Origin of the sequence: Methylorubrum sp. SL192, from assembly GCF_026672325.1 — a bacterium.
Classification (GTDB): domain Bacteria; phylum Pseudomonadota; class Alphaproteobacteria; order Rhizobiales; family Beijerinckiaceae; genus Methylobacterium; species Methylobacterium extorquens.
The window spans coordinates 4,120,456-4,177,950 of record NZ_JAPPQV010000003.1 but is presented as its reverse complement, the minus strand read 5'-3'; the positions used below and the strand labels follow the sequence as shown (position 1 = coordinate 4,177,950).

Genomic DNA, 57,495 nt, shown 5'->3' with positions numbered 1-57,495 from the left:
ATCTCGCCGAAGTGGCAGAGCCGGTGCGCAAGCCCGAGCCGGTTGCCTTCGACATCCCCGAAATCGATTTCCGCATGCCGGATTTCGACCCGGAACCGGAGCCCGATTTCGAGCCCCCGGCAGCCAAGCCGGACCCCTTCGACTTTGCCCCTGAGCCGCCTCGCGCCCCGAGAGTGACCGATCGGGTCCGCGCGGCGGTCGAGGAGGAGGTGACGGAACGGCTCGTCTCGTCCAGCACCGGCGAAAGTGTCGGTCAGAACTTCCAGCTCCTTGCCCACACTGTGCTGTCGCAGAACGCCCGCACGCTAGAGGATCTCGTTAAGGACATGCTGCGGCCGATGCTGAAGAGCTGGCTCGACGAGAACCTTCCGCACATGGTCGAGCGGCTGGTGCGCATCGAGATCGAGCGGGTCGCCCGCGGGCGGTGAGCCGTTCGGCCCTCGATCACGGGGTGATTGCACCACGGCACTTGCAGAGCCGTGGATCGAAGCGGCTTCGCGGCGCGAAGAGCGCCGCGCGGAGCGGGCTTTTCGGGGCATGAGCCCCGGAAAGCATCGAGCAGAGCGGTAGCCTGAGGCCGCGGAGGCGGCCGCCGGCGCTTGAGGCTAGAAGAAAACCAGGGTGATCGCTTCAAGCGATTGCCCGCGGCACCGACGGGCCGACGGTTGACGACGGCCCCGCGGCGGGCCGATAGCGGCGGCGACATCTTTTAGAACGCCGCCTCGAAAAGCCCGCCCCGCCCATGATGGACAAGACCTTCGACCCCGCCGCCGTCGAGGCGCGCGTCTCCGCGGCCTGGGAAGAGGGCCAAGCCTTCCGCGCCGGCCGCCCCGAGCGGGCCGGCGCCGAGCCCTTCAGCATCGTGATCCCGCCGCCGAACGTGACGGGCTCGCTGCATATGGGCCACGCGCTCAACAACACGATCCAGGACATCCTCGTCCGCTTCGAGCGGATGCGGGGCAAGGACGTGCTGTGGCAGCCGGGCACGGACCACGCCGGCATCGCCACGCAGATGGTGGTCGAGCGCAAGCTAATGGAGACGCAACAGCCGGGCCGCCGCGAGTTGGGACGCGAGGAATTCCTGCGCCGGGTCTGGGCCTGGAAGGAGGAATCCGGCGGCACGATCATCGGCCAGCTCAAGCGGCTCGGTGCCTCCTGCGACTGGTCGCGGGAGCGCTTCACCATGGATGAGGGCCTGAGCCGCGCCGTGCTCAAGACCTTCGTCGATCTGCACGCGCAGGGGCTGATCTACCGCGACAAGCGCCTCGTGAACTGGGACCCGAAATTCCAGACCGCGATCTCGGACCTCGAAGTGCAGCAGATCGAGGTGAAGGGCCATCTCTGGCACTTCGACTACCCCGTCGTGGACGAGGCCGGCACGCCGACCGGCGCGATCATCACCGTGGCGACGACGCGCCCCGAAACGATGCTCGGCGACACGGCGGTCGCTGTCCATCCGGACGACGAGCGCTACCGCGACCTTGTCGGAAAACGCGTCCGCCTTCCGCTGGTCAACCGGCTGATCCCGATCGTCGCCGACGCCTATTCCGATCCGGAGAAGGGGACCGGCGCGGTCAAGATCACCCCGGCCCACGACTTCAACGATTTCGAGGTCGGACGCCGCAACGGTTGCCGCCCGATCAACGTCCTCGATGCCGAGGCGCGGATCCAGATCGCCGGCAACGCCGATTTCCTCGACGGCGCCGAGCCGGAGGACGCCGCGCTGGCGCTCGACGGCCTCGACCGGTTCGAGGCGCGGAAAGCGGTCGTCGCCCAGATGGAGGAGCGCGGCCTGCTGCGCCTGGTCGAGCCCAACACCCACGCGGTGCCGCATGGCGACCGTTCGGGCGTGGTGATCGAGCCTTACCTGACCGACCAGTGGTACGTGAACGTCAAGCCGCTGGCCGAGCGCGCCCTCCAGGCGGTGCGCGACGGGCAGACTCGCTTCGTCCCGGACAACTACGAAAAGATCTTCTTCCAGTGGCTGGAGAATATCGAGCCGTGGTGCGTCTCGCGCCAGCTCTGGTGGGGCCACCAGATCCCGGTCTGGTACGATGCCGAGGGCGGCATCTTCGTCGCCGAGAGCGAGGCGGACGCGGTCGCGCAGGCGAAAGCCAAGCACGGCCGTGAGGTCGCGCTGACCCGCGATCCCGACGTGCTCGACACGTGGTTCTCCTCCGCACTCTGGCCGTTCTCGACCCTCGGCTGGCCGGACAAGACGCCGGAACTGGCCCGCTTCTACCCCACCAACACCCTGGTCACGGGCAAGGACATCATCTTCTTCTGGGTCGCCCGGATGATGATGATGGGCCTGCACCTCACCGATCAGGCGCCGTTCGAGACCGTCTACCTGCACACCCTCGTCCGCGACGAGAAGGGTGCGAAGATGTCGAAGTCGAAGGGCAACGTGGTCGATCCGGTCGATCTCATCGACCGTTTCGGTGCCGACGCGCTGCGCTTCACGCTCGCCGCGCTCGCCGCCCCCGGCCGCGACATCAAGCTCGGGCCCCAGCGGGTCGAGGGCTACCGCAACTTCGCAACCAAGCTCTGGAACGCGGCGCGCTTTGCCGAGATGAACGGCTGCGAACTCGAGGCCGATTTCCGGCCCGAGGCCGTGCGCGAGACGCTCAACGCCTGGGCGCTCACCGAGGCCGCCAAGGCGGTGGCGGAGGTGGCGCAGGGCATCACGGTCTACCGCTTCAACGATGCGGCGGCCGCGGCCTACCGCTTCGTCTGGAACGTGTTCTGCGACTGGTATCTCGAACTCGCCAAACCCGTGCTTCAGGGCGAGGGCGTCGATCCGGCGGCACGCACCGAGACGCAGGCGACGGTCGCCTTCCTGATCGACCAGATCGCCAAGCTGCTGCACCCGTTCATGCCCTTCCTCACGGAGGAGCTATGGGCGATCAAGGGGCAGGTGCTGCCGACACCGCGCGGCCTGCTCGCGCTCGAATCCTGGCCCGAGCTCTCGGCCTATACGAACAGTGAGGCCGAGGAAGAGATCGGCTGGCTGGTCGATCTGATCTCCGAGGTCCGCTCGGCCCGCTCCGAGACCAACGTGCCCGCCGGCGCCCAGGTGCCGCTGGTGCTGGTGGGCGCCGATGAGGGCGTCCGTGCTCGGGTCGAGCGCTGGAGCGAGACGCTGACCCGCCTCGCCCGTCTCTCCGAGATCGGTTTCGCCGACGCCGCGCCGAAGAACGCCGTCCAGCTCCTCGTGCGCGGCAGCGTGGCCGCACTTCCGCTCGAAGGCATCGTCGATCTCGCGGCCGAGGTCGCGCGGCTGAAGAAGGAGGCGGGCAAGGCGCGGGCCGAGATCGGCAAGATCGACGGCAAGCTCGGCAACGCCGACTTCCTCGCCCGCGCGCCGGAAGAGGTGGTGGACGAGCAGCGCGAGCGCCGCGACGCGGAGGCGGCCCGGCTCGTCAAGATCGAGGAAGCGTTGGTCCGGCTCAGCGAGGCATGAGAAAACTGCGGCGGCTCAGTCTGGCCTTTGCCGGACTGGCTTTGGCCGGGCTGGCCGCCGCGCTTCTCGCGCTGACGCTCTGGACGGCCCGTCCCGGTGACCCGAGCCTCTACCCGCCGGCCGAGCCAGATACGCAGACGGTGCTCCTCGTCAGCCACGGCTGGCATTCCGGTCTCGTCCTGCCGCGCGACAGCCTAACGGGGGAGGGGGCGGGCACCGCCCTACGCAATCTCGCCACGCGCTTTCGCGCCTACGACGCCCTGGAATTCGGCTGGGGCGAGGCGCGCTTCTACCGGGCGACGCCGACGCTCGCCGCCTTCGACTGGCGGCTGGCCCTCTCGGCGCTGTTCACACCCGGTGGAAGCGACGGCGTGATCCAGGTTGTCGGCCTCGCACGCCCCGCCCGCGCGAGCTTCCCGCAGGCCGAAATCGTCCCGGTCCCGCTCTCGCGCAAAGGCTTGGCCCGGCTCCTCGCACGGTTGGAGGCGAGCTTCCGGCTCACCGATGGCCAGCCGGCCGCACTCGGCCCGGGGCTCTACGGCCCGAGCCTGTTCTACGAAGCGCATGGGCGTTTCTCGTACAGCAACGTCTGCAACCACTGGGCGGCGGATCTCCTCAACGCAGCGGGTTTGCCGATCACGCCGGTGCTCGACACGCATCCGTCGGGCCTGCTTGCCGACCTGCGCTGGCGCTCGGGCCTGACGGCCTCGGCGCCCGAGGAGGCGGAGCCGGACCTGTCCAAACCGTAATCTTCGCGCCATCCGGCGGTCAGGCTCGGGCCTCTAGGAGTCTCCTCACGGATCGCCGCCCCGACGTTCAACGGAAGGGCAGCCGACCGGCCCATTTCCCGTCGGAGACCTCCATGACCATGACTGTCCGCCGCCGCGCCTTCGCCTCCGTCGCCGCAGCCGCCCTCGTCGCGGGCGGCGCGGCCGGGTTCGGCCTGACCGAGCCCATGACCCAGGCCTATGCCCAGGCCCTGCCGAAGACCCCGATCGAAGCGCCCGAGCACCCGCCGGGCTCGTTCGCCAACGTCGTCGACAAGGTGAAGCCGGGCGTCGTTGCCGTGAAGGTGAAGCTCGACAACAGCGCCGACGATGACGACGACAGCGCGGGCGGCCCCAACCTGCAGCAGGTGCCGCCGCAGCTGCGGGAGTTCTTCAAGCGCTTCGGCCAGGGCGGTCCGGGTGGTCAGGGCGGGCGCGGCATGCCGCAGCGCGGCGAGCGCGGCGCGGTCGGCTCGGGCTTCATCATCTCGGCGGACGGCTACGTCGTCACCAACAACCACGTCGTCGACAAGGCCAAGACCGTGCAGGTCACGCTCGACGACAACCGCACCCTCGACGCCAAGGTGATCGGCAAGGATCCGAAGACCGACATCGCGCTCCTCAAGATCACCGAGAGCGGCAGCTACCCCTACGTCCAGTTCGGCAAGAGTGCCCCGCGCGTCGGCGATTGGGTCGTCGCCATCGGCAACCCGTTCGGCCTCGGCGGCACGGTGACGGCGGGCATCGTCTCGGCCCGCGGCCGCGACATCGGCGCCGGTCCTTACGACGACTTCCTGCAGATCGACGCGCCGATCAACAAGGGCAATTCCGGCGGCCCGACCTTCAACGTCAACGGTGAGGTCGTGGGCGTGAACACGGCGATCGCCTCGCCGTCCGGCGGCTCGGTCGGCCTCGCCTTCGCGATCCCCGCCGAGACCGTGCAGACGGTGGTCGATCAGCTCCGCACCGACGGCAAGGTGGTGCGCGGCTATCTCGGGGTGCAGGTCCAGCCGGTGACCAAGGACATCGCCGACGGGCTCGGCCTCGACAAGGCCAAGGGCGCGCTGGTCGATCACGCCGAGAACGGCACGCCCGCGGCCAAGGCGGGTCTGAAATCGGGTGACGTGATCGAGTCGGTCAACGGCGCCCCGGTCAACGATGCCCGCGACCTCTCGCGCCGCATCGCCGGCCTCAAGCCCGGCACCGAGGTGAAACTCGCCTATCTGCGGGGCGGCAAGAGCGACGTCGCGACGGTCGAACTCGGCACGCAGCCAACCGACGCAAAGGTCGCGAGCCGCAGTGACAGCACGTCCGGTGGCCAAGCGCGCCTCGGCCTCAGCCTGGCCCCTGCCAGCGAAATCGGCCTCGGCGACGAGGGCGTGGCGGTGATGGATGTCGATCCCGACGGCCCGGCCGCGGCCAAGGGCATCGCGCAGGGCGACGTGATCCTGGATGTCGCCGGCACCAGCGTCTCGAAGCCCTCCGACGTCCAGGCGCAGATTCGCGCCGCAGAATCGAACGGCCGCAAGGCGGTGCTGATGCGGGTGAAGAGCGCCAAGGGCCAGACCCGCTTCGTCGCCGTGGCCCTCGGCAAGAAGGAGGGCTGATCCCCTCGCAGATCACGGCGGGGCCGCCTCCGGCCCCGCCGACCGCCTTGCATCTCATCCCGACTTCGCGCCCGCTCCTAGAGCGGGCGTTTTTTCGTTCGGTCTCGACGCTATGCGACCCGCAGACGGCGCCTCGCCAAGGGGCCGCAACGGCGCGGCCCGCCGCACCCGGTTTTGCTACAAGCGTCGTTCGAATTCGAAAGAGGCTGCACGATCCGCCGGAACGCTCTCTCAGGTTACTTGAACATCCTCAGGTCAACTGTCTGGTTTTTATACACAACTGCCGATTTTTGAGGCTCCGCCCATCGTAAGTTAAGATCCCGGAAAGGCGTCATTCGGCACAACGAGACAACATTTGTTCGCTCGACGGCAGTCTGATGAAAACCGGTATTCGCACGCGTCTCTACGGTGGATTTTCAGCATTAGTCGCCTTGTCCTGCGGTATGGGAGCGTTCTCCTACACGCAGCTCGACAGTCTCGACGAGATGTTCCGTGCGCGGGCTCAGCTCGAATCCGCAGCCCGAACGCTCTACACCATCAATGGTCTGTCCGACCGGTTGATCGGTCAGGCTGCCCAGTACAGGCTGACCCAGGCCGCCGACTACACGACCGGAATGTTCGCGTCGTTGGACTCGATCCGGCAGGGCTCCGAGAAGCTCATTGCGAGCACACCGAGCGCGGAGCGGCGCGCGGCCTATGAACGGCTTCGGGATCAGTCCACCGATCTCGGCAAGGCGTTGCCGAAGCTGGTCGAACTCGGCGCGCAGATCCGCGAGAACCGGGCCGGCGTCTACGCCAACGGCGACGACCTAACCAAGGCTTCCGGTGTCCTCGTCGCCCAGTTGCGGGCCACGGGCCAGGATGCGGTGATCGCTCAGGCCGTGGAGGTCGAGCGCACGCTGCTTCTGTTCCGCATCATGAACTGGCGCTTCCTCGCCACCAAGGATCCAAAGGGCCGTGCCCTCTCGGCCAACGCCTTCGGCAACGCCGAGGCGGCCTTGGCGAAACTGAAGGGTCTCGATCTCGCCGCCGCCGACCAAGAGACGGCAAAGCTCGTCGGCGAGACCCTGAACCGGCTCAACAAGAGCATCGTCGCCGCCTCCCAGGCCATCGTCGAGAGCGAGGCGTTCTTCGAGGAGACGCTGAAGCCGAGGGTGGACGGCATCAACGCGACGGGCCTGTCGGTGCGCAGCAAGCTCGAGGCGGCGCTTCAGGACGGGGTCGAGCAGAGCAACGCCCTGATGACGCGGGCGAAGACCGTCCAGCTCATCCTGCTCGGCCTGATCCTGGCCACGGGTGCCGCCCTGGCCTTCCTGATCGCCCGCAGCCTGATCCGCCCGATTTCGGGGATGACCGCCGCGATGAGCCGCCTCGCCGCGGGCGAGACGGCCATCGAGGTGCCGTCTCGGGACGCGGTGGACGAGATGGGCCGGATGGCCGAGGCGGTCGAGGTGTTCCGGCAGAACGCCGTGGCCCGCATCGAACTCGAAGCGGAGCGGGTGGCCCAACAATCCGCTCGCCAGCGCCGGGCCGATCGTGTCGATGGGCTGGTGCGCGGTTTCGAGGAAAAGATCGCCGCCTCCATCGCCATCGTGACCTCGGCGGCGACCGAACTGGACAGCACCGCCCGATCGATGACGCAGGTCGCCGACAACACCAACGGGCAGGCGGTCGCCTCCAGCGCCGCGGCCGAGGAAGCCACCGTCAACGTGCAGACGGTCGCCGCAGCGGCCGAAGAGATGGTCGCCTCGCTCAGCGAGATCGAGCGGCGCGTCCAGCAATCCAACGACGTGGCGAGTCATGCCAGCCACGAGGCCCGGACGACCACCGACTCGATGAGCCATCTCAGCCGCGCGGCCGAGAAGATCGGCGAGGCGGTGACGATGATCTCCGGGCTCGCGAGCCAGACGAACCTGCTCGCCCTCAACGCCACCATCGAGGCGGCGCGGGCCGGCGAGGCGGGCCGCGGCTTCGCGGTCGTCGCCACCGAGGTCAAGGAACTCGCGGCGCAAACCGCCCGCACCACGGAGGCGATCTCCGATCAGGTCAGCGCGATCCAGACCGCCTCGACCCAGGCACTCGGTGCGATCCAGCAGATTGGCCGGACCATCGTCTCGGTCAACGACATCACCGCCTCGATCGCGGCAACCGTCGTACAGCAGACCGCCGCGACCAACGAGATTGCCCGCAACGCCTCCGAAGCAGCCCGCGGCACCCAGGACGTATCGATGAGCGTCGCACAGGTACAGGCGCTGTCGAGCGAGACCGGATCGGCCGCGCAGCAGGTGATGATGGCCTCGTCCGAGCTCTCGACCCAGTCCGAAAACGTGCGGCGCGAGGTCGAGGACTTCCTTGCCGCAATCCGGGCCGCCTGACGGCCCTGCCGAGTGGACGGATTAGCGGTCCACCCGTCAGCGTCTACCAACGGCCGGCTCCGCCACGGGGCCGAACGTTGCCAAATGAGACGCACGGACCCTGAGACCGGTGCCGCCCGCTCCCGTCACGGCTTTTTCGCTCGGCTCGCCCTCGCGGCGGGCCGAGCTGCGTCGGGGCTCGGCCGGAGGGGGGCGATGATCCGCGGCGTCGCGCTGGCCCTGACCGCCTGCGCCGCCCTACCGGCCATCGCCCGTGCCGATCCGCTTGCGGCGGAGAACCCGCGCATCCCCGAACCGATGGTGTTCGACCTGCTGCGTCCGCTCGGGGCACGGGCCGGCGAGCGCGAGGTCAACGTCCTGGCGGTCCGGCCGCTGGACCGGGGACCGACGGACTGGGCTCCCGAACTCGAATACGCCTACGCCGACGGCCAGTCGTTCGAGTTGGAGCTTCCCTTCGAGGACGGACGCCTGACGCAGGTCAAGTTCGCCCTCCAGGGCACCTTCGGCACGGGGGCGGGCGGGCGCTGGATCCACGGCTGGCAGTATCTCGGCCAGATCGAGCGCGGCAGCGCGACGGTCCGCAATTCCCTGCTCTACATCTCCGGATACCGCTTCGACGCGCGCTGGAGCATGCTGAGCATGGCCGGACTGCGACAGGTCGGCCTGCGCCGGCTCGGACCGACCGCGCTGCTCCTCAACCATTCCGTCTTCTACGACCTCGATCCGGAGACGGTGCTGGGGCTCGAAATCAATCTGAGGCAGGACATCGCCGGGGATGATCGCACCCGCACCCTCGTCATTCCCCAGATCCACCGCCGCCTCTCGGAACTGACGAGCCTCCAGGCTGGCCTCGGTGTCGAGTTCCGCACGAACCGTAACGCCGGGCTCGTCGCGGCTCTGCGGCTGATCCGCGAGTTCTGAAGAGCCCTGCGCCGCCAACGGACCCGGCAGCGGCCTTTCGGGTTCTCCCGTCACGGGAAGGCTGCGAGAGGAACATGGGCATGGCGAGCGTCGAAGCATCGGGCACCTTCGCGATCGGCGGGGATCTCACTGTTCACCGACTCGGGTTCGGCGCCATGCGCATCACCGGGACCGGCATCTGGGGCGATCCGCCCGACCGGGACAAGGCGAAGGCGACACTGCGGGCGGTGCCCGGCCTCGGGATCGACCTGATCGACACCGCCGACAGCTACGGCCCCTTCGTCAGCGAGGATCTGATTCGCGAGACGCTCTACCCCTACGAGGGGCTCGTCGTCGCCACCAAGGGCGGCCTGACGCGGCACGGGCCCGATATCTGGCAGCCCGTCGGCAATCCCGATTACCTGCGCCAATGCGTCCTGATGAGCCTGCGGCGGCTCGGTCTCGAGCGGATCGACCTGTGGCAGCTCCATCGGATCGGCCCGGACTGCCCCCGCGAGGTGCAGTTTGAGGCCATCGCCCGGATGCAGGAGGAGGGGTTGATCCGCCATGTCGGCCTGTCCGAGGTCTCGGTCGAGGACATCGAGGCCGCCCAAAAATTCTTCCCCGTGGCGAGCGTGCAGAACCGCTACAACCTCGTCGATCGCACCAGCGAGGCGGTGCTGGCGCATTGCGAGCGGCACGGCATCGGCTTCATCCCCTGGGCGCCCCTCGACAAGGGGTCGCTGGCCGGCCCCGGTTCGGCCCTAGAATCGATCGCCGGGCGTCTCGGCGCGAGCGGCAGCGCGGTCGCCCTCGCATGGCTGTTGAAGCGCTCGCCGGTGATGCTGCCGATCCCCGGCACCGGCGATCCCGGCCACCTCGCCGAGAATGCCGCGGGCGCAACCCTCACCCTGAGCGACGAGGATTTCGCCGTCCTCGACCGGGCGGGACACGAGGCATGGCAGGGCGCCGGCGCATGACATCCGACAGGTGCTGGCGCGCACCTTGCACCGAGGTGGCCACGGAACCGAGCAGGGGCTGAGCCTTTCCGTTCCGGGCGCCGACACGGTGCCGGACAGGAAGGATCGACATGTCGTCAGCCGGCCACCGCGCACGCTCCGGTCTCCTTGGTGGCTTGGTCGCTGGGTTGACGATCGCCGGTCTCGCCGCCCTGCCGGCGGAGGCGCGCACGAGCTGGGTCTCCGGCACCTACGTGTACGCCGACCTCTGCACGATGCCCGCGGACGGCGCGCAGGCCGGCCGGCGCATCACGCTCAAGCGCTGGCCCAAGGGCGACAACCTCGTCTACGAGGGGGCGGGCCTGCCTGCCCCGATCGAGACCGCGGTGTCGATCGACGACAGCACGAAAGATGTTGCCTTCCATGTCGAGACGAGCGCCGGTCTCGTCAGCTTCCGCGGCACGGCCGGATCCGACGCGTTGGTCGGCACGCTGCACGGCGCCGACGGCGCGCAGCCGTTACGCCTGAAGCGCGTCCTGCGCGCCCGCGCTCAGGAGACATGCCCCGGCGAGACCACCGGCTCGATCAACTGAGCCCCGGCCGCAAACCCCAACGTCGCAATCCGAGCGCCCCTCGCCCGGCAGCGGAGACCCCGCTTGTCTCTTCCCGCCATTGACGCCGCGAGACGCTGGCGCAAGTGAGACGCCGGGGGCGGACACGAAGGCGACCACCATGGGCGGGACGAAGCGCAGCTACCGGATCGCGGTGATCCCCGGCGACGGCATCGGCAAGGAAGTCATGCCGGAGGGCGTTCGGGTTCTGGAGCGGGCCGCCGCCCGCCACGGCTTCGAGATCGTGCAGGACTGGTTCGATTTCGCGAGTTGCGACTACTACGAGGCGCACGGGCGGATGATGCCCGAGGACTGGAAGGCGCAGATCGGCTCCCACGATGCGATCTATTTCGGCGCCGTCGGTATGCCCGAGCGCGTGCCCGACCACATCTCGCTCTGGGGCTCGCTGATCCAGTTTCGGCGCGAGTTCGACCAATACGTCAACCTGCGCCCGGTGCGCCTGATGCCGGGCGTGCCCTCACCGCTGGCCGGCCGCAAGCCCGGCGACATCGACTTCTGGGTCGTCCGCGAGAACACCGAGGGTGAGTATTCCAACGCGGGCGGGCGGATGTTCGCCGGCACCGAGCGCGAGTTCGCGGTTCAGGAATCGGTGTTCACCCGCCACGGCGTCGATCGCGTGCTGAAGTTCGCCTTCGACTTGGCGCAGAGCCGGCCCAAGCGTCACCTGACCTCAGCGACCAAATCGAACGGCATCTCGATCACCATGCCGTTCTGGGACGAGCGGGTGCGGGCCGTGGCCGAGGGCTACCCTGAGATCCGTTGGGACCAGTACCATATCGACATCCTGACCGCGCATTTCGTGCTGAACCCGGACCGGTTCGACGTGGTGGTCGCCTCGAACCTCTTCGGCGACATTCTCTCCGATCTTGGGCCCGCCTGCACCGGCACCATCGGCATCGCGCCCTCGGGCAACATCAATCCGGAGCGGCTTTACCCGTCCGTGTTCGAACCGGTGCACGGCTCGGCCCCCGACATCGCCGGACAGGGGATCGCCAACCCGATCGGCCAGATCTGGTCGGGGGCGATGATGCTGGAGCATCTCGGCGAGCGGGAGGCCGCCGCCGAGATCGTTGCCGCCATCGAGCGGGTGCTTTCGGAGCGGACCTTGCGCACGCGCGACCTCGGCGGCACCGCCGACACGCAGGCCTGCGGCCGCGCGGTCGAACAGGCGCTGGGCTGAGGGGCCGGCCGCGATGAGACCCGTCGTCGTCACCGTCGCGATCACCGGCTCGGTCGCCCGCAAGGCCGACAACCCGACCGTGCCGATCACGCCCGCCGAACAGATCGAATCGACCCACGCCGCCTACGAGGCCGGCGCGGCGCTCGCCCACATCCACGTCCGGGAAGACGACGAGTGGCCGTCGCTCGATCCCGAGCGCTTCGGGCGGGTGCAGGAGGGCATCCGCCGGCATTGCCGGGACATGATCGTGCAGTTCTCGACGAGCGGGTCGGGACCAGATCCGGTGGAGCGGGGCGCCTGCCTGATCCATCGGCCGGACATGGCCTCGCTGACCACCGGCTCGGTCAATTTCGGCGAGGGCGTGTACGAGAACCCGGCGGCCTCGTTCACGGCGCTCGGCCGGCGGATGCGGGAAGAGGGCGTACGCCCGGAGATCGAGGTGTTCGACCTCACTCACATCCACAACGCGCGCCGTCTCGTGGACGAGGGCGTGATCGGCGCCGAACCCCATCTGCAGTTCGTCATGGGCATCCGCAACGCGCTGCCGCCCGACCCGCACCTGCTCGACATCCTGCTGGCGGAGACCCGGCGCCTGCTGCCGGGCGCGACCTGGGGCGCCTTCGGCATCGGCCGCTTCCAGAGCCCGGTGATGGGCTGGGCCGTGTCGCGGGGGGCGCAGGGCGTGCGCACGGGCCTGGAGGACAACGTGCGTCTCTCCAAGGAGCGGCTCGCCGACGGCAATGCCGACCTTGTCCGTCTGGCCGCCCGGATCTGTGCCGAGCACGGCGCCCGCCCGGCGACGCCGGCCGAGGCGCGGGCAATCCTGCGCCTTAGCTGAGCTCAAGGCACGGCCCCGAGCGGTGGCTCTCGGCGTTGCGGAAAGAGACGATGCGCCAACACAAGGCGAGCGTGTCGTTCCGGATCGATGTCCAGAACGACACGCTCGCGCCGATCAGGCCAGAACCGGGCTCGTCTTGCGTCCCAAAGCCTCCTCCACGGTGCCGTCCCCGTCGAGATAGCCGTGGCGCTTCGGGTTCGGCATCACCAGCGAAGCGATGAACGAGATCGCCAGCATCACGGCGACGTACCAGAAGAAGCTGGTCTCTGCGCCGACATGCTTGAGCCAGAGCGCGACCGCCTCAGCCGTGCCGCCGAACAGTGAGTTAGCCACCGCGTAGGACAAACCGACGCCCAGCGCCCGCACCTGGGTCGGGAACAGCTCCGCTTTCACGATGCCGCTGATGCCGGTGTAGAAGCTGATCACCACGAGCCCGGTCATGATGAGGCCGAAGGACAGAACGGGGTCGGTGGTGGTGCCGATGGCCGTCATCAACGGCACGATCATCACCATGCCGAGGCCGCTGAACAGCAGCATGTTCGTCTTCCGGCCGATCCGGTCGGAGAGCCAGCCGAAGAAGGGCTGGATCGCCATGTAGGCGAACAGCGCCACGGTCGTGATCTGCGACGCAGTCACCTTGTCTATATGGGCGGTGTTGAAGAGGTATTTCGGCATGTAGGTCGTGAGCGTGTAGAACGACAGCGACCCGCCGGCCGTATAGGCCAGCACCACGGCGAAGGCCCGCCAGTGCTTGAGCAGACCGGAGAGGGTTCCGGCTTCCTTCGAATCCTTGTTCTCCGCGCTCATCGTCTCGGAGAGCGAGCGACGCAGGAACAGGGCGACCACCGCGGCCAGCGCACCGATGACGAAGGGGATGCGCCAGCCCCAGGCCGTGAGTTGCTCGGCCGTCAGCACGCTCTGGAGCACGACGAGCACCAGTGAGGCGAGCAACTGGCCGCCGATCAGCGTGACGTACTGGAACGAGGCGAAGAACCCGCGCTGCCCCTTGGTCGCGACCTCGCTCATGTAGGTCGCGCTGGTGCCGTACTCGCCGCCGACCGAGAGGCCCTGCACCATGCGCGCGATCACGAGAAGAACCGGCGCGAGATGGCCGACGGTCGCGTAGGTCGGCAGCAGGGCGATGGCGAGCGAGCCGCCGCACATCATCAGCACCGAGATCATCAGCGAGGTCTTGCGCCCGAGACGGTCGGCGATGCGCCCGAACAGCCAGCCGCCGATCGGCCGCATGAAGAAGCCCACCGCGAAGACCGCGGCCGACTTCAGGAGCTGGCCCGTGTCGTCACCCTCCGGGAAGAAGACGGGGGCGAAGTAGAGAGCGAAGAAGGCGTAGCAGTAGAAGTCGTACCACTCGACGAGATTGCCCGACGAGGAACCGACGATGGCCATGATGCGGCGGCGGCGGTCGGCGGCCTCGTCGAGCGGCGGCGCGGCGGCGCTGGTGTCCAGCATGCGTTTCCCCTGATTGTCCGGCCCGCGAGCGGCCGTGAGCCCTTATCAGAGGCCGGTATCTCACCGACACCGGCCCCGCGCCGACGCGGTCGGCGGCCATTCCATGACAGATGTTGGAGAACGTTGCGCTCCCACGTTCGGAGCCTTGGACTCACCGAGCCCATCGGCGCCGCGCTCCGGGACGGCAGCCGGCATATCATACCGGCCACCGTATCATGGCCTTCCGCCCGCGAAGGAGCGGGCCCAGCACAGCAAGCGCAGCGGCTCAAGAGCGATACTGCCGTCCGAGTTTTGCCAAGCACATCAACGGTTACGTTCCGGATTGCGGGCAGCCGTCACCGTATCCGTTCGTGCATCGCCGCGATTGCTCTGAACAAACAACCGGATGGCATCCGCCGGGAACGGTTTTCCGAGGGCTGCCGTTGCGTCCCTAGCTTCGGCACCAGGTCGGTCGCTGAGAAAAGACAGGGACGGAACATGACGAAACTCTTTCGCAGTACGGCGACGGCCGCGATCCTGATGTTGGGCGCGGCGACCGCACTCGCTCAAGGCGGCGGCGGCGGTGCTGGCGGCGGCGGCGGGGGCCCCGGCGCTGGAGGTGCCGGCGCTGGAGGTGCTGGCGCTGGAGGTGCCGGGATGGGCGCAGGCGGTGCTGGTGGTGCCGGCGGAGGCGCTGGCGGCGTGGGCGGCGGTGCGGCCGGCGGAGCACGGGGCGGCGCGGGCGAGGCCGGCGGCGCTGGCGGTGCCCGTGGCGGCGCCGATGTCGGCGGTGGTACCCGCGGCGGCGAGAGCGGCGGGGCACCCGGTGGCGCGGCACGCGGCGGCGAGGGGGGAGAGCCGGGCGCCCGTGGCGGGCGCGAGGGCGGCCCGACCCGCGCCGATCAGCCGAGCGAGCGCGGCAACCGCGAGTCCGGGCAGCCCGACCGCGGCGGCGCAGGCGAACGCGGTGGACGGGATGGCCGTGACGGGCCGGGCGAGCGCGGCGGCCGAGATGCGACGGGTGAACGCGGTGAGCGCGGTGGTCGTGGCACGGCCACCGAGGCACGGGGCGCCTCGAGGAACCTGAGCTCGACGCAGCGCACCGAGTTCCGTCAGTCGATCTCCCGTTCCAGCGTTCGCGCCGTCACGAACGTCAACTTCGCCGTCCGCGTCGGCACCGCGATTCCGCGCTCGGTCTCGCTGCACCCGCTGCCTCCGGCGATCCTCTCGGTCGTGCCGGCCTATCGCGGCCTGCAGTTCATTCTCGTCGGGGACGACATCGTCATCATCGACCCCGACACCTACGAGATCGTGGACGTGATCCCGGCCTGATCCGGAGGCACGGCACGACGTGAGAGGCGGCGGGGCGACAGCTCCGCCGCTGTGTGTGTAATCGATAACCAGCGGGTACCGTAGAATATCAGCGGGAATGGCCGGGTGGGTCCGGTTGGTTCCGGGTCGGGTCACGGCGGATCAGGGCGACCCGCGCAGCGGAGCGCCGCTCATCTGCGGTTCCGGTGCTGCTGCCAAAAGCGATTGATCGTTGACCGGCTCGGGGCGCGCTCCGCCCCGAACCGGTCAACGCAGGCGCTGCGCGCGTCTGTGAGACGCATGGTTCCTGCAATCTCGATCAGAAACGCAGCCACCTCGGGATCATCAAACAGACGGCTCCGAGTATCGACCGTGAGCGGTCGCCTTGGCGGGACTGGCGCGCTTGCAGAGACTTCAACAAGCCTCCGCTGGCAATCCAGCAGCTCGGCGTAGTGGTTGAGCGGGATCGTCACCAGCTCGACGCCGGCGACGGTCCGATGCGCTGACTCGACGGGTTCGGTTTCGCTCATCAGTAGGACCGCCAGCGCGAACGGAAGGTCTGGATGCGGCCGACAGAAGGAGCCCGCTCCACTCCGAACCGCTCGACGCATGCCGCGCGGAGAGCTTGCAGCGACATCCGCCTCCGGAAGCGGTTGCGGAGGAAGTCGGCTACCTCGGCGTCCTCCTCTACCGTGGACAGGCCCGGCGGCGCCGCCCTGACGGCTCGCAAAGCCGCGCTGATATCGCCCCGGGCCTGCTGCGCGCGAAGGGCTCGGAGGTCACGGTACTCAGCGGCCGAGATGACCACCACAGGTACGCCCTCCCGGAGTGCGAAGATGGGCAAGGCGTGGCCGGGCTCGAAGGTTAGCGTCGGCATATCACCGGTGGCGGTGGTCAAACGTTCGACGGTCATTAATACGTCCTACAACTCCGCTTCAATCGCTCGCGATTGCCTCAATCATCCAGCCTCAGTCGGATAGCTTGGCACAGTAAGCGTGCGGGAGTGTTATCGTCCCTTCGCGCGCGATCACGGCGACGGAAACATGGCTGGACGGGTTAGACATGGCTGCCTGCCTCCCCACGTGTGACGCGCAGGTTCACATGACAGTGCTTGACCAGCGATTTCAGGCATTGTGTAGCTTCACCGCGATGCTACTCGGCTGGGTACACCAAGCGCAGTACGAGATGCTGAACCGGCACGCCCCACAGACTGAGCCACCATCTCGTCTACCTGGACCTCAAGCCGGCGCCCGCCATTTCCATCCGCCACCTCTCGCGCCTCGATCTTGGCTCCGGCGTTGTTGATGATCTGAACGTTAATGCCGCGGCTAGAGCCGGCCGCCTCATTCCCGTTCGCCGTAGCGGCTCGGGCCGGAGCGTCCCAGCGAGCGGCGGGTGGGACGGCCCCGACGTAGCCACCCTCTGCAAAGGCCGGGAGGCGGTTCTCGTTGATGGCGCGCAGCGTCGAGAGATTGGCGGCCGTCGCCCGGGCGTTCACGATGAACTCGCCGTTGGACACACGCGCGTGGATGCTGTCCGAGGTGCCGGTGCCCGGGCCGTGGATGAGGCCGCCGGTCGCGGCGGCCACCGAGGCCGGCGCCGCACTGGCGCCACCCGTGAACAGGCTGGCGATCGCGCCGAGCAAGCCACCGCCCCCACCGCCGGAGCCGAGAGACTGGCCGACCTGGGTCAGGCCCTGACTGGTCTGGGCGAGTGGCGCGGGCAGGCCCGACAGGTTGGCGGTCAGGCCGGTCACGCCTTCGGTGGCGCGGGTGGCCGTTCCCTCGATCGAGCGAAGAGAAGCGTCGAGGTTCGGCAGCGCCGAGTTGGTCGCCGAAGTCGCCGAGCCACCCTGGCCGATGCCTTCCCAGCGCGAGATGCCGATATCGCGAGCGCCGTACCACTGGCGCCAGCCGTCGCGCATGACCGTGTCGAGCCCGAAATCCACTTGACGGCGCCACGTCGAGGGATCGCGCACGTCGATGCCGGCCTTCATGGCATCGACGCCGAGGCCGCCCATCGTGTTGAGCTGCATGACGCCGTAGGATTGCTCCCGCGCCGTCAGGTTCTTTGCAGCGACGTTGAAGCCGCTTTCCTGATTGATTACGCGGAGCGCGGTGTTCGGGTCGATGCCGCGCTCGATCGCGGCTTGCTTCACGTAGTCGGCCACCTCGGCGCGCGAGCCGGACAGGCCCGAGAGGATGCCCTTGGCCGCGTCGGCCGAGCCCTTGCCGCCGAGCCCGGCCGCAACGCTCGCCGCGCTCGGGACGTTGCCGTTGGCGGCCGTCAGGCCGGGGATGCCGGAGATCGGCCCGGAAAGGTTGACGACGCCGGCCGTGATGTCGGCCGTCGGCAACCTGGCCGCCTTGCCGAGCACCCCGCCGAACGCATCGCCGAACAGGCCGCCGCCGGCCTTGCCCTCCTGGCCAAACAGCGCAGCGGTCAGCGGGCCGGAAACCATCCGGTCGAAGTTCGAACTGGCCGTGCGGTTGACGGAGTTGAGGATGCCAGCGAGCGGGCTCTTGCCCGCGGCCAGATCCGAGAACGTGCCGGTGATCCCGCCGCGCAGGCCGAACCGCACGTCGTCGAGGCCGCCCACCACCTCGCGCTGCTTCCGGACAAGATCGTCCTGGGCCGCGGCGACCTTGCCGGCCGACGCGGCGTAGGCGTCGATACCGCGCTGGAGTTCCGCCGTGATCGGTACGCCGGCAGCGGTGTACTGGTTCACGAGCTGCTGCGCCGCCGCCATGCGCGAGGCCGCCTCGGTCGAGGCGCCGAAGGCCTGTTGCTGGACCCGCAGGTTGGCGGCCTGTTCGGTCACCGAGCGGTTGGCGTCGCGGAGGGGGCCGCCGATCGCCTCCGCGTCGATCGCCGCGCGCTCGGCTGCCGCCGTCTGTTGCGTGACGGCGTAGGCCGGGAGGTTGCCCTCGAACCCGCGCAGGGCCTTGCGGGTGCGCGCCTCCAGCTCGGCGAGCTGGCGCTGGTAGCTCGGCAGGCCAGCGCCGGCCGCGCGATCGCGGGCATCGGTGAGCCGGTCCTGCGCCTCGCGTGACCCTTGCGCGAACGACGTCGCCCGCGCCGCCTCGATCCGCTGCCGGCGGTCGCCCTCTGAGATCGCCTGACCGGCGAGCGCCAGGCGCTCGCGCTCGGCCGCCACCGCCGCCTTCTCGGCCTCGGTGCGCGCCTCGATCGACCGGATGGTGAGGCTTTCCGAGGCGCGCGCCCGCTCCTGTGTGGAGATGAAGGTATCGACCGCGCCCTGTGTCGCCTCGATCGCCGTAACGATCCCCCGCCGCCCCTCGGCCGACATGCCGGCCAGGGCGCCCAGATCGCTCTGTGTGGAGCGGAGCTGTTCAAACCGGTTGCGCAGCTGGTCGAGCTGGTCGAGGTCCGGCAACGTGGAGCGGACGCTGCCTTCGGCCGTGATGGAACGCGCGGCCGACAGCTTGATCTCGGGCTCGCCTTCCTTGTCGTAGACCCGCTGCTGCGCCTTCTCGTAAGCCGCCCGCAGCGCCTTGACCTCAGGCCCTTCCTCGGCGCCGAGACCGATCCCATACTGCGATCTGGCGCGCATGTAGCGGGTGCGCGCTTCCTTCGCTTGGTCCTGGAGCGATGCGCCATTCCCCGTGACCCCGGCGACGAACTCCCCGGCCGTGTCGAGCTTGCCAGCGATGGCGTTCCAAGTCCGGCCCCAGAACCCCATATCCTCGGCGGCCTTCCGCATCTCTGGCCCGAACTGGCTCATCAGAGCCGTGACGGCCTGCTGTTGTCGGCCCTGCTCGACCAGCGAGCGGATGTAGCGCTGCGTGCTGGCATCGAGCCCGCCGATGCGCGCGTTCAGTTCCTCGGCGCCCTTGACCGGGTCGGAGAAGATGCGGGCGAGATCGACCCCGGCCTCTTCAACGCTCTTGCCGAACATCTGCGCGTAGCCGGGGGCCAACTCCGCAATGCCGCCGATGTTGGACACGTCAATCTTGCCGGTCGAGGCAATCGCCGTAGCAACGCCGCGAGCTTGGCCGGTCGAGATGAGGTTCCCCGACGCGGCCCGCTCCGCGATGCAGTTGATGTCCCCGGCCGTGGCGCGGGACATACCACCGATGCCGGTCAGGCCCTTTTCGATATCCCGCTGCGAGCCGGCCCACTGGTAGCCGAGATAGGCCATGGCACCGCCAAGGCCGGTAATGCCGCCGGTCAACAGCCGCACGGGCGTGAGGACCGACGCCGCGCGATCCGCGATGGCCCGGAAGCCGCCCGCGATGCCGCCCGGCGCATCGGCCAGGATCTGGGCGACCTGCGGACCCTGCTGCGCCAGAACCTGAAGCGGCGACATGCCCATGGCGAGAGTCGTCGCGATGTCGTTGCCCTGGTAGCCGAGGTTGGTCCACTGGTCGGCCCGGAGCGTCGGCCGCGCGCCGGGCATCGGGGCTGGACGCGGCGCGGGAGACGATGGCGAAGCGGGCGACGGGCGAGAGCCCGGTGCCGCACCAGAAGCCGCGCCTGCCGCCCCTCGCTCGGCCGCGCCGAGCCGGCCGGCGGCGGCGGCGGCGGCATCGAGCCGGCCGGCCGCTCCTGTCGCCTTGGCGCCGACCGTATCGAGCGCGGAGCCTAGCCCAGCGGTTGCTGTCCGCGCCTCGTTGGCCTCTTGCTTGAGGCCGGAGGCGTCGCCCGTGATCTTGACTGCAAGGGTGAGCGTCAAAGCAGTATCCTCACGTCAAGCATCAAGTTCTCGATGGTCCTAAATACAGCGGCCGGCTCAAGCACCCAATCTCCTAGATGCGAGCCGGCCGCCTTGCCTCGCCCCTCCACCATCGGGCGAGGCTACACGTCGTCAGGGAGCAGGAACCCTGCGACGTGTCTCGGGGAGAGCTGTCAGCCCTCCGTTACTCAGCTGAGCCAGGGCACGATCAGGAGATCGGCACTGTCCTTCCACTGGTTTGTTTCACCCCCGGCCGCATACTCGCTCTTGAGGAGCTTGCGGGCGGTACCTTCGAGCGCGGGCGGCACAATCAGCAGCTTACCGGAGATGCCGAGGGGCCGGCCTCGATCGCCGCGCATGCTGCCGAGGGAGACGCGAGCCGCCTCGTAGCTCGCCGCGTCGAGCGGCTGCTTGGAGCCGTAGGCGAGCTGCCAGAACCCAAAGCCGACGTTGCAGCGACCTTCGGTGCCGTAGCGATACTCCGCCCGATTGAACACTACCTCGTCGGTCGGCGCGTCCATCCGGGTCAGCTGGAACGGCCTGCGCTCCTGGAAGATGATCGGCTTGACGGCGCGGCTGTCGTCGATGAGGAACCATGGCGTGCCGGTGCTGCCACCGAAGTTCGATACCGAGTAGGGCTCGCCGTCCTCATCTTCGACGGGATGATCCGTGTCGAAGAAGTACTGGCCGTCGAAGCAGGGGGTGTTGAAGCCTGCTTTGAACAGATCCCAAGTCAACTCGTCGGGGAAACTCGCGGACAGGCGACCAAGCTCCGAGAACATGGGCGTGTACACGCCGTACTGATCGTCCTCGATATCGTCGCGCTTGACCCCGATCGTACTCTCGAACGAGCGGTTCTTGATCGTGTAACCCTCGACCGAAAGGTTTTGGACGATGCGGTCCCCGATCCATTCGCGGATGCGCGGAAACTCGCCGAGCCAGCCGTACTCGGTCGAGCGGGTCGCGGACGGAACGATCATCGCCGCACGCTTGTACTGCGGCTCCACGCCCTTGAAGCCGGATTGAAACGCACTGGAGTAGCCGGTGTAGAGGGTTCTTAGGTTGGGAGGGGTGAGGATCATTCGCTTCAGGCCTCTTAGGGATCAATATGACCGATGGTTGCACTACTTTTCGCGGAGGCGAGTCGCCCGGATTTGTAAGAGCCGATGCGATGGGAGAGCGTGCATCACAGATGACCCTCCGCTGGCGCCTCGTTGAGGAAGCCTCTGACGCTCTCACGGGTGATACGAAGAGCGCGGGCGATTGCAGCGCGAGGCAGGCCCGATTTGTTGAGCTGACGGGCAGTCCACGCGTTGGCGAGCGGGATGTTGACGGTTCCGGCCCCAAATTCGCGCAACAGACCGTTTCGGGCTTCCTCGCCGAGTTCGGCCACCAGCTGCGAGTTCGCATATGGGCGGGCCGACAAGTAGATCGTGCTGCCGCCGAACCCGAGGAACAGCTTGACGGCAGCTCCCTCGCCGATGGCGCGGACGAAGCGCTCGGCCGCGTCTGGTTTGGAGGTTCTTCGCTTTGGGAGTGCGCGAGGCAAGGAGGCTGTGATGTTTCGGCTTTCGCGCAAAGCCTCACCAGATTTCCGTAAGGCGCGTGCCCCGGACACCAGTCCGGTGCCGCTACTCTGCGGCGATTTTCCTCGACGCCAAGCGGGCGGCCGGCTCGGGCAAGCTGTCGTTGATCCGTCGCCGCCAGCGCCGGATGGTTCGCTCGTGTACTCCTAGTTGGCGACTGATCTCGGCGGTCGTCCGGTTTTCCTCGATCATGGTGATCAAGCGGCGCTGTATCGATCGAAGCGAGCTACCTTCACCGAGCGGAATTTCCAGCTGGCATCCCCTGCCAAGGCCCCGTGCTGGGAATGACGCGAATGCCTGACCAAGAGCTTCGGCAGCTGTGAGGCCGACCACACGGACAAGCTCACTGTCGCCTGTTGGGTTCGGGGCAGCGTAGACCGTTCGCCCCCAAAGGCTTCGATCAAGATCTCGGCCGCCTCATCCCCGATGATTTGGCGGAGTTTCCAAACAGGGACGTACTCGCCGCACGACATGCCAACCTCCGGTGCTTGGGACACCGGTCCGGTATGGAATTTCCGGGATTTTTCTGGCAGCGCCTAACGCTTTGCACGAGGTCACGGGCGGACGCGCCACACGTTAGAGATCGCGGGATGCCTCGATCCATCGATCGGGACGCGGGCATACATCGAGCCTGGCAAAGCGCTCAGCCCTCGCCGATCAAGTAGCTCACAAATTCTTCTGTCATGTTGTAGCGCGGCACGTCATTAAATCGAACGTCATAGATAGCCTTGAAATGCATCATGATCGTCATGATTGCTAGAATTTCAGGATGATCCTCGTAATGGTATGTAAAACACGGTGTCGGTCCGTAATTATAGGAAACCCGTTTCGGCAAAACTATTATTTGCCTAACAATCGGGTGCTCTGATAGATCGGCACGCATCTCAGCAATGAGCGCCGGAGCTTTTCGTTCAAGGTCCGCGAATGGCCTCGCCTTACGTACCGAAAAACCGAGAGCTTCCACCGAGGCGATTTTCTCAGCAACCTCTTTCCATTGATGAAGCTTAGATGGCGGGTAGCTAAGCTCATCGTCATCTATGAGCTTGGCGTGGTTCTGGCAGAGCCAGATTGCGTTCTGCATTCCACTGCGCTGCTCTGGGGTCACGTCGGGGTCGTAGCGCGGCCCACCTGGAGACGCCGCGCAGATGTGCGCAGCGACGCCGGTGTTCGTCACTCCCCCGTCTGCGTCTGGCCCCGCAGTAGGCAAACGGCAGTCAGGATTTGAGCACTTCATGCCGGCTCGCTTGGCCAGCCGATCGATGGTCGGCCTGCTGAAATCATCTCTGGCCAAGACCCGCTTCCTCCGATGGGCCTAGAATGGCCTCAGGTGCTTCAATTTCGGCTTCAAAGATTTCTGGGCAATGGGGAAGAGCCCGGACACCCAGAAGGCCCCTGGCGATCGTCTGTGCGAAAAAGCGCAGATGCCTATTTCCGGAACCGTCTCGTGAACTCGACGATCTCACCGCTTTCCAAGTCGCGCGAGCTGAGGTGCCGCGTCTGCTTTGGTACCGCCAGCTGAACAAGCTCGGCCGTACGGAAGTAGCCCTCTTCCAAGCCGGCCAATTGCTCGATCTCCCGATCCGGGAGGGTCAACGACGATTGCAGCCCAGACCGAGTATAGAAGCCCTCACTCAGAAGCGCTTCGACGCCACGCTTTAACATGCGCGGCTTTTCCATAGGCATCTCGCTGCGACTATCGAAAGGCTCGCGCAATGAGCCACGCCAGCCGCGTCGCGTCATATTCCGGTAAAGTGCAGCCTTCTCGACATCATCGATAAGCCCAAGGTTCGATGCTCGGAAAATCATTGCCGCGATAGACATGCCCCAACGCTTTTTAAGCGAGCAGAAGTAATCTAGAGATGGAACTCTTACTTCCTCGAAGAAAGCTTCTCTTGGGAATAGAAATGCACCAGCAAAACGATGCGCTTGGTCTTCTATCATTTTATGAAGGGCAGAGTCACGCTCTTGCTGCGGAGTCACGCCCGCATGCAGAACAATATGACCAAGCTCATGAGCGCAGTCGTATCGCGCGCGCGAGCAGCTGAGACTATAGGAGTTAATGCCGACGAAGGGCCTGTGCAGATAAGATGACCAGAAGCAAAATCCATCTTGCTTCTCAGAAGGAATATCCAGGTTTGCTACTGGAATGCCAGCATTTTCCAGCGCTAGCGTTACATCTGGAATGGGACGCACGCCGAGTTTCCAGTGCGTACGCAACGCCTCCGCGGCAGCCTCGATCACCTCGGCAGTGATAAGCCGGAAGTCAGCCGGTATATCGAGACGCGGCAGAGCATAGCTCGGAAACGTAAGATCGGCCTCAAGGAACGCGAATGTCTCGCAGAGCCAACGCATTCTTTGCTCGGTCATCTCCCGAGCAGTTTTGGTTTCTGCCGCCCGCGATCTCCAGAAGACCACCCCAACATCTTCCGGCCAGCTTGGCCGAAGAAAGAATTCATAAGAAAATCCGAGCTGGTTTGCGAGCGCGCAAAGCTTATCATGCTGCGGCTTATCACGACCCTCTTCGTAGTTCGTGATAGCGGTACCGGTCACTCCGACCATATCTCCGAGCGCATTTTTATAGAGGCCGCGTGCAAGCCGAGCCTCCCTCAACCTGCTACCCTGAAATGCCTGAACTCCGACGCTCATCTTTCCGTATCTCTGATCGAATTCTTTCGTTTGATGCCAACGGTAACCTTGTCGGCCTGATCGGCCGGCGCTGTGTCTCGCTCTTCTTCGAGCCAGCGGGCGCCATTACGCCCATACATCGCAAGCTCATGAAGATCGAAACGACGGGTCCAATGCGAGTAGGCCGCATCCGGGATGGCCAAAGAAACCCCACCCAGCTTTTTGTGCGCTTCAGTGAAGTTTGGACCCGCCGGCTTGTGCAACAGGACAGCCAATATACAACCTGACCATTCCCGACTTCGGAAGCGGCCATCTCCGAAATCGAATTCCAACTGCTGGACAGCACTGCTAGTGCTCGCAAATTTCAGCTTGTAGTCAGCCGCCTTCGGCGGATCACCGAATGCATCGATCGTCTCCTGCATGATAATGACCCGTCCCATTCGCACGAGCAACTTTACTTGCCCATTGCAATCGAGACGCAACCTATCAAAAGGGACTTTATGCCGCTCACACGCGAATAGCAGCGTTTTTACAGCGCACAGCCCGCGCCTACGCTGGTACTCTTCTTGCTTTTGAAAATTATCGAGCCCAGCCGTAGCTTCGATTTCCCAATAGAGATCGCTATATGCCCATGCGAGCTGAGTGAGCGCTGTCTCTAGGAACTCAGGATCGAGATCGGCGCGAACGATATGGTCGGTTGGGTTGGGCGGCGCGGACACAAAGCCCCCTGGGGTCAGACCTGTCACTCAAGCGAGATGGCCTTTTCTCCAGAAAAAGTCAAGTGTGTGAGCTGGGCTGTCCACCCGCCGCGTGTGGGTCCTGCTGCTTTCAGTGGGACCTTCCACCCTGCCACCCCTCGGCGACACGCAGCACAGGTTCCTGAGCTTTTGCAATGGCACGCCGCCACTCGGAAAATCGGCGCTCGTCGGTATGGGAGAGCTCGCTGCCCCCATTCATTTGATCGATGAAGGCATTGTTGATCCGCACGATGAGGGAAAGCGAGTCCCACACCTCTTTGAGCAAGAATTTCAGCTGCTCCTGCGACAGCTGATCGGGCTCAACCATGCTTACCTCCTAAATTTGTTTGGTTGCTTTACGGAGAGATACGGCTATTGCTCGGCGGTTCCCGGTCGGACAAAGGGTCTAATCGCAAGCAACTTGTCCAACTGGATTGACATCACACTTCGCCAAAGCCTTTGAGCTGCGCAACTTCATGGCTCGCAGGGCAGTGATCACCTTGCTCCCACCGGAGGCAGTCAGGAAGCGTAGAGATGAGACGTGGTGATAGCGCTCCAACCACGCGCTCAAGCCTGCTTCAACGGCGTCTTCAGCGTCGGCGGTGGGACCGATCCACTCCCGCCACAGCGTGCGGATCAGCTCGACCTGCTCCGGGGAGGCGAAGCCCGGCCTGCGGCCGAAGCCGCGTGCCGAGCGGTTCACCGGCGCCCGCTCGAAACCGAGCGCTTCCAAGTAAGCCATCGCCAGATCGAAGCCGCGCCCGTCCAGGTCGTTAGCTGAAACCGCCCCGCCGAAATCTTGCAACATGCCGTAGTATCGCCAGTTGGGAACGTCGGTTTGCTTCCTGGCAAGCTGGATGAGACGTACCTGCGCGGGCGTGACGCTACGGCGGCAGGCGACGAAGCGGGCTACGTCCAGGCCGCGCAATTCCCACCGGCTGAGGAGGTCTATCAGCCCCCGGCCGGTGAAATCGCGCAGATCGGCCGCCCCGCCGTACCCGCGCAGATCGGCCGCGTAGGTATGGGACGTGAGACCGAGCTGCCGCCCAGCTTCCTCGACCAGCTTGCGGGTCGAGGCCGAGAGGATTGGCCACTGCCGGCACTTGAAGCCGACAACGGTAAATGGTTCATCAGCCGGCCGTAGCCCTGCGCCGTCAGGGTCTCGACGGCATCCACGCCGCCACAGCGGCGCAGCACCTCCGCGAAGACGGCCGGGTCCGGCGTCGAAGCCGCACGGGCGCGCTCCAAGAGCTTGATCTGCGCCGGCCGGATCATCGCTGCCCCGTCGCAGCGTCGGCCTGACTGAGGACGGCGTTATGCGCACCGGCATGCGCCGCATCCAGTTCCTCGTATGACAGGTGGGCATGCTCGGCGATAAGCTTGAGCGTCCACATAGCTGCCTCACCGTATTTTTCGGCGTTGTAATCCGTGTTTCCGCTATCGTGGGCCTGATACGCGAGCCATGCTAAGGATTGGATAGTGGTAGAGTTCCAGTATGCATGCCTTACGGCGTTGTCTTTATGCGCAATGATTTGCTCAAGCTGCTCATAGCTAGGCCGTCCGGCCGGAGGAGTGGCACGTCCCATTCTTCGTCATCCCTGTAGGATTGAGTTGGGCGGGTTATCCCCCCGCCTCGGGTACGCAACAAAACGGGGTTCAGCGGACCGTGCGCAGGCCGGGAGTGGCGAGCGTCAGGTTCTTGGTCGCGCCTTCGGTGAGGAAATTGACCGCCTCGCGAAGATGCTCGACGCCGAGACTGCCGTGCTCGCCGCGCAGGGCGCGGGCGGTCTCAAGCACCTGAACGGCTTCGCGGATGCAGGTGTTGTGACCGAGAACCACAAGCTCTTCGTAAGCGGGCTGGCCTTCGAGGTTGTATTCTACGCCGATCTCAATGAAGTCCTGGCGTATCGGATTGTCGAGCTTGATCGACTTCCAGATACGGCTGGTGATTTGCTCATAGGTATGAGCGTCCGTCTTGGTCCGCCGAAAACGCGAGAAGTTGCCAACGAGAATGATCGGCAGGCCGTAATCGTCATTGAAACGCAGGAGCGCGCGCACCGCCTCCAGGTCGAAGTTCTGATACTCGTCAACGAGCAGATAGTTGCCGGTCTCCGCCCGCTCACGTGCGCAGGCTTCTGCCGCTACTTCGAGGTCATGCCCGTTCTTGTGGCTGTGCCACCAGCCGCACTCTTCCATGAAGGCGCGGTGCATTCCCTTCGTGGTGCGGAAGCGCGGCTTGAAGTCGAGCAGGATCGCGCGCGGGTCAGCCTCGGCGATGTGGCGGATCGACGTGGACTTGCCGTTGCCGGGGCGGCCGACGACGAGGGAGACCGCGTTCCGCTCGACCGAAAACTGCACCGCCTCCTGGACCTGTTCGTGGATCGAAGTCGCGATGAAGCGGCGCTTCCGGTTCGTCAGGAAGTCGTTCATGAGGCACCTCCGGTTGCGGCGCTGTTGGCCTGGATCTTGGCGAGCGTCGCCCGGCGCTTCTCACGGCGGGCGGTCGCAGCAGCTTCTTCGCGCTCTTGGACGAGGCGTTGCTTGCGGGCGCGATCGGTCTCGGCATCCGGCGAGAAGCCGGCGTTGAGCGCGATGTCCTCGGCCTCGGCTGAGCCGGTCAGCCGCGCGATCGGCGCGGGCTGGGCCGGCGCGGGCAGCAGCTGACGAGCGAGCTTCTGCCGCTCGGTCAGCCGGTCGATATCCGGCGCGCTTCGGTCGAGGGCGGCGACGCCGCGTCCATGAGCCCGCGAGCGGGCGTCCGCCTCGCGAGCGCCGGCCGGGTCGAGGATGCCGTAGGCGGTGTCACGCTCCACGTAGGTGAAGATGCGGCCGGCTTCGTCGCGGACTGGCAGGCGCACCCAATCCTCGTATTTCGGGACGAGCAGGGTAACGGTATCACCCTGGTACTCTTGCAGCTCCCGCGAGGTCCAAAGCCCCTTGTGGCGCACGCACCCTTGCGTGACCTGCCGAACCTCCTCTGTGGAGAAGGCGACGCGGAGTGCATCGGGGTTGACGGCGGTTCCGCGCCAGCCGCCCTCGATGGCGGTCCGAAGCGCGTCGTTCGGCGAGATGCCGGCGAGCGCGCGGCCGACCTGCGGCATGGCATTGTACATCGCCACCTGGGCATCGAGCAGCGCGACGAGCTGTGCGACGGTGCCGGGGAACGGATCGGGCTCCCTGCCGTGGTTCTGGGTCCGCTTGCGCATCCGGTCGCCGCCGATCCAGCCGGGGATGGCGGAGAAATGCTTGCGCTCCAGCACGCCGAAGATGTTCTCGATCGGCTTGGCCTGCGCGTTGTACGGCATCGCCTTGACGATGTTGGACCGTCGCTCTGCCCAGGGCGCGAGGTCGCCGACGATCCGCCGGCCCTGCGCATCGAGAAGCTTCAAGGCGTCGTTGATGAACTCGGCCCAGTTGTACTCCGAGCCATTGTCCAGATAGAGCGCCCTCGGCGCGCCCCAGGCGGCGACAGCCGCCGCGAAGCTGCGGATGACGTGGGTGTTGCGAACGCCACCCTGACCCTTCTCCAAGGCGATCCAGGTGACGTGAAGCCCGTTGGTGGCGAGGTCGAGCCAAGCGATGCCGCGCAGGGTTGCGGTGCTGCCATCCGCGCGCTGGTAGAGGATATCGACCGGGTGCACGTCGCCGACCCAAATGTCGTTGGGGGCAAGGCCGGCGCGGCTGCGCTGGATGCGCGGCTTGGCGTGCTCGTAAGTCGAGCGATCGTTCTTGAAGGTGCCCACCCCCTTGAAGTCGCGTTCGGCCTGGATGAGGTTGTAGGGGACGGCGCAGATCGCGGTGAGCGTCGCGTCGTCGGCCTCGAAGCCGGCGGCGCGGGTCAGCTCGCGGAGCTTGAGCGCAGCCAACGGCTCGATGAAGGATAGGCTCTCGTTCGCCTTGCGGAGCCCTCGAACGTACTGGCGCAGCTCGTGCCCGATGCGGTGCTTGGCGGCCTCGTCCAGGGCTACAGCGCGGTCCCATTTGCGGGTGACGATGACAGCCGCTTCGCCATGGCCCTTGCGCTTCTGCCGAACCAAGCCGGCGAAGCCGCCGCGCTCCTCGAAGCGGGTGATCCACTCCTGCAAGGTGCGCTCACCAACGCGCTCGCGGCGGCCCTTCGGGGAGACATGTTCCCGGCCGGCGATGTCCCGCACGATCTGCGTGCGCTCGGCCGAGCGCTTCGGGGCGGCCAAGGCGGGCTGGATCAGAGCGTAGCGCCACTGGCACACGGCCAGGGTGGCGTCATCTAGTTTCAAGGGCGCTTCAACAGGGCCTGAAAGCTCGCGCCAGCGCTGTTGAAGGTCGAGAGGGAGGCTGTCGGCGCGCACGCGGAATTGCTCGCCACTAAGTCCGCCGCGACCATGCCGAGCGACGACGACAAGCTGCTTGCCGCGCCACCGATATTCCGGATCACGAAGAGAACGCGCGAGCGGGGCTCGCGCCTTACGCTCCGAAATGCCAGCCGTAGCTGCCAGATCGACGCTCGACAGCCAATCCAACATGTCAGGCGGCCGAGCCAAGAACGTCTCTCAGGATCTGCGCGCGGACAGCGACGGCCTTGCGGCCGAGTGATTGCCCCTTGAGCGCCCGATAGGCGAGCTGCCGATTTATTCCCTGTTCCGACAACCAAGCGTTCAGCGACGTCCCTTTCGAGGTGAGGGCGCCACGCACAAGATTGTACTCCCGCTCATAGGCGGCGAGGCTGTCGTGAAGGACAACGTTCATGTTAAGCTCGCACAACATGTCATTACATGACGTATGACATCTTGTGAAATGTGATGCAACATGGCAGATGGCGTTGGCGACGAAATCGACAGCCTCAAGCGAGAAGCAGGGGTGGAGTTGGACCGGGAGTTGGCGGATCAGCTTGGGATAGATCCATCAACCATCGCTGGCTGGCGACGTCGCGGCGCCGTGCCCGAACGATACAAACTGCGAGTGTTCAGCAAGGCTGCCCGAAGCGCAGGACGCGATTTGCCGACATCCGGATTAATAGGCCTGCGTGAGGCTTATATATTCGCGCTCATAAGGCTCGTAGTTCTTGAATACCCCGACGCCGGTTACGGCGCGCCGAATTACGAAGCAATATATTTCGGATTTAGGCTCGGAGGTTTACATGCATATTTGAAGCGACGCTTTGGCCTGGAAAGTGATCCCGATAAACTTTTCGCCATCTATAATGAGGTACGGACAGAAATTGCCGATGCCGACATTCCGGTCTGGATTGAGACGCTGCGCGCCTACTGATTGCTCCACTTGCGTCCTCGTCGACGATTGGGCCTTCGGAAATCTCGCGCACTCTTACCCCGCGGGGTCCGCAATAGGGTCCGCAATCACACGCAGGCTGGAAAGTGGGTCCGCAAAAAACGCATCAGCGGCAATGCGTTATCGATAATCGGCGGCGAGCGGCAGGCGCGAACAGTCGTTGCGATTGGACACCCCTCAAAAGGCATTTAAGTCGTTGTTAGTAATGCGTTTCTCCAAAACTACCCGCTGATTATCGATTATGGGCCGCCGCCGATTTTCGAAAACGCGCCCACCACTGTCGCTTCCGGAGGGATGCTTGCGGAACAGGAGAGGAACGTCTAGGCTGTTCGTGCTTTGTTTTCAACGATTCTGCGGCGCCCCCGGCCCGCGGTCGACAGCAGGTGCCGCATGCTGACCCGCAAGCAACTCGAACTGCTCCAGTTCATCCAGCAGAGGATGCAGGAGAGCGGTGTGCCGCCGTCCTTCGACGAAATGAAGGACGCGCTCGACCTGAAATCCAAATCCGGCATCCACCGCCTGATCATGGCGCTGGAAGAGCGCGGGTTTCTCCGCCGTCTGCCGAACCGGGCGCGGGCGATCGAGATCCTGCGCATGCCCGACATGCCGGCGGCCAAGCCCGCATCGTCCGAGCCGCGGCGCTTCACGCCGAGCGTGGTCGAGGGCGGTCTTTCGGCCAAGCCCGCCGCGCCGAAGCCTCCCATGCTTCAGGCCCATGACGGCAAGGGCCAATCGGTGATGGTGCCGGTGATGGGCCGGATCGCTGCCGGTGTGCCGATCTCGGCGATCGAGAGCCAGAGCCACTCGATTTCGATGTCCCCCGACTTCCTGTCGGGCGGAGAGCATTACGCGCTGGAAGTGCGCGGCGATTCGATGATCGAGGCCGGCATTCTCGATGGCGACCTCGTGGTGATCCACAAACAGGAGACCGCCAACAATGGCGACATCATCGTCGCGCTGATCGACGACGAGGAGGCGACCCTCAAGCGCCTGCGCCGCCGCGGCTCGTCGATCGCGCTGGAAGCCGCCAACCCGGCCTACGAGACCCGCGTGCTCGGGCCCGATCGGGTGCGCATCCAGGGCAAGCTCGTCAGCCTCGTGCGCCGTTACTGAGGATTTTCGGGGAGCGGCGGGTCTGATGGATCCGCCGCACTTGGATCGTTGGGAGATTGGGGGCCCGCCTCGGTTGCCGGTGTCGCCGCGCTGGCAGGCCGGGGCTGCCAGGGCTTCGGCTGACCGGCCCCGCGGGCAGTGGTGATTTCAGGTCCTGCCGTTCCGAGGCGGATCGCCGTGGCGCCCCGCACCGCTAGGAACGTCCGGTCGGCGATCAGCGGCGCGGCGCAGCCCGGCGGAGCACGCAGTCGGGTGATGAGAATGTCGGCCCGCGCGCAATCCTCCGCGAAAGCGCGTTTGTCCATGACGAGAGCGACGGCGCGCCCGTCCACGGCCGTGAGGGTGCAGCCGATCCGGTCGCAGCGCGGCCCGGCGGCACCGGTCGCGGCTTCCGGACGGCGGCCGTCGCCATCGGCCTTCAACCATTGTTCGAGCACGAAGCCGGGCGGGCGCCCGAGCACCACGAGGCGCCCGTCCTTGCCGCGAACCGCGGCGCCGGCCCCGTCCCGATCGATGTAGATGTCGTAGCGGATTGGGCTCGCGGCGAGGGCAACACCGAGCCCCGCCGGCACGAGGGCGAGGAGACGCAGCCGCGACACAGGAAGTGTCGCCAGCAGCAGGGCGGCGGCGAGCAGCATCAGGGCGCCCGTTCCGAACGCGGGCAGCACGACGTTGGCTTGCCCGAACCCGGCGATCCAGGCGGAGATGTCGAGCATGCCGCGCACCGCAAGCCCCATCAGCCACCAGACCGGTCGGTCGAGGGCAAAGGGGTAGGCCAGCATCCCGAGCACCGCCGCGGGCATCACCGCGAGCGACACGAGCGGCAGGGTCAGCGCGTTGCCGACAAGGCCGAAGGGCTGCACGGTCTGAAAGTGGTAGGTCGCGAATGGCGCGGTGGCGAGTTGCGCCACCAGCGTCGTGGCCAGCGTTCCGACCACCGCCTTCGCCACCCAGAACGCGGACCGCGCAATCCGGGACGAACTGTCGGTTCGGAAAACCCGCCCGTCGATGAGCGGCGCACAGGCGATGAGGCCGGCAACCGCACCGAACGACATCTGGAAACTCGGACCCAGCAGCGCCTCCGGCTCGCGGGCGAGCGCCAGGATCGCTGCGAGGGCGAGGTTGCGGAGGCTGAGCGCCGGGCGATCGACAAGGATCGCGCCGAGCATCACCAGCGTCATGATCAGCGCGCGCTCGGCGGCGACGTCCCAGCCGGAGAAGGCGCAATAGGCGGTCACGCCCAGCATCGCCGTCCCCGCCGCGATCTTCTTGATGGGCCAGGCGAGGGCTAGCACCGGAACCAGGGCGAGCCCGGCCCGCACCAGCCAGAATACGACGCCCGCCGCGAGCACCATGTGGAGCCCGGAGATCGAGACGACGTGATAAATTCCCGCCGCGCGCAGCACGTCGTTGGTCTCGTTGGAGATCAGTCCGCGCTTTCCGGTGACGAGGGCCGCCGCCACCGCGCCGGCCTGTCCGCCGATCGCGTCGGTGATGCGGCGGGTGAAGGCATTGCGCGCCGCGTCGATGGCGGCGGTCAACCGCAGCGACAGGGCCAGCGGCTCGGCCGGCGGCCCGACCTCGACCTTGCCGACCAGCGAGCCCACGGCGCCGATCCCGCGAAAGTAGGCGTCGCGCGCAAAGTCGTAGCCGCCCGGCCGCACCGCCTCCGGCGGCGGCAACAGGCGGGCGGTGGCGCGGATGGCGTCACCCGGCCGCACGGCCTGCGCAGCGCGGTACGAGACCCGCACCCGGCGCGGGCGGCTTTCCGCATCGAGATCGCCGAACCGCTCGACGCGCACGATCAGCCGCGCGCCGCCCTCGCGCTCATCGAGCCCTTCGACGAGGCCGACAAGCGGCGCGATGGTCACGCGGGTCAGCACCGGTCCCGCGACGGAGGCGACCCGCCAGACGCCCGCCGCGAAGCCGAGGAAGACGGCGGCGAGGCCGAGCATCAGCGCGAGCGCCACCGGGCGCGCCCGCAGCAGCGGCATCACCGAAAGGCAGAGCCCCGCCGCGATCAGCGGCGCGGCGAGGGAAGGCTCTCCATCGGTCGCCGTGAAGAAGACGAGAATGCCGGCCCCGAAGGCGACGGCGAGCCAGGGGAACAGCCGCCGCTGCTCAGCTTCGCGAGCGACGCTGCCGCGCAAGCCGTCGCGCGCGGCCTGCCAGAGCTGTGCGGGGGCGGGGAGGCGACCGGCGATGAGGGCCGGAACGGCCCCGCGCATCGCCCTGCCGCCGCCCCCTGCCATGTGCCCTGCCTCTACCCCGCCGCGCTCGGAGACCTGCGATGCCCGCGCGATGGGCAACCGTGACGAATTCTTAACGCATCGGCTCGCTCGTGCTACACGCCCGCCGAGACCGGCCGCAGCCGCACGCGCGCCATCCCGCACTTTTTGAAGAAGCCTCCCAGCCGCCGATGTCGTCACCGGTCGTCACGCGCTTTGCGCCTTCACCCACGGGCTTCCTGCATATCGGGGGAGCGCGCACGGCTCTGTTCAATTGGCTCTACGCCCGCCGCTTCGGCGGGCGGATGCTGCTGCGCATCGAGGACACCGACCGGGAGCGCTCGACGCAAGGGGCGATCGACGCGATCCTCGACGGGATGCGCTGGCTCGGCCTCGATTGGGACGGGGAGGTGATCTACCAGTTCGCCCGCGCCGAGCGGCACCGCGAGGTCGCCGAGAGCCTGCTCGCCTCGGGCAACGCCTATCACTGCTATGCCAGTGCGGAAGAGCTGACGCAGATGCGCGAGACCGCCCGCGCCGAGGGCCGCGCCCCGCGCTACGACGGCCGCTGGCGCGACCGCGACCCGTCCGAGGCACCCGCGGGCGTGAAGCCGGTGATCCGCCTGCGCGCGCCGAGCGAGGGCGAGACGGTAGTCGAGGACGCCGTGCAAGGCCGCGTCACCTGGGCCAACCGCGATCTCGACGACCTCGTGCTGCTGCGCTCCGACGGCACGCCGACCTACATGCTCGCCGTCGTGGTGGACGACCACGACATGGGCGTCACGCAGGTGATCCGCGGCGACGACCACCTCACCAACGCCGCGCGCCAGAGCCAGATCTACCGGGCGCTCGGCTGGGACGTGCCGGCGATGGCGCATATCCCGCTCATCCACGGGGCGGACGGCGCCAAGCTGTCGAAGCGCCACGGCGCGCTCGGCGTCGAGGAATATCGCGACCGCGGCTACCTCCCGGCGGCCCTGCGCAACTACCTCGTGCGGCTCGGCTGGAGCCACGGCGATCAGGAAGTCTTCTCCACCGAGGAGATGATCGCCGCCTTCGACCTGAAGGCGATCGGTCGCTCGGCGGCGCGGTTCGACTTCACGAAGCTGGAAAGCCTCAACGGGCTCTACATCCGCGGCAGCGCCGATTCCGTGCTGGTGGATGCGATCGACGCGATCCTGCCGGCCCGCGGCCCCGAGCGCGGCCTGCCGACCGCGCTGACGCCGGATCTGCGCGAGAAGCTCGTATCGGCGATGCCCGGCCTGAAAGAGCGCGCCAAGACGCTCGTCGAACTCCTCGACAGCGCCTACTACCTCTACGCCGCGCGTCCGCTCGCCCTCGACGCCAAGGCCGAGGCCCTGCTCGCGGGGGATGCGCCCGAGCGGCTGCGCGCGCTCCTGCCGGCGCTCGAAGCCCTCCCGGAATGGAACGCGGCGACGACGGAGGCTGCGGTACGCCAATTCGCCGACAGTCAGGGGGTCAAGCTCGGCCAGGTCGCCCAGCCCCTCCGGGCGGCGCTCACGGGGCGCGCCACCTCGCCGCCGGTCTTCGACGTCCTGGCCGTGCTCGGCCGCGACGAGGCGCTTGCCCGCCTCCGGGATCGCCTGCCGGCCTAAGCTGGCCACGCGACGGATCCCCGCAGAGAAGATCCGGGTGCATCGGCTAAGCCGGTGCACCGCGTGCCGTGTTCGCACACTCATGGGTTTCGCGGCGCCTCGAATGACAATCCAGCGCGAATGACAGCCTGACCTTGCGACGGCGACCCATCGTCCGGTCGAGGGCGGGAAAGTCTTGCCTGAACGCGTGTTTCAGCGTCATCTGCGCTCTTGCAGAGCGTTCGAAATCGTCGAGAGCTGGATGAGCGAACGGGCCGGATCCGATTTCATCCCGTTCGCGGAGTGACAGATCCAGCCTGTTTTTCGCATATGCGAAGAGGCCGGGAGCAGCCCACCGTTGCTGGGCGCCGACCGATCCGCTAACCCGGTGCTTCAGTGAGCGGGCGCAGTGCTCTGCTGCGGCGCCACAACGGGGCGGGAGGCGTTGCCTTCCGGTCCAGTGCTGTTCCCGTCGCAAGAGAGGGTCCGCGATCCCATGAGCGCTTCCGCCAGCACCATCATCGTGGGCGACAAAAACGTCGAATTGCCCATCAAGACTGGAACGATCGGCCCCGACGTGGTCGATATCGGCAAGCTCTACGCCCAGACCGGCAAGTTCACCTTCGATCCGGGCTTCACCTCGACCGCCTCCTGCGAGTCGAAGATCACTTATATCGACGGCGACGAGGGCGTGCTGCTCTATCGCGGCTACCCGATCGAGCAGCTCGCCGAGAACGGCGACTTCCTTGAGACCGCCTACCTGATGCTGTTCGGCGAGCTGCCCAGCTCGGCCCAGAAGGCGGATTTCGACTACCGGGTCACGCGCCACACCATGGTGCACGACCAGATGAACCGCTTCTTCCAGGGTTTCCGCCGCGACGCCCACCCGATGGCGGTGATGGTGGCCTGCGTCGGCGCGCTCTCGGCCTTCTATCATGACTCGACCGACATCTCGGACGAGTCGCAGCGGATGATCGCCTCGCTGCGCATGATCGCGAAGATGCCGACGCTGGCGGCGATGGCCTACAAGTACACGATCGGCCAGCCCTTCGTGTATCCGAAGAACGACCTCGACTACACCTCGAACTTCCTGCGGATGTGCTTCGCGGTTCCGTGCGAGGAATACGTCGTCAACCCAATCTACGCCCGCGCGCTGGACAAGATCTTCATCCTGCACGCCGACCACGAGCAGAACGCCTCGACCTCGACGGTGCGTCTGGCCGGATCCTCGGGCGCCAACCCGTTCGCCTGCATCGCCGCCGGCATCGCCTGCCTGTGGGGCCCGGCCCATGGCGGCGCCAACGAGGCGGCGCTCAAGATGCTCATGGAGATCGGGCATCCCGAGAACGTGCAGAAATACGTCGCCAAGGCGAAGGACAAGAACGATCCCTTCCGCCTGATGGGCTTCGGCCACCGGGTCTACAAGAACTACGACCCGCGTGCGCGTATCATGCAGAAGACGACCCACGAGGTTCTGAACGAACTCGGGATCAAGGACGATCTCTTGGAAGTCGCCGTCCAGCTCGAGAAGATCGCCCTCGAGGACGAGTACTTCATCGAGAAGAAGCTCTACCCGAACATCGACTTCTACTCGGGCATCACCCTCAAGGCGCTCGGCTTCCCGACCTCGATGTTCACGGTGCTGTTCGCGCTTGCCCGGACCGTCGGCTGGATCGCGCAGTGGGCCGAGATGATCGAGGACCCGTCCCAGAAGATCGGCCGCCCGCGCCAGCTCTATATCGGCCCGGACCGCCGCGACTACACGCCGATCGGCCAGCGGAGCTGAGCTGGAGCATCATCCCGAAAGGTGGCCTCCGGCTTTCGGAAAAAGATGATGCAAAACAAAAGCCTAGAGCATCGTCTTGGATCCGATATCCAGGACGATGCTCAAAAGGGCGCCTCCGGACCGCGCGGTCCGGAGGCGCACGATGTCAGAGCTTGAGATCGCGCTTCAGGCGCATGACCACGCGATCCAGAGCACCGAGAAAGGCCGAGCGGTCCTTCGGCGAGAACGGCCTCGGACCGCCGGTGATCGCGCCGGCCTCCCGCAGATCCTGCATCAGCTTGCGGGTCGCGAGCGCGAGACCGACCGAGGATTCCGTGAAGGCCTTTCCGTTCGGCGCCAGCGCGACCGCGCCGGCCTTCACGCATCGGCTCGCGAGCGGCACGTCCGCCGTGATCACGACGGCGCCACGGCTCGCCCGCTCGGCGATCCAGTCGTCGGCCGCATCGAACTTGTCTCCGACGACGACCCGCTCGATCCAGGGCTCGCGCGGCAGGTTCAGGAAGCTGTTCGAGACGACGAAAACGTGCAGGCCGTAGCGCCCGGCGACGCGGTACACCTCGTCCTTCACCGGGCAGGCGTCGGCATCGACGTAGATCGCGATCGTCGGCGTTATTTCCTCGCTCATGCCGCCCGCCGTGCCTCCAAGACGATCCGGGCCGCCGCCCGGCTCGGTTCCTCGTCGCCGGGCAGCCGCATCCGGCCGTCGATACGGGCCAGCGCGTCGAGTTGCGTCCGGCGGGCGGGGCCGCCCGCGAGAAGCGGCGCCAACGTTTCGGCGAGCCGCTCCGGCGTGCAATCGGCCTGCACGAATTCCGGCATGGCGTTCTCGGACAGGATCAGGTTCGGCAGCACGATCGTCGGCACTTGGATGAGCCGCCGGGCGATGACCTCCTCGACCCGCGACACCTTGTAGGCCACCACCATCGGCACGCCGGCGAGCGCGAGTTCGAGCGTCACGGTGCCGGAGGCCGCGAGCGCGGCCCGCGCCCGGCGGAAGGTCGCGTATTTGTCGGCCTCCCCATGGACGATCCGCGGATGCCGCTCCCACGCGGCGGCGAGTCGTTCGATCAGGGCGCGGTGACGGCTCACCGCCGGCAGCTCGATCTCGAAGGGGCCGACCCGTCGGGCGAGGTCGGCGGTCGCCTGCCCGAAGACCGGCATCAGCCGCTCGATCTCCGAGCGGCGCGAGCCCGGCAGCACGGCGAGGACCGGGGGGCGCCCCTCGCGGATCGCGGCTTCGTCGGAGGAGGGGCGCAGCTCGGCTAGACGCTCGATCAGCGGGTGGCCGACATACGAGCAGGGCGGCCCGCCGAGGCGGCGATGCGCGTCCGGTTCGAAGGGGAGGAGGGCGAGCACGTGGTCGATGAAGGGCACCATGCCCTTGGCCCGCCACGGCCGCCACGCCCACACGCTCGGCGAGACGTAATCGATGATCGGCAGATCCGGCAGGCGTTTGCGCACGCGGGTCGCGACGGCGTGGGTGAAACCGGGGCTGTCGATAATGACGAGCACGTCGGGCCGGCCTGCCACGACGTCGTCGACCGTCTCGCGGATGCGCCGCAGCAGGGTACGGGCGCGGGCGAGCACGGGCAGGTAGCCCATCACCGCCACGTCATCGATCGGGAAGAGCGAGCGGAAGCCCTCCGCCTCCATCGCCTCGCCGCCGACGCCGCCGAGCGTCAGGGGCTCGGGCGAGAGTGCGCGCAGGGCCCGGATCAGCTTGGCGCCGAGCTGGTCGCCGGAATCCTCGCCCGCCACGAGCCAGATCCGCCGATGCGTCACGGGGCGACCTCCACGCCGATCAGGAACAGGCCCGCCGCATCCGCGGCCGCCACCGTCGCCTCGCGATCAATCACCAGGGTATGGCCGGCGCCGATGGCGATGCCGGCACAGCCGGCCTCCGCGGCGCGGCGCACGGTGCGCGGGCCGATGGCCGGCAGATCGATCCGCAGATCCTGGCCGAGCTTCGGCAGCTTGACGAGCACGGTCCCCTTCGCGGGCGTGCCGCGGCCGAACGGCTTGCGGTTGAGCGCACGGGCGCGGGCGAGCATGCGGTCCGTGCCCTCGGGTCCCTCGACGGCGATGACGCGCTCGCCCGCTACCACGGCCGCCTGACCCACATCGAACGGGCTCAGGGCGCCGAGCATGGCCCGGCCCGTGGCGATCGAGAGGGTCGCGTCGGAATCCGGTTCCACCCGGCCGAGCCTGCCGAGGCGGCCGAGCAGGTCGGGCGCAACCTCGTGGACGCCGAGCACCCGGTGCCCGTTCTCTTCGAGCAGCGAGAGCACCGCCCGCAGCAGGCGATCGTCACCGCCAGCCAAGCTCTTCAGGATATCGCGGTTGCGCACCGCATGCGCCGCGTTGAGCAGGGCGGCCGGGCTCGGGCGGGTGACGCCGCCGGCCGGCACCACGGCGGCGGGGGCCCATTCCTTCAGGATGCGCAGGGTGCCGGGGATGTCGAGGAGATCGACGACCGCATCCGCGCGCCGCCGCATCGCCCGCTCGGTGAAGCCGCGCACGGCCAGCACGCGGAACGGCCGCCGCGCGCGATCGAGGGAGGCTGCGACGAGTTCCGGCAGGTGGCCCGCGCCAGCCACCAGGGCGAGGGGCCGGGCGGGATCGATCACGGCGGGCCGCCTCAGGCCGCCGCGGAGACGGGGCGGGGCGTGCAGATCGAGCGCTTGCCGCCCGCCCGGATGAAGGCGAGGATCTCGTGGATCGCCGGATGGGTATCGAACTCGGCGGCCACGTCCTCGACGCGCTCCATCAGCGTGCCCTCCTGGGCGAAGAGCAGCCGATAGGCCCGGCGCAGGGCGTGGATGTCCTCGCGCGAGAAACCCCGGCGTTGCAGGCCGATGATGTTGAGCCCGGAGAGGTAGGCGCGGTTGCCGAGCACCATGCCGTAGGGGATGCAGTCGTTCTCCAGCCCCGAGAGGCCGCCGACGAAGGCGTGATCGCCGACGCGGGCGAACTGGATCACCGCCGCACCGCCGCCGAGGATGGCATAGTTGCCGACCGTGCAATGGCCGGCGAGCATGACGTTGTTGGAGAAGATGACGTGGTCGCCGACGCGGCAATCATGGCCGACATGGCTGTTGGCCAGGAACGCGCAGCCGTTGCCGACCACCGTCTCCAGTCCGCCGCCGGAGGTGCCGGGATTCATGGTCACGCCTTCGCGGATCAGGCAGTCGGAGCCGACCGTGAGCGTCGAGGGCTCGCCGCGGAACTTCAGATCCTGCGGCGGGTGGCCGATCGACGCGAAGGGATAGATCCGGGTGCGCGCGCCCACCGTCGTCCGGCCGGCGACCACGACGTGGCTGACGAGTTCGCAGCCGTCCCCCAGCACGACGTCGGGCCCGATATGGCAGAACGGACCGATCCGCACGCCGTCCCCGAGCCGGGCGCCGTCCTCGACGACGCTGCTCGGATGGATCCCGTCCCGCACTGCGTTCACTCCGTCACCAGCATGGCACCGATCTCGGCCTGGGCCACGAGCGCGCCGTCGACGCGGGCCTCGCCGCGGAACCACCACATGGTCTTGCGCTGGTTCATCTTCGTCATGTGGAAGCGCACTTGGTCGCCGGGCACGACGGGCTTGCGGAACTTGCACTTGTCGATGGTCATGAAGAAGACCTGCTTGGTCTTCAAGTCGTCATTCATGATGTGGCGGCAGCAGATCGCGCCCGCGGTCTGCGCCATGCCCTCGATCAGCAGCACACCGGGGAAGACCGGCAGGCCGGGGAAGTGCCCGGTGAATTGCGGCTCGTTCGCCGTGACGTTCTTGATGCCGATGCAGCTCTCGTCCCGGTCGATCTCGATGATGCGGTCGATCATCAGGAAGGGATAGCGGTGGGGCAGCAGTTCCAGCACCTTCTGGATATCGGCCGAACCCAGCTCCCGCGTCTCACTCATCGGTCCCAACGCTCCCCGCCCATGCTTTCCCGGCGGCGTCCGCCGCACGGTCCCGTGCTTTTTGCCGGTGAAGGCCGCCCTCTTCGGCAGAAAATCAGGCGGATGCAAGACTTTTGCGCCGTCGGGGCCACAACCAGCGGCATCAGCCGCGATGGCGGCTCAGACGATGCGCCGATCCAGCCGGATGATGCGGCACGGGTCGCCCGCCTTGGCGGGACTCGCATGAGGCGTACGGATCAGCAGGGCCTCGCTGGTGCCGAGCACCGAGAGCATCGAGGAATCCTGGCGCGACTCGGGATGGACGACCGGCAGCCGGTCCGGCGCCGTGTCGAGGCGCGCGCGCAGGTAGTCCTGGCGGGCGTCGTTCTCCGGCATATCGCGGCCGAGAAGCGCCGGCTCGCTGCGGTCCTCGCCCGCGCGCGGGTCGCCGAGGAGCGCGCGGATCGCCGGCACCACGAAGAGCAGGCCGCAGACGATTGAGGAGACGGGATTGCCCGGCAGGCCGATCACCGCCATGGGTCCGAGCCGCCCGTGCATCAGCGGCTTGCCGGGCCGGAGCGCCACCCGCCAGAAGCCGAGTTCCAGCCCCTCGGCCCCGAGCGCCGCCTGGACGAGGTCGTGATCGCCGACCGAGGCGCCGCCGAGCGTGACGAGCAGGTCGGCCTCGGCCGCCCGCGCGCGACCGACCGCCTCGCGCAAGGCGCCGAGATCGTCGGTGACGATGCCGAGATCGATGACCTCCGCGCCGGCCTCCAGGCTCAGCGCGCCGAGGGCGAGGCCGTTCGAGGCGACGATCTGGTCCCACGCCGCCGGCTCGCCCGGCCGCACCAACTCGTCACCGGTCGCGAGGACGGCGACTCGCGGCTTGCGCCGCACCGGCAGCACGGCATGGCCGGCGCTGGCCGCGAGCGCGAGGCGGCGCGCATCGAGGGTCTCGCCGGCCCGCACCAGCGTCTCGCCCTCGCGGAAATCGAGGCCGGCGCGGCGCAGGAAGCGACCCGCCGCCGCCGGCTCGCGGGCGGTGACGGTCTCGCCCTCGGCCTCGGCGTTCTCCTGGATCAGGATTGCATCGGCGCCTTCGGGGACCGGTGCGCCGGTGAAGATGCGCACCGCCTCGCCCTCGGCCAATGTTCCGGAAAATCCGTGACCCGCCGCGCTGGTGCCGATCAGGTGCAGGCGGGCCGGCACCGTCGCCACGTCGGCGGCGCGTACGGCGTAGCCGTCCATGGCGGAAGCCGGGAAGGGCGGCTGGGTCCGCCGGGCCGTGAGGTCGGCGGCCAGGGTACGGCCTGCGCCCTGCGCGATGGGGATTTCTTCCACCGCGACCGGGCCGGGGATGGCGGCGAGGATCTTTGCAAGCGCTTCGGCGACCGGGAGCAGGCTCATGAGCCGGCGTTCCACGCGCCGGACTTGCCGCCCTCCTTCGACAGGAGGCGGATGCCCTCGATGCGCATGCCGCGGTCGGCGGCCTTGACCATATCGTAGACCGTCAGGCAGGCCACCGAGACGGCGGTCAACGCCTCCATTTCGACGCCGGTCTGGCCCTGCACCTTCACCTCCGCGGTCAGGCGCAGGCCGGGAAGGGAATCGTCGGGCTCGCAGGTCAGCCGCACCTTGGTGATCAGCAGCGGGTGGCAGAGCGGGATCAGCTCGTGCGTGCGCTTGGCAGCCATGATGCCGGCGAGCCGGGCGGTGCCGATGACGTCGCCCTTCTTGGCGTCGCCCTCGCGGATTAGAGCCAGGGTCTCGGGCTGCATCACCACCACGCCCTCGGCCACGGCGGTGCGCGACGTCGCGGCCTTGTCCGAGACATCGACCATGTTGGCCGCGCCGGTCCGGTCGATATGGGTGAGGGTGGCGCCGCTCACCGGCCCTTCTCCCCGAACAGCAGGGCCCGCGTCGCCGCGGTCACGTCGTCCTGCCGCATCAGGCTCTCGCCGACGAGGACGGTGTTGAGCCCGTGCTGCTTCAACCGCAGCACGTCGGCATGTCCACCGATGCCGCTCTCGGCCACCGCGATCCGGTCGGCGGGGATGCCGGGCTTCAACGTGATCGCGGTCTCGAAGGAGACCTCGAAGGTCTTGAGGTTGCGGTTGTTGACGCCGACCAGACGCGTGCCGAGCGGCAGGGCCCGCTCCAGCTCCTGCGCGTCGTGGACCTCGACCAGCACATCCATGCCGAGATCGTGCGCGGTCTCGGTGATGGCGGCGGCCTCCGCATCGTCGAGGCAGGCCATGATGACGAGGATGCAATCGGCGCCCCAGGCGCGGGCCTCGTAGACCTGATACGGCTCGAACATGAAGTCTTTTCGCAGGACCGGCAGGTCGCAGGCCGCGCGCGCCTCGACGAGGAAATCCGGTGCGCCCTGGAAGGAAGGCGTGTCGGTCAGCACCGAGAGACAGGTAGCGCCGCCCTTTGCGTAGGCCTTGGCCAGCGTCTTCGGATCGAAATCGGCGCGGATCAGCCCCTTGGAGGGCGAGGCCTTCTTGATCTCGGCGATCAGGGCCGGACGGCCTTCTCCGATATGCCGGGCGATGGCGTCGGCGAAGCCACGGGGCGGGTCGGCCTTGGCGACCTGCTTTTCGAGCTTGGCCAGCGGCAGGCGCAGCTTCGCCTCGGCGATCTCGCGGCGCTTATAGGCCTCGATCCGGGCCAGCACGCTCGCCCGCTCCGGGGTCGAGGTGGCAGGCCCGACGGTCACGTCGGCCACGATGTCGTCCATCGGTTATTCCTTAGAACCGCTCAAAGCCGTCTATCACGCATTGGAAACGGCGACGAGGCGCGCGAGCGTGCCCCGCGCCGCGCCGGAATCGATCACCTCTTGCGCCCGCGCGACGCCCTCGGCGAGCGACCCGGCGGCGCCTGCCACGACGAGGCCGGCGCCCGCGTTCAACACGGCGATATCGCGATAGGCGTTGCGGGTGCCCTCCAGCACGGCGCCCAAAGCGGCGGCGTTGTGCTCGGGGTCGCCCCCGCGCAGGTCGTCCAGGGTCGCGAGCGGCAGGCCGACCTCGCGCGGATCGAGGGTGAAGTGCCGGAACGCGCCGTTCTCCAGCGCGACCACCGCGGTCGGGCCGGTGGTGGTGATCTCGTCGAGCCCGTCGGAGCCGTGCACAGTCCAGACACGGCGGCTGCCGAGCGTGGCCAGCACCCGCGTCAGCGGCTCGGCCCAGGCCGGGCGCGAGACGCCGAACACCTGTGCGGTGACCCCGGCCGGGTTCGAGAGCGGCCCGAGCATGTTGAAGATGGTGCGGAACGGCAGTTCGGTGCGCACCGGCGCGACATGGCGCATGGCGCCGTGATGCGTCTGCGCGAACATGAAGCAGAGCCCCGCCTCCGAAAGGCAGCGCGCCAGGGCCTCGGGCGGGAGCCCGATCTTCACGCCGAGCGCGGCCAGCACGTCGGCGGCGCCGGAGCGCGAGGTCGCGGCGCGGTTGCCGTGCTTGGCCACGGGCACGCCGCAGGCGGCGGTGAGGATCGCAGCCAGCGTCGAGACGTTGTAGCTGCCCGAATGGTCGCCTCCGGTGCCGACGATGTCGATGGCGCCCTCGGGTGCTGCGACCGGCAACATCCGCGCGCGCATCGCCGAGACCGCGCCGACGATCTCGTCCTCGCTCTCGCCACGCACCGAGAGGGCGGTGAGGAAGGCACCGGCCTGGATCGGCGTGACCTCGCCCGAGAGCAGGTCGTCGAAGGCGGCGCGGGCCTGCTCGCGGCTCAGCGGGGCGCCGGACGCGACGATCGCGAGATGAGTTTTGAAGGCGTCCATCGGGGTCGTGGCTCTGTTCGGGCCCTCCACCCATGGTCAGGAGGGGGAGGGGGTATGGAGCCGTCAATGCACGCCGCGGCCGGGCTTGTCACGCGCGCGGCGCGGCGTCCTTCCGCCAAGCGGCGGCAATGTCGAGGAAGTTACGCAGGATCTGCGTGCCGTGGTTCGAGAGGATGCTCTCGGGGTGGAACTGCACGCCGTGCACCGGCAGTTCGCGGTGCTGCAAGCCCATGATGAGCCCGTCGGCCTCCGCTGTCACCGCCAGATCCTGCGGGCAGCTCGCGCGGTCCACCACCAGCGAATGGTAGCGCGTGGCGGCAAAGCCCTCGTTGATGCCGCGGAACACACCCTTCGCCTCGTGGCGGATGGTGGAGACCTTGCCGTGCATGGGGGAGGGCGCACGCACCACGTCGCCGCCATAGGCCTGCCCGATGGTCTGGAGCCCGAGACACACGCCGAAGATCGGGATCTCGGAGCCCAGCTCCCGCACCACGTCGAGGCAGATGCCGGCCTCGTTCGGGGTGCAGGGCCCCGGCGAGAGCACGAGCGCGTCCGGCGCCCGCGCGCGGATGCCGGCGACATCGATTTGATCGTTGCGCACCACGTCGATCCGTCCGCAGAGCGGGCCGATCAGGTGGACGAGATTCCAAGTGAAGGAATCGTAGTTGTCGATGACGAGGACGTTGGACATGGCCGCCGGCTTTGCGGAGTTTCCCCGTCGATGTGACGGTTGATCGGGCCGGGGTCAACGGGTGCCCGGGGCGCACCACATCCCCCACACACGCTCGGTGGAACCGACGCGGCTGTGGGCATGACCGTGGCCGCAGCCGGTCGTTGCCCTAGGGCGGAGCAAGAGCCCACTCAACCAAAAAGCGAAAAAACCCGAGCGTGAAACCGCCTATTAAAATCCTCAACTTATCATTTGTTTGAATGACAAATTATCTCAAGCCGTGCTCGGAAACCGATGATGCGCAAACTCAATGATCTCAAGTTGCCCCTGAAGCTTGCGATCCCGATAGGCCTCCTGATCTGTCTGAGCGTCGGCCTCGTGCTCACGGCCAAATCCGGCATCGAGGGGACGCTGGAACGGGTGGCGCACCTCACGGACTACACCGTTCGCCGCCGCATCGCGGTCAGCGACTTCGATCGCGCGGTCAAGGAAGCGACGATTCACGAGAAGAACATCATCATCGAGACCGACCTCGCCGAGATGAAGACGTCGAAGGCGCTGTTCGACGCGAGCCGCGCGGAGATCTTTCGACAGATCGACAACATCCTCGCGGCGGCCGAGACGAGCGAGTTGCACAAGCGCTATGCGGAGACCCGCAGCGTGGTGAACACCTATCTCAGCGTGGTCGACAAGAGCATCGAACGCGCCCTGCAGGGCGATCAGAAGGGGGCGATTGCCATCTCCATCAGTGAGGGGCGGGCCGCACGCCGACGCCTCGAGGAGCGCCTCTCGTCCCACCTGAGCGTCAATGCGGCCAGCACCGAGACCACGATCCGGTCGGTGAAGCAGGAAGGGCGCGCGACCATGACGCGCCTCATCGTCGTCGCCGTCGTCGGTGTCGGTGTGCTGGCCTCGCTGGCGGGCCTGATCACCGTCTTCGGGATCGCGCGCCCGATCCGCCGGGCGGTTCAGGCGACTGAGCGGCTCGCGGCCGGCGACCTCGCCACGCCGGTGGATGACGTGGCGCGGCGCGACGAAGTCGGTGCTCTCAACCGGGCGCTTGCGGTGTTCAAGGATAGCGCTCTGGCCCGGCAGCGGCTCGAGGCCGAACAGACCCGTGAGACCAGGGCCAAGATGATGCGCGCCGAGCGGCTCGACGCGGTCACCCGCGCCTTCGAGACCGACGCCACCCGGATGACCAGCGGCCTCAACACGGCCGCCGCCGACATGGAGATGACCGCCCGCTCGATGAGCGGGATCGCCGACCAGACGACCACGCAGGCGATGGCGGCGTCCTCGACCGCGACGCAAACCGCGGCCAACGTCCAGACCGTCGCCGCCTCCACGGAGGAATTGTCGGCCTCAATTGCGGAGATCACGGCCCAGGTCGCCCAGTCCATCACCCTAATCGAGGCAGCGGTCGGTCGCGTCGCGGAGACCGACGCGACGATCCACGCCCTGAGCGAGACGGCCGAGCGCGTCGGCGCGGTCGTGGCCATGATCTCGGGGATCGCGGGTCAGACGAACCTGCTGGCGCTCAACGCCACGATCGAGGCAGCCCGCGCCGGGGAGGCCGGCCGCGGCTTCGCGGTCGTCGCTACGGAGGTGAAGGAGCTTGCCGCGCGAACCGGCGAGGCGACGGAGGAGGTCTCTGCCCAGATCGGCGCGATTCAAAACGCGACGAAGGCGGCTGTCGCCGCGATCCGCGCCATTGGCGGGCAGATCGCCGGCCTGGAGCAGGTCTCTTCCAGCATTGCCGCGGCCATGGAGGAGCAGGAGGCCGCGACCCGCGAGATCGCCCGAAACATTCAGGAGGCGGCGCGCGGCACCGAACACGTCACCGGCAGCGTCGCCGGCATGCGCCAAGGCGCGGGCGAGACCGGATCGGCGGCGACGCAGGTTCTCGACGCGGCCCGCCAGGTCGCCCGCGACTCCGAAGGGCTCGGCCGCACGGTCGCGAGCTTTCTCGCGGACGTGAAGGCGGCCTGAGGCTGCCGAGGCGCGGTCCCCACCACAGCGCGGGGGCTCACGCCCGGTTTCGTCGCAGCGCCTATTGCCCGCGCTTGGCCCGGCTCGCGAACTGCACCGCATCCTCCGCCGCGCGGAACAGGGCCTTGGCCTTGTTCACGCATTCCTGCTGCTCGGAGTGCGGATCGGAATCGTAGACGATGCCGGCGCCCGCCTGCACATGCATGCGGCCGTCCTTCACGATGGCCGTACGCAGGACGATGCAGGTGTCCATTTCGCCGCGCGCACCGAAATAGCCGATGCAGCCGCCATAGGGTCCGCGCTTCTCGCGCTCCAGCTCGTCGATGATCTCCATCGCCCGCACCTTCGGCGCGCCCGAGACGGTGCCCGCGGGAAAGCCGGCGGCCAGCGCCGAGAGCGCGTCGTGGCTCGGGTCGAGGTCGCCCTCGACGTTCGAGACGATGTGCATGACCTGGGAATAGTATTCGAGGAAGAACGAGTCGGTGACGGTGACGGTGCCGATCTTCGAGACGCGGCCGACATCGTTACGGCCGAGATCCAGCAGCATCAGGTGCTCGGAGCGCTCCTTCGGGTCGGACAGGAGTTCGTCGGCGAGCGCCCGGTCCTCGGCGGGCGTGGCGCCGCGGCGGCGCGTGCCGGCGATCGGGCGGATCGTCACCTTGCCCTCGCGCACCCGAACGAGGATCTCGGGGCTTGAGCAGACGATCTGAAACGCCTCGAAATCGAGGTAGCACAGGAACGGCGCCGGGTTGGTGCGGCGCAAGGAGCGGTAGAGCGCAAGCGCCGGCAGGGTGAAGGGCGCCTCGAAGCGCTGCGACAGCACCACCTGGAAGATGTCGCCCGCGACGATGTACTCCTTGGCCTTGGCCACCATGCCGAGGAACGCGTCCGGCTCGGTGTTCGAGACCGGGGAGGGCAGGGGAAGGCTCGAGACGTCGAGGCGCGCCTCGACCGGCAGCGGGCCTTCAAGGGCTTCCGCCACCCGGTCGAGCCGCGCCTGCGCGGCTTCCAGCGCGGCGCGGGCGCTTACGCCATTGGTCGGGCGCACGGGGGTGACAACGGTGAGCGCGTCGGCCACCGCGTCGAACACCACCATCACCCGCGGGCGCATCAGGATCGCGTCCGGCACGCCGAGCGGATCGGGGTTCGGCTCCGGCAGCCGCTCCATGGCGCGGACCATGTCGTAGCCGAGATAGCCGAACAGGCCGGCGGCCATCGGCGGCAGCGCCGCGCTTTCGGCATCATCCCCGACTGCGCTCTCGGCGATCAGCGCACGCAGCGAGGCGAGCGGCGCCCGCTCGTCGGCCACGAAGTCCGCGAGGCCAGCGTCGCGGGCGATCTCGGTGCGCCCGTCGCGGCAGCGCCAGATCAGGTCGGGGTCGAGCCCGATCATCGAGTAGCGCCCGCGCACCGCGCCGCCCTCGACCGATTCGAGCAGGAAGCCGGGGCCGGCATGAACCGCCTTCAGCTTGAGGAAGGCCGCGACCGGGGTCTCCAGATCGGCCACCAGGGTGAGGCCGAGCAGGCTTGCCCGTCCGGTCTCATAGGCGCGCGCTACGGCCTCGTGCGCAGGCTCGGTCATAGGGGGACCTCAGTACTCGCCGCCGAACGCCCGCCGCAGGGCGGTCTGGTTCACATTGACGCCGGCGCTCTTCTGCACCTCGGCGATGAACTCGCCGAGCACGTCGTCGGCGAGCGCCGTGCGCAGCGAGGTCACGAGCTGCCCGTCGCTCGGCGTGCCCGGCACGAAAGCCGGCATCGTGGCGGCCGTGACCTTGAACACCGCGCGTCCCTCGCCGGCGGGCGCCGAGGCCGCCTTGCCGACCGGGGTGGTGAAGATGCGCTCGACGATTTCGGTCGAGAGGTCGTCCTTCGCTTGGTTACGGCCGATCTCTGTGATCGTCTTCAGCGGCACGCCCGCCTCCTGCGCCACGGTCTCGATGGCCTCGCCCTTGTCGAGGCGCTCGGTCAGCTCCTTCGACTTGGCGACGAGGCGCTTCTCGATCTCGGCTGCGGTCCAGCCCTTCACCACCTCGTCGCGGACTTCCGCCAGCGGCTTCTCGTGCGAGGGGTCGATCTTGACGACGTCGTACCAGATCGCGCCCCCGGCCTTGGTGCGCAGCACCTCGGTGTCGTTGCCGACATCGGCGCGGAAGGCGGCCGGCAGCGTCGTCTCCTTGTCCGGAATGCCGGCGACCGGCTGGCCCGACGGGTCGTTGCCCTGCGCATCCACCGCCGGAATGCTCACCAGCGTCAGGCCCTGGTCCTTGGCGATCTCGGCCAGCGGCTTGGCGGAGGCGCGGGCATCCTCGATGGCGTCCTGCACCTTGTCGAAGCCGCCATCGCGCACGCGCTTCAGGGCGATTTCCTTGCGGATCTCGTCCTTGACCTCGTCGAACGGCTTGACCGTGCCCGGCTCGACGGCCGTGACGCGCAGGAGCACGGTGCCGAAGCGGCCCTTCACCGGCTCGCTCACCTTGCCCTGTTCCAGCGCGAAGGCGGCGTTACCCACCGCCGGATCGAACAGCTCGGCCTTCGTCATCGTGCCGAGATCGAGCTGTTTCGGGTTGAGGCCGCGGTCGGCGGCCACCGTCTCGAACGGCGTCTCGCCGCTCTCGATCTTGGTCCGCGCCTCCGCTGCAGCCGCCTCGTCGGGGAAGCTGATCTGCTGGATCGTGCGCCGCTCCGCCTTGCCGAACCGGCCGGGATTGGCGTCGTAGACCTTGCGGGCCTCGTCGTCGGACACCTCGTCGGGCTTCGCCAGCGCGGCGGGGTCGAGCACCAGCAGGTTGAGGCTGCGGTATTCGGGGGCTCGGAACGAGGCCTTGTTGTTCTCGTAGTAGACGTTGAGCGCCTCGTCGGTCGGGGCGGGGATCTCGCCCGCGGCGGAGGGCGCCAGCGTCAGTACGGCGGCGTCGCGGCGCTCGGTCGAGTAGCGGTGCACCGCCTCGCGGATCGCCTGGGGCACCGGCATCTCGGCGACGATCGCGTCGGCCAGTTGCAGGCGAGCGATGACCGAGCGCTGCTCGCGCACGAACATCGCCTCGTTCAGGCCCGCCCGCTGGAGCGTCTGGAAGAACAGCGCCCGGTCGAAGCTACCGTTGGCGTTCTTGAAGCTCGGCTCGTCCTGGATCGCCCGAAGCACCGTCGCATCGGAGACCGCGAGGCCGAGATCCGTGGTTTTCTGGTCGAGCGCCGCCTCGGTGATGAGCTGGGCCAGCACCTGCCGTTCCAGGCCCATCGCCCGCGCCTGATCCGGCGTCAGCGTCCGCTTGAGCTGCGCCTGATAGCGCTGGAGCTGGTTCTGGTAGGCGGTGCGGACCTCTTCGGCCGAGATCGGCGTCTTGCCGACGGTGGCGACGGCCGTGCTCGACCCGCCGCGGAAGAACTCCTCCACACCGAAGATCGCGACGCCCGCGATCAGGAAGGTGAAGATCACCGACAGCACGACCTTGCCGAGCCAATGCTGGCTGGCACTGCGAATGGACTGGAGCATCGGACGCCCGGGCCTAGATCTCTACGGTCCCTGCCCACACGGGCCGGGAACAAATTCGAGCCCCGCGATAGACGATCGGGACGGCGGCGCAAAGGGCATGTCGTCCGGGGGCATGGACGGGGGCGGGACGACCGCAAAGGTGGTTTGCGCGCCTAAGCTTGCTCTGCTAGGTCCGCCCTAGACGTTGTAAGTCCTCGAACGAGACACGGAGAACCGGGACGCCATGGCAAGCGAGGGACGCCGTCCGCTGGTTGCCGGCAACTGGAAGATGAACGGTCTGCTCTCCTCGGTCCCGACCGTCGAGGCGATCCGTGACGGGCTCTCGCCGGCGCTCGCGGACAAGATCGACGTGCTGATCTGCCCGCCCGCGACGCTGATCTCCTCCTGCGTGGCGGCGGTCTACGGCTCCGTCGTCGCCATCGGCGGCCAGAACCTGCACGCCCGGCCGAGCGGTGCCTTCACCGGTTCGATCTCGGCGGAGATGTTCGCCGATCTCGGCGCCACCTACGTCATCGTCGGCCATTCCGAGCGGCGCGCCTACCATTACGAGACCGATGACGGCGTCCACGCCAAGGCGCTGGGCGCCCGGCGCGCGGGCCTGCGCGGCATCATCTGCGTCGGCGAGACGATGGAGGAGCGCCAGCAGGGCCGGGCGCTCGACATCGTGCGCGCGCAGCTCGCCATCGGCCTGCCGAAGGGTGCCACCGGCGCCGACACCGTGATCGCCTACGAGCCGGTCTGGGCGATCGGCTCGGGCCGCACGCCGACGGCGACGGAGATCGCCGAGGTCCACGTCTCCTTGCGCGAGATGCTCGACAAGCTCGTCGGCGAGGAGGCGCACAAGATCCGCATCCTCTACGGCGGCTCGGTGAAGCCCTCGAACGCCCGCGAACTGATGGCGGTGGAGAACGTCGACGGCGCGCTGGTCGGCGGCGCCAGCCTCGTGGCGGAGGACTTTCTGGGGATCTGCCGCGCTTACGAGGGGTGAGCCTTTCTCGGTCGAGCCGCGCCGCCGGCATCATCGGGCCGGGGCTGCTCGGCACCCGGCTGCTTCTATCGGCGGCCGGAACGATCCCCGTACTCCTGACGACCACGGCAGCGCGGGGCGCGGCGATCACGGCGCCGGGCGGATGTCGGCTGACCGTCGATGTCCCCAAGGGTTTTTCGGCCCAGCCATATGGCGAGAGCATCGTCCTGCGCCCCATCGGGCAGGAGCGCCGGCGCAGCGTGTTCGAGATCAGGCTGACGCCCGGACACGGCAGAGACGCGACCGCCCTGACGGAGCGCCGGCCGCTCGGTGGAACGATCGCCCGTTACCGGATGACACGCGAAACCGGGGGATCGGGCGGCGAGGAGACGGCGCTCATCGCCGAGGTCCAGCGTATAGGCGGTGTCATCCGTCTCGAAGCGTCGGTGCAGCGAGACGATGGCGCCGAGCCGGATTTCGAACCGGCATGGTCGGCTCTTGCGACGGCGCGCTGCACCGAGATCCGCTGAGCCGCCGACCTGCCCGTCCGCTATAGCGCCTCGGGACCGCTCAGAACGCTGCCGAAATGATGCCGCCAGAGCTTGGCCCCCAGTGAGGCCGAACGGTCGAGGGACGATCCGACGCTGAGCCATGGCAGCAGGGTCGGGCGCAGCCCGACATCGAACAACATGAAGCCGGCGGCGAGGCAGCAGGTCTCCGCCTGCACGCCGCAGACGAGGACGCGCTCGACGTCGAGCGCCTTGAAGTGATCGATCAGCGCGGGCGGCGGCAGGTAGCCGTGCTTGACGAAAACCCGGTCGGCCGGGACGAGCGGCGCCTCATCCACGGGCGGCGCCCAGCCGAGCTGCGCCCTGAACGGCGTCACCGCCTCGTCGTGCTGCTCGACGGTCGCCACCGTGTGCAGCGTCCGGCTCAGCGCGGTGATGCCCGCGACGATCGTGTCCGGCACGCGGAAGCTCGCCTGGACATCGACGATGAGGAGAGCCTGCCGCATGGAACGCGCTAGGTCCGCGGTTAGTCCGCCCGGGCCGGCGCCTTGGCCACCGCCTCCTTGGTGCGCTCGATCATCGAGAGCACCGCGACGTAGAAGGCCTGCTGCAACGGGCTCATCGCGTCCGGCCGGATCCGGTCCGAGAGTGCGGCCTGCAGCGCATCCATCGCCTGCGCCCGCCCCGCCGGGTCGGGCCGCTCCAGGGCGATCCGCAGGAGGTCGCCCTGGACGGCCTCCATCTCCTCGCGGTCGGCGCGGTCGATGAAGGCGGCGAACCGCCCGGCTTCGTGCTGAAAATCGCTCATTTTCGACTCCTCGCACGGGCCATGGCCCTATGACCATGCTCCTGCGGCGTTTTTCCCAGGCGCCGTCTCCATGCGGGCGAGCGGCATTTCCCGATGCCTCGGCTCAACCTTCGTGTTGACCGCGCGTTCGCCGCGCGAGGCGTTTGTCCCGCCCGCTTGCGTAAAGGCCGGTTGGCGCGGGTGGGCAAACGGTGTAGGAGCCCCCACTTCGTGCAGCGGATACGCGGGCGCGCTGCTTTTGCGCGCGACCTTTAGTCCGGCACACCGACAGCGTCCGCGCGAGTGGGCACCGGAATCGCAATGCAGACCGTCCTCATCGTCGTCCACCTCATCATCGTGCTGGCGCTCATCGCCGTGGTGCTGCTGCAGCGCTCGGAGGGCGGGCTCGGGCTCGGCGGTGGCGGCGGGGGCGGCGTCTCCGGCTTCATGACCGGCCGCGGCCAGGCGAACGCGCTGACTCGCGCGACCGCGATCCTCGCCGCCCTGTTCTTCACCACCAGCATCGCGCTGGCGATCTTGGCCCACCGCACCGCCGCGCCTCGCTCGATCCTCGACGAGGCCGGAACGCCGCAGGGCCAGACGCAGCAGACCGACAAGCCGGTGAACGCGGACAACCTGCTCGACACGCTGCGCAGCGGCAGCCCGAGCCAGGGCGGCCAGCCCGCCTCGGTTCCCACCGACGCACCGGCCAAGCCGGCAACCCCGGCGCCCGCTCCGAACACCCCGCCGGCCGCACCGGCGACGCCGGACGCGCCGCAATCGCGCTGAGCGCGATGCGACGCAGCCGCACCATCTGCGGATAAGAGCCTTGCGGCCGGCGCATCGGCCGCGGGGACGTGAAAGACGAATTCCACAACGGCATGAGGGGCATCGCCCCGTGCCGCCTCCCGCGTGGCCGGCGGGGTGCGGCAACCGTTGCGGTTTGGCGAATCGCTTGAGCCCCTTTATGGACCAGAGCCCATGACGCGGTACGTTTTCATCACCGGCGGCGTGGTTTCCTCCCTGGGCAAGGGCCTCGCCTCCGCCGCCCTCGCGGCTTTGCTCCAAGCCCGCGGATACCGCGTGCGCCTGCGCAAGCTCGACCCCTATCTCAACGTCGATCCGGGCACGATGAGCCCGACCCAGCACGGCGAGGTGTTCGTCACCGACGACGGCGCCGAGACCGACCTGGATCTGGGCCATTACGAGCGCTTCACCGGCCTGCCGGCCTCGCGCGCCGACAACGTGACCACGGGGCGGATCTACCTCGACATCATCACCAAGGAGCGGCGCGGCGACTATCTCGGCGCCACGATCCAGGTGATCCCGCACGTCACCAACGCCATCAAGGCGTTCGTGCTCGACGGCAATGACGATTACGACTTCGTTCTGGTCGAGATCGGAGGCACGGTCGGCGACATCGAGGGCCTGCCGTTCTTCGAGGCGATCCGCCAGATCGGCCAGGAGCGCCCGCGCGGCAGCGTCTGCTACCTGCACCTCACGCTGCTGCCCTACATCCCGTCCGCCGGCGAATTGAAGACCAAGCCGACGCAGCACTCCGTGAAGGAGCTGCGCTCCATCGGCATCCAGCCCGACATCCTGCTCTGCCGCTGCGACCGTCCGATCCCGCAGGACGAGCGGCGCAAGCTCGGCCTGTTCTGCAACGTGCGGGAAAGCGCGGTCATCGAGGCGCGCGACGTCGACACGATCTACGCCGTGCCACTCTCCTACCGCGAGGCGGGACTCGACCGGGAGATCCTGGCGCATTTCCAGATGGAGCCGGAGACCGAGCCGAAGCTCGACCGCTGGCAGAACATCCTCGAGCGGGTGCGCAACCCCGAGGGCGAGGTCACCATCGCCATCGTCGGCAAGTATACGGGGCTGAAGGACGCCTACAAGTCGCTCACCGAGGCGCTGACCCACGGTGGCATCGCCAACAACGTGCGCGTCAACCTCGAATGGATCGAGGCGGAGGTGTTCGAGCGCGAGGACCCGGCGCCCTTCCTGGAAGGCCTGCACGGCATCCTCGTGCCCGGCGGCTTCGGCCAGCGCGGCGCCGAGGGCAAGATCCGCGCGGCCCGCTACGCCCGCGAGCGTAACATCCCCTATTTCGGCATCTGCTTCGGCATGCAGATGGCGGTGATCGAGGCGGCGCGCTCGCTCGCCGGGATCGAGGGGGCCAACTCCACCGAGTTCGGCGCGACCGCGGAGCCCGTGGTCGGCCTCCTCACCGAGTGGATGCGCGGCAACGAGTTGGAGCGGCGCGCGGCCGAGAGCGATCTCGGCGGCACCATGCGGCTCGGCGCCTACAAGGCGACGCTCGGCGCGGACACCAAGATCGCGCAGATGTACGGAGGCACAGAGATCTCGGAGCGCCACCGTCATCGTTACGAGGTTAACATGGCCTATCGCGCCTGCCTGGAGGCCAAGGGCCTGCGCTTCTCCGGCACCTCGCCGGACGGGCTCCTGCCCGAGACGGTTGAACACGAGGGCCACCCGTGGTTCATCGGCGTGCAATTCCACCCGGAGTTGAAGTCGCGCCCCTTCGAGCCGCACCCGCTGTTCAAGGGGTTCATCGCCGCCGCGATCGACCAGAGCCGCCTGGTGTGATCGAGAGAGGGACCCACGGTTGACGACGATCTCGGGCCTTCCGGCCTTTCTCGCCTACTTCGCCGTCTCCCTCGGGCTCACCGCCCTCTACCTCGTGACCTACCTCACCGCGACGGCGCACCGGGAAATCGCTCTGGTGCGCGAGGGCAACCTCGCCGCCGCGCTCGCTCTCGGAGGCAGCCTTCTCGGCTACTCCATCCCGCTCTCAGCCGCAGTGCGCTACGCCGGCTCGCTGCTCGACTGCATCGTCTGGGGGCTCGTTGCCCTTGTGGTGCAGGTCGCGATCTACTGGCTGATGCGGCCACTGCTGCCGAACCTGTCGCGGCGGATCGACGAGGGCCAAACGGCGCCCGCTGTCCTGCTCGGAGCCGCCTCCCTGGCGGGCGGCCTCGTGAACGCCGCCTGCATGAGCTACTAACGCCGTGGCGGACGACCGCGAGGCTCGGGCCGATTTCGGCCGCCGAAGGCCGCTTGAGCCTGCTCCGGCCGTCACACCGCCCGACACGGCCGCGAGCAAACGCTCGCAGACCGTCTCGACTGTGCTGGTCGCAAGCGCGGGCCTCGCAGCACTCGGCCTTGGCTCTCTCGAGCGGACTGCGCCGTCGAAAGACGTCCTCGTCTACGTCGACGCGGCCGCCTGCGCCGCCGACGGCATTCGCCCGGCCGAAGAGTGCCGCAGCGACTATGCCACCGCCCGTGCGGCCTATCCGTCGACCGCGCCACACTATGATTCGACGGCGGAGTGCGAAGAGCACCACGGGTCGTCGCATTGCCTGCCGGATCCGAACACGCCGCCGCAATCCGTCCCCCGCATGGCGGGCTTCCTGCTCGGTCGTCGCGCCTCCGATTGGGTGACACCCGAACCCGTTTACGAGCACCGCCAGGGTCACGGCGGTCATCACGGAAGTTACTGCACCGGGTCGGGCGGCAAGGTCTCCACCGGAGGCGGAGGCCACGCCTCCTCGGCGACGCTCAAGCCCGCCGCTGCGAAAGCGACACAGTTCGGCGGCTTCGGCAGCAGCGGCAAGAGCTTCTCGTCCTTCGGCGGCACCTGATGCGCCGCTTCGCCTGCGGAGAGCGGCCCGGCTGGCGGGAGGTCGCGGGGGACGCGGGCTTTGCCTTCCACACCATCGACGGCGAACCCTACTGGGACGAGAGCCACGCCTACGCCTTCACGCTGGCCGAGATCGAAGACGACATCGAAGGACCGAGCGCCGAGCTGCACGCGCTCTGCCTCGATTTTGCGGCCGAGGCGGTGGCGGACGAGCGCATCCTCGCCTCGCTCGCGATTCCCGAACCGGTCTGGGACACGGTTCGGGCGAGCTGGGACCGGCGCGATCCGAGCCTCTACGGACGCCTCGATTTCTCCTACGGCGGCACGGGGCCAGCCAAGCTCCTCGAATACAACGCCGACACCCCGACCGCCCTCTACGAAACCGCCGTGTTCCAGTGGCTCTGGCTCGAACAGGGGTTGAAGGAAGGGCGCCTTCCTGCGGGCAGCGACCAGTTCAACGCACTCCACGAACGGCTGATTGCGCGTCTCGCCGAGATCGCGCCGCCCGGCCTCATCGCCTTCGCCGCCGATACGAGCGGTCCGGAAGACCTCGGCACCGCCGGCTACCTTCAGGATTGCGCGGTCCAGGCCGGCTGCGCGACGATTCTGCTCGACCTCGC

Annotated in this window: 53 protein-coding genes (2 of these 53 cut by a window edge); 23 read left to right on the top strand and 30 right to left on the bottom strand. The window is 67.8% G+C overall.

Annotation, left to right across the window (positions count from 1 at the left end; all coding sequences use genetic code 11):
- The 10 genes from OVA30_RS20110 to OVA30_RS20065 form a co-directional block, all read left to right on the top strand.
- On the top strand, positions 1–428 hold the 3' portion of the coding sequence (locus tag OVA30_RS20110) for a PopZ family protein (protein WP_268176579.1). Its footprint begins 169 nt before the window's first position; the window shows 428 of its 597 coding nt (coding positions 170–597); its start codon lies beyond the left edge, outside the window; the stop codon is at positions 426–428.
- Between the two features lie 314 nt (positions 429–742).
- Entirely contained in the window at positions 743–3,463 is a 2,721-nt protein-coding gene (locus tag OVA30_RS20105; protein WP_268176578.1) for a valine--tRNA ligase, read from the top strand.
- Complete coding sequence (locus tag OVA30_RS20100) at positions 3,460–4,212, top strand: DUF2459 domain-containing protein (RefSeq protein WP_268176577.1); 753 nt, start codon at positions 3,460–3,462, stop codon at positions 4,210–4,212. Before OVA30_RS20105 ends, OVA30_RS20100 begins: the two co-directional genes overlap by 4 nt.
- 113 nt (positions 4,213–4,325) lie before the next feature.
- Positions 4,326–5,837 carry a Do family serine endopeptidase gene (locus OVA30_RS20095; protein WP_268176576.1) on the top strand — a complete coding sequence of 504 codons (1,512 nt, stop codon included), beginning with the start codon at positions 4,326–4,328 and terminating at the stop codon, positions 5,835–5,837.
- Between the two features lie 443 nt (positions 5,838–6,280).
- Complete coding sequence (locus OVA30_RS20090; RefSeq protein WP_268177517.1) at positions 6,281–8,212, top strand: methyl-accepting chemotaxis protein; 1,932 nt, start codon at positions 6,281–6,283, stop codon at positions 8,210–8,212.
- An 84-nt stretch (positions 8,213–8,296) separates the two neighbouring features.
- Entirely contained in the window at positions 8,297–9,133 is an 837-nt protein-coding gene (locus OVA30_RS20085; RefSeq protein ID WP_268176575.1) for a hypothetical protein, read from the top strand.
- A gap of 80 nt (positions 9,134–9,213) precedes the next feature.
- Positions 9,214–10,092 (top strand): aldo/keto reductase, encoded by an 879-nt coding sequence (locus OVA30_RS20080; protein ID WP_268176574.1) that lies wholly within the window; start codon positions 9,214–9,216, stop codon positions 10,090–10,092.
- A gap of 110 nt (positions 10,093–10,202) precedes the next feature.
- Positions 10,203–10,664, top strand: a complete 462-nt coding sequence (locus OVA30_RS20075) for a hypothetical protein (protein WP_015952805.1) — start codon at positions 10,203–10,205, stop codon at positions 10,662–10,664.
- 139 nt (positions 10,665–10,803) lie between these two features.
- The gene (locus OVA30_RS20070; RefSeq protein ID WP_268176573.1) at positions 10,804–11,883 is read left to right on the top strand and encodes a tartrate dehydrogenase; all 1,080 of its coding nucleotides are present in this window, start codon (positions 10,804–10,806) and stop codon (positions 11,881–11,883) included.
- Between the two features lie 13 nt (positions 11,884–11,896).
- A complete protein-coding gene (locus OVA30_RS20065; RefSeq protein WP_268176571.1) occupies positions 11,897–12,721 on the top strand; it encodes a 3-keto-5-aminohexanoate cleavage protein in 825 nt (274 codons plus the stop codon).
- Positions 12,722–12,835: 114 nt separating this feature from the next.
- Here the strand turns inward: OVA30_RS20065 and OVA30_RS20060 are convergent, their stop codons facing one another.
- On the bottom strand, positions 12,836–14,191 hold the full coding sequence (locus tag OVA30_RS20060) for an MFS family transporter (protein ID WP_003601254.1): 1,356 nt from the start codon (positions 14,189–14,191) through the stop codon (positions 12,836–12,838).
- A gap of 636 nt (positions 14,192–14,827) precedes the next feature.
- Between OVA30_RS20060 and OVA30_RS20055 the strand changes: the two genes are divergently transcribed.
- Positions 14,828–15,502 carry a DUF1236 domain-containing protein gene (locus tag OVA30_RS20055; protein ID WP_268176569.1) on the top strand — a complete coding sequence of 225 codons (675 nt, stop codon included), beginning with the start codon at positions 14,828–14,830 and terminating at the stop codon, positions 15,500–15,502.
- A 170-nt stretch (positions 15,503–15,672) separates the two neighbouring features.
- On the opposite strand, the gene OVA30_RS20050 is transcribed toward OVA30_RS20055, so the two are convergent.
- The 14 genes from OVA30_RS20050 to OVA30_RS19990 form a co-directional block, all read right to left on the bottom strand.
- Complete coding sequence (locus OVA30_RS20050; protein ID WP_268176567.1) at positions 15,673–16,011, bottom strand: hypothetical protein; 339 nt, start codon at positions 16,009–16,011, stop codon at positions 15,673–15,675.
- Positions 16,011–16,394, bottom strand: coding sequence for a hypothetical protein (locus OVA30_RS20045; RefSeq protein ID WP_268176566.1), 384 nt, complete (start codon positions 16,392–16,394; stop codon positions 16,011–16,013). The genes OVA30_RS20050 and OVA30_RS20045 overlap by 1 nt, the downstream gene beginning before the upstream one ends.
- Before the next feature lie 228 nt (positions 16,395–16,622).
- Positions 16,623–20,177, bottom strand: coding sequence for a phage tail length tape measure family protein (locus OVA30_RS20040; RefSeq protein WP_268176564.1), 3,555 nt, complete (start codon positions 20,175–20,177; stop codon positions 16,623–16,625).
- A gap of 188 nt (positions 20,178–20,365) precedes the next feature.
- A complete protein-coding gene (locus OVA30_RS20035) occupies positions 20,366–21,259 on the bottom strand; it encodes a Mu-like prophage major head subunit gpT family protein (protein WP_268176562.1) in 894 nt (297 codons plus the stop codon).
- 104 nt (positions 21,260–21,363) lie between these two features.
- Complete coding sequence (locus tag OVA30_RS20030) at positions 21,364–21,726, bottom strand: hypothetical protein (RefSeq protein WP_268176561.1); 363 nt, start codon at positions 21,724–21,726, stop codon at positions 21,364–21,366.
- A gap of 82 nt (positions 21,727–21,808) precedes the next feature.
- Positions 21,809–22,096 carry a helix-turn-helix domain-containing protein gene (locus OVA30_RS26035; RefSeq protein ID WP_442786115.1) on the bottom strand — a complete coding sequence of 96 codons (288 nt, stop codon included), beginning with the start codon at positions 22,094–22,096 and terminating at the stop codon, positions 21,809–21,811.
- 310 nt (positions 22,097–22,406) lie between these two features.
- Positions 22,407–23,054 carry a hypothetical protein gene (locus tag OVA30_RS20025; protein WP_268176559.1) on the bottom strand — a complete coding sequence of 216 codons (648 nt, stop codon included), beginning with the start codon at positions 23,052–23,054 and terminating at the stop codon, positions 22,407–22,409.
- Positions 23,055–23,188: 134 nt separating this feature from the next.
- The gene (locus OVA30_RS20020) at positions 23,189–24,409 is read right to left on the bottom strand and encodes a helix-turn-helix domain-containing protein (RefSeq protein ID WP_268176558.1); all 1,221 of its coding nucleotides are present in this window, start codon (positions 24,407–24,409) and stop codon (positions 23,189–23,191) included.
- Positions 24,406–25,107, bottom strand: a complete 702-nt coding sequence (locus tag OVA30_RS20015; protein ID WP_268176557.1) for a hypothetical protein — start codon at positions 25,105–25,107, stop codon at positions 24,406–24,408. Before OVA30_RS20015 ends, OVA30_RS20020 begins: the two co-directional genes overlap by 4 nt.
- A gap of 109 nt (positions 25,108–25,216) precedes the next feature.
- A complete protein-coding gene (locus OVA30_RS20010; protein ID WP_268176556.1) occupies positions 25,217–25,453 on the bottom strand; it encodes a hypothetical protein in 237 nt (78 codons plus the stop codon).
- Positions 25,454–25,531: 78 nt separating this feature from the next.
- Positions 25,532–26,464, bottom strand: a complete 933-nt coding sequence (locus OVA30_RS20005) for a regulatory protein GemA (protein ID WP_268176555.1) — start codon at positions 26,462–26,464, stop codon at positions 25,532–25,534.
- A 317-nt stretch (positions 26,465–26,781) separates the two neighbouring features.
- Complete coding sequence (locus tag OVA30_RS20000; RefSeq protein WP_268176554.1) at positions 26,782–27,555, bottom strand: AAA family ATPase; 774 nt, start codon at positions 27,553–27,555, stop codon at positions 26,782–26,784.
- Complete coding sequence (locus tag OVA30_RS19995; protein WP_268176553.1) at positions 27,552–29,381, bottom strand: helix-turn-helix domain-containing protein; 1,830 nt, start codon at positions 29,379–29,381, stop codon at positions 27,552–27,554. Before OVA30_RS19995 ends, OVA30_RS20000 begins: the two co-directional genes overlap by 4 nt.
- A 247-nt stretch (positions 29,382–29,628) precedes the next feature.
- Positions 29,629–29,850 carry a hypothetical protein gene (locus OVA30_RS19990; RefSeq protein WP_268176551.1) on the bottom strand — a complete coding sequence of 74 codons (222 nt, stop codon included), beginning with the start codon at positions 29,848–29,850 and terminating at the stop codon, positions 29,629–29,631.
- A gap of 60 nt (positions 29,851–29,910) precedes the next feature.
- Here OVA30_RS19990 and OVA30_RS19985 point away from each other — a divergent pair, with 60 nt between their 5' ends.
- On the top strand, positions 29,911–30,372 hold the full coding sequence (locus OVA30_RS19985; protein WP_268176550.1) for a helix-turn-helix domain-containing protein: 462 nt from the start codon (positions 29,911–29,913) through the stop codon (positions 30,370–30,372).
- Between the two features lie 408 nt (positions 30,373–30,780).
- Positions 30,781–31,503, top strand: coding sequence for a transcriptional repressor LexA (lexA, locus tag OVA30_RS19980; protein ID WP_003603900.1), 723 nt, complete (start codon positions 30,781–30,783; stop codon positions 31,501–31,503).
- Here the strand turns inward: lexA and OVA30_RS19975 are convergent.
- Positions 31,497–33,755 (bottom strand): ComEC/Rec2 family competence protein, encoded by a 2,259-nt coding sequence (locus tag OVA30_RS19975; protein ID WP_268176548.1) that lies wholly within the window; start codon positions 33,753–33,755, stop codon positions 31,497–31,499. The genes lexA and OVA30_RS19975 overlap by 7 nt on opposite strands.
- A gap of 167 nt (positions 33,756–33,922) precedes the next feature.
- Between OVA30_RS19975 and gltX the strand changes: the two genes are divergently transcribed.
- Positions 33,923–35,347, top strand: a complete 1,425-nt coding sequence (gene gltX, locus OVA30_RS19970; protein WP_253398678.1) for a glutamate--tRNA ligase — start codon at positions 33,923–33,925, stop codon at positions 35,345–35,347.
- A gap of 475 nt (positions 35,348–35,822) precedes the next feature.
- The gene (gltA, locus tag OVA30_RS19965) at positions 35,823–37,112 is read left to right on the top strand and encodes a citrate synthase (protein WP_003603897.1); all 1,290 of its coding nucleotides are present in this window, start codon (positions 35,823–35,825) and stop codon (positions 37,110–37,112) included.
- Between the two features lie 145 nt (positions 37,113–37,257).
- Here the strand turns inward: gltA and OVA30_RS19960 are convergent, their stop codons facing one another.
- The 10 genes from OVA30_RS19960 to OVA30_RS19915 all read right to left on the bottom strand — a co-directional run bounded on the left by OVA30_RS19960 (position 37,258) and on the right by OVA30_RS19915 (position 45,484).
- Positions 37,258–37,737 (bottom strand): YaiI/YqxD family protein, encoded by a 480-nt coding sequence (locus OVA30_RS19960; protein ID WP_268176546.1) that lies wholly within the window; start codon positions 37,735–37,737, stop codon positions 37,258–37,260.
- A complete protein-coding gene (lpxB, locus tag OVA30_RS19955) occupies positions 37,734–38,894 on the bottom strand; it encodes a lipid-A-disaccharide synthase (protein ID WP_268176545.1) in 1,161 nt (386 codons plus the stop codon). Before lpxB ends, OVA30_RS19960 begins: the two co-directional genes overlap by 4 nt.
- Complete coding sequence (locus tag OVA30_RS19950; protein WP_268176544.1) at positions 38,891–39,739, bottom strand: LpxI family protein; 849 nt, start codon at positions 39,737–39,739, stop codon at positions 38,891–38,893. Before OVA30_RS19950 ends, lpxB begins: the two co-directional genes overlap by 4 nt.
- 11 nt (positions 39,740–39,750) lie before the next feature.
- Complete coding sequence (lpxA, locus tag OVA30_RS19945) at positions 39,751–40,557, bottom strand: acyl-ACP--UDP-N-acetylglucosamine O-acyltransferase (protein ID WP_253387161.1); 807 nt, start codon at positions 40,555–40,557, stop codon at positions 39,751–39,753.
- Positions 40,558–40,562: 5 nt separating this feature from the next.
- A complete protein-coding gene (gene fabZ / locus OVA30_RS19940) occupies positions 40,563–41,024 on the bottom strand; it encodes a 3-hydroxyacyl-ACP dehydratase FabZ (RefSeq protein ID WP_003603892.1) in 462 nt (153 codons plus the stop codon).
- Positions 41,025–41,183: 159 nt separating this feature from the next.
- Positions 41,184–42,410, bottom strand: coding sequence for a molybdopterin molybdotransferase MoeA (locus tag OVA30_RS19935; RefSeq protein WP_268176543.1), 1,227 nt, complete (start codon positions 42,408–42,410; stop codon positions 41,184–41,186).
- On the bottom strand, positions 42,407–42,892 hold the full coding sequence (gene moaC, locus OVA30_RS19930) for a cyclic pyranopterin monophosphate synthase MoaC (RefSeq protein ID WP_012255726.1): 486 nt from the start codon (positions 42,890–42,892) through the stop codon (positions 42,407–42,409). Before moaC ends, OVA30_RS19935 begins: the two co-directional genes overlap by 4 nt.
- Positions 42,889–43,746, bottom strand: coding sequence for an indole-3-glycerol phosphate synthase TrpC (trpC, locus tag OVA30_RS19925; RefSeq protein ID WP_268176542.1), 858 nt, complete (start codon positions 43,744–43,746; stop codon positions 42,889–42,891). The genes moaC and trpC overlap by 4 nt, the downstream gene beginning before the upstream one ends.
- 33 nt (positions 43,747–43,779) lie before the next feature.
- Complete coding sequence (trpD, locus tag OVA30_RS19920) at positions 43,780–44,793, bottom strand: anthranilate phosphoribosyltransferase (RefSeq protein ID WP_268176541.1); 1,014 nt, start codon at positions 44,791–44,793, stop codon at positions 43,780–43,782.
- 88 nt (positions 44,794–44,881) lie between these two features.
- Positions 44,882–45,484, bottom strand: coding sequence for an anthranilate synthase component II (locus OVA30_RS19915; protein ID WP_003602152.1), 603 nt, complete (start codon positions 45,482–45,484; stop codon positions 44,882–44,884).
- 273 nt (positions 45,485–45,757) lie between these two features.
- Between OVA30_RS19915 and OVA30_RS19910 the strand changes: the two genes are divergently transcribed.
- Positions 45,758–47,452 carry a methyl-accepting chemotaxis protein gene (locus OVA30_RS19910; protein WP_442786114.1) on the top strand — a complete coding sequence of 565 codons (1,695 nt, stop codon included), beginning with the start codon at positions 45,758–45,760 and terminating at the stop codon, positions 47,450–47,452.
- A gap of 61 nt (positions 47,453–47,513) precedes the next feature.
- Here OVA30_RS19910 and trpE read toward each other — a convergent pair whose 3' ends face one another.
- Positions 47,514–49,034 (bottom strand): anthranilate synthase component I, encoded by a 1,521-nt coding sequence (gene trpE, locus OVA30_RS19905; RefSeq protein WP_268176539.1) that lies wholly within the window; start codon positions 49,032–49,034, stop codon positions 47,514–47,516.
- Between the two features lie 9 nt (positions 49,035–49,043).
- A complete protein-coding gene (locus OVA30_RS19900; protein ID WP_268176538.1) occupies positions 49,044–50,948 on the bottom strand; it encodes a peptidylprolyl isomerase in 1,905 nt (634 codons plus the stop codon).
- A 223-nt stretch (positions 50,949–51,171) separates the two neighbouring features.
- On the opposite strand from OVA30_RS19900, the gene tpiA reads away from it, so the two are divergent.
- Together tpiA and OVA30_RS19890 are read left to right on the top strand one after the other, a co-directional pair.
- The gene (tpiA, locus tag OVA30_RS19895) at positions 51,172–51,936 is read left to right on the top strand and encodes a triose-phosphate isomerase (RefSeq protein WP_268176537.1); all 765 of its coding nucleotides are present in this window, start codon (positions 51,172–51,174) and stop codon (positions 51,934–51,936) included.
- The gene (locus OVA30_RS19890; RefSeq protein ID WP_268176536.1) at positions 51,933–52,445 is read left to right on the top strand and encodes a Tsi3 family protein; all 513 of its coding nucleotides are present in this window, start codon (positions 51,933–51,935) and stop codon (positions 52,443–52,445) included. Before tpiA ends, OVA30_RS19890 begins: the two co-directional genes overlap by 4 nt.
- Positions 52,446–52,465: 20 nt before the next feature.
- Here OVA30_RS19890 and OVA30_RS19885 read toward each other — a convergent pair whose 3' ends face one another.
- Both OVA30_RS19885 and OVA30_RS19880 read right to left on the bottom strand, forming a co-directional pair.
- On the bottom strand, positions 52,466–52,930 hold the full coding sequence (locus OVA30_RS19885) for an isochorismatase family protein (RefSeq protein ID WP_268176534.1): 465 nt from the start codon (positions 52,928–52,930) through the stop codon (positions 52,466–52,468).
- Between the two features lie 20 nt (positions 52,931–52,950).
- The gene (locus OVA30_RS19880; RefSeq protein WP_015824704.1) at positions 52,951–53,232 is read right to left on the bottom strand and encodes a hypothetical protein; all 282 of its coding nucleotides are present in this window, start codon (positions 53,230–53,232) and stop codon (positions 52,951–52,953) included.
- A 300-nt stretch (positions 53,233–53,532) separates the two neighbouring features.
- Here OVA30_RS19880 and secG point away from each other — a divergent pair, with 300 nt between their 5' ends.
- The 5 genes from secG to OVA30_RS19855 form a co-directional block, all read left to right on the top strand.
- Complete coding sequence (gene secG / locus OVA30_RS19875; RefSeq protein WP_003602137.1) at positions 53,533–54,000, top strand: preprotein translocase subunit SecG; 468 nt, start codon at positions 53,533–53,535, stop codon at positions 53,998–54,000.
- A gap of 192 nt (positions 54,001–54,192) precedes the next feature.
- Complete coding sequence (locus OVA30_RS19870; RefSeq protein ID WP_015824703.1) at positions 54,193–55,821, top strand: CTP synthase; 1,629 nt, start codon at positions 54,193–54,195, stop codon at positions 55,819–55,821.
- A 19-nt stretch (positions 55,822–55,840) separates the two neighbouring features.
- Entirely contained in the window at positions 55,841–56,239 is a 399-nt protein-coding gene (locus OVA30_RS19865) for a DUF350 domain-containing protein (protein ID WP_012255714.1), read from the top strand.
- Between the two features lie 4 nt (positions 56,240–56,243).
- The gene (locus tag OVA30_RS19860) at positions 56,244–56,876 is read left to right on the top strand and encodes a DUF1190 domain-containing protein (RefSeq protein ID WP_268176530.1); all 633 of its coding nucleotides are present in this window, start codon (positions 56,244–56,246) and stop codon (positions 56,874–56,876) included.
- Positions 56,876–57,495 carry the 5' portion of a glutathionylspermidine synthase family protein gene (locus tag OVA30_RS19855; protein WP_268176529.1) on the top strand. 544 nt of this gene lie beyond the right edge of the window, so only the first 620 of its 1,164 coding nucleotides appear in the window; the start codon lies at positions 56,876–56,878; the stop codon falls past the right edge of the window. The genes OVA30_RS19860 and OVA30_RS19855 overlap by 1 nt, the downstream gene beginning before the upstream one ends.

Bases quoted from the DNA above. Each gene is read 5' to 3' on its own strand.
- gltX (WP_253398678.1), top strand. From the start codon at position 33,923: ATGTCGTCACCGGTCGTCACGCGCTTTGCGCCTTCACCCACGGGCTTC.
- OVA30_RS20020 (WP_268176558.1), bottom strand. From the start codon at position 24,409: ATGAGCGTCGGAGTTCAGGCATTTCAGGGTAGCAGGTTGAGGGAGGCT.
- secG (WP_003602137.1), top strand. From the start codon at position 53,533: ATGCAGACCGTCCTCATCGTCGTCCACCTCATCATCGTGCTGGCGCTC.
- OVA30_RS19870 (WP_015824703.1), top strand. From the start codon at position 54,193: ATGACGCGGTACGTTTTCATCACCGGCGGCGTGGTTTCCTCCCTGGGC.
- OVA30_RS19900 (WP_268176538.1), bottom strand. From the start codon at position 50,948: ATGCTCCAGTCCATTCGCAGTGCCAGCCAGCATTGGCTCGGCAAGGTC.
- lexA (WP_003603900.1), top strand. From the start codon at position 30,781: ATGCTGACCCGCAAGCAACTCGAACTGCTCCAGTTCATCCAGCAGAGG.
- trpC (WP_268176542.1), bottom strand. From the start codon at position 43,746: ATGGACGACATCGTGGCCGACGTGACCGTCGGGCCTGCCACCTCGACC.
- OVA30_RS20005 (WP_268176555.1), bottom strand. From the start codon at position 26,464: ATGCGGCGCATGCCGGTGCGCATAACGCCGTCCTCAGTCAGGCCGACG.
- OVA30_RS19915 (WP_003602152.1), bottom strand. From the start codon at position 45,484: ATGTCCAACGTCCTCGTCATCGACAACTACGATTCCTTCACTTGGAAT.
- OVA30_RS19990 (WP_268176551.1), bottom strand. From the start codon at position 29,850: ATGAACGTTGTCCTTCACGACAGCCTCGCCGCCTATGAGCGGGAGTAC.
- trpE (WP_268176539.1), bottom strand. From the start codon at position 49,034: ATGACCGAGCCTGCGCACGAGGCCGTAGCGCGCGCCTATGAGACCGGA.
- OVA30_RS19960 (WP_268176546.1), bottom strand. From the start codon at position 37,737: ATGAGCGAGGAAATAACGCCGACGATCGCGATCTACGTCGATGCCGAC.
- OVA30_RS20010 (WP_268176556.1), bottom strand. From the start codon at position 25,453: ATGGTTGAGCCCGATCAGCTGTCGCAGGAGCAGCTGAAATTCTTGCTC.
- OVA30_RS20070 (WP_268176573.1), top strand. From the start codon at position 10,804: ATGGGCGGGACGAAGCGCAGCTACCGGATCGCGGTGATCCCCGGCGAC.
- OVA30_RS20075 (WP_015952805.1), top strand. From the start codon at position 10,203: ATGTCGTCAGCCGGCCACCGCGCACGCTCCGGTCTCCTTGGTGGCTTG.
- OVA30_RS20045 (WP_268176566.1), bottom strand. From the start codon at position 16,394: ATGACCGTCGAACGTTTGACCACCGCCACCGGTGATATGCCGACGCTA.
- OVA30_RS20080 (WP_268176574.1), top strand. From the start codon at position 9,214: ATGGCGAGCGTCGAAGCATCGGGCACCTTCGCGATCGGCGGGGATCTC.
- OVA30_RS20105 (WP_268176578.1), top strand. From the start codon at position 743: ATGATGGACAAGACCTTCGACCCCGCCGCCGTCGAGGCGCGCGTCTCC.
- gltA (WP_003603897.1), top strand. From the start codon at position 35,823: ATGAGCGCTTCCGCCAGCACCATCATCGTGGGCGACAAAAACGTCGAA.
- OVA30_RS20055 (WP_268176569.1), top strand. From the start codon at position 14,828: ATGGGCGCAGGCGGTGCTGGTGGTGCCGGCGGAGGCGCTGGCGGCGTG.
- OVA30_RS20085 (WP_268176575.1), top strand. From the start codon at position 8,297: ATGAGACGCACGGACCCTGAGACCGGTGCCGCCCGCTCCCGTCACGGC.
- OVA30_RS19880 (WP_015824704.1), bottom strand. From the start codon at position 53,232: ATGAGCGATTTTCAGCACGAAGCCGGGCGGTTCGCCGCCTTCATCGAC.
- OVA30_RS20100 (WP_268176577.1), top strand. From the start codon at position 3,460: ATGAGAAAACTGCGGCGGCTCAGTCTGGCCTTTGCCGGACTGGCTTTG.
- OVA30_RS19985 (WP_268176550.1), top strand. From the start codon at position 29,911: ATGGCAGATGGCGTTGGCGACGAAATCGACAGCCTCAAGCGAGAAGCA.
- OVA30_RS20065 (WP_268176571.1), top strand. From the start codon at position 11,897: ATGAGACCCGTCGTCGTCACCGTCGCGATCACCGGCTCGGTCGCCCGC.
- fabZ (WP_003603892.1), bottom strand. From the start codon at position 41,024: ATGAGTGAGACGCGGGAGCTGGGTTCGGCCGATATCCAGAAGGTGCTG.
- OVA30_RS19885 (WP_268176534.1), bottom strand. From the start codon at position 52,930: ATGCGGCAGGCTCTCCTCATCGTCGATGTCCAGGCGAGCTTCCGCGTG.
- OVA30_RS19910 (WP_442786114.1), top strand. From the start codon at position 45,758: ATGATGCGCAAACTCAATGATCTCAAGTTGCCCCTGAAGCTTGCGATC.
- tpiA (WP_268176537.1), top strand. From the start codon at position 51,172: ATGGCAAGCGAGGGACGCCGTCCGCTGGTTGCCGGCAACTGGAAGATG.
- OVA30_RS20050 (WP_268176567.1), bottom strand. From the start codon at position 16,011: ATGAGCGAAACCGAACCCGTCGAGTCAGCGCATCGGACCGTCGCCGGC.
- OVA30_RS19935 (WP_268176543.1), bottom strand. From the start codon at position 42,410: ATGAGCCTGCTCCCGGTCGCCGAAGCGCTTGCAAAGATCCTCGCCGCC.
- trpD (WP_268176541.1), bottom strand. From the start codon at position 44,793: ATGGACGCCTTCAAAACTCATCTCGCGATCGTCGCGTCCGGCGCCCCG.
- OVA30_RS20060 (WP_003601254.1), bottom strand. From the start codon at position 14,191: ATGCTGGACACCAGCGCCGCCGCGCCGCCGCTCGACGAGGCCGCCGAC.
- OVA30_RS20095 (WP_268176576.1), top strand. From the start codon at position 4,326: ATGACCATGACTGTCCGCCGCCGCGCCTTCGCCTCCGTCGCCGCAGCC.
- OVA30_RS20035 (WP_268176562.1), bottom strand. From the start codon at position 21,259: ATGATCCTCACCCCTCCCAACCTAAGAACCCTCTACACCGGCTACTCC.
- OVA30_RS19975 (WP_268176548.1), bottom strand. From the start codon at position 33,755: ATGGCAGGGGGCGGCGGCAGGGCGATGCGCGGGGCCGTTCCGGCCCTC.
- OVA30_RS20090 (WP_268177517.1), top strand. From the start codon at position 6,281: ATGGGAGCGTTCTCCTACACGCAGCTCGACAGTCTCGACGAGATGTTC.
- OVA30_RS20000 (WP_268176554.1), bottom strand. From the start codon at position 27,555: ATGAACGACTTCCTGACGAACCGGAAGCGCCGCTTCATCGCGACTTCG.